The organism is Microbacterium sp. PI-1 (assembly GCF_004337555.1).
Lineage (GTDB): Bacteria > Actinomycetota > Actinomycetes > Actinomycetales > Microbacteriaceae > Microbacterium > Microbacterium aurugineum.
In genome coordinates, this window is sequence record NZ_SJYZ01000022.1 from 1 (window position 1) to 51042 (window position 51042).

A 51042-nucleotide genomic window follows, 5' to 3' on the forward strand; every position below is an offset into this window, starting at 1 on the left:
TGCCCCTCCCCACCCGCACCAAGGCCGCCGTGCTCACCGCGCACGGCGAGCCGCTCACCCTGCAGGACCTGCCTCTCCCCGCCGAGATCGAAGCGGGCGCCGCGCTCGTGCGCATCGCGTGCACCACGCTGTGCGGCACCGACATCGAGATCTGGGAGGGACGGATGACCTTCCCCGGCATGCTCCCGATGGTGCTCGGCCACGAGATGGTCGGCGAGATCGTCGCCACCGGCCCCGACACGAAGGACGCCCTGGGCCACCCCCTCTCCCCCGGAGATCGCATCGGCTGGTCCGAGTCGACCTGCGGCGAGTGCTACGGCTGCGTGGTGCTGCGCGAGCCCGTCGCCTGCTCCCGCCGCGGGTACGGCTTCCTGCAGCGTGCGGACGTGCCTCCGTTCGCCACCGCGGGACTCTCGGAGTACGCCTATGTGACCCCGGGGGCAGCCAAGCTGCTGCTCCCGTCATCCGTCAAGGACACCTGGGCCTCGATGGCCGGATGCGCGGCCAAGACCGTGTTGCGGGCCTTCGAGCGGGCAGGGCGCATCCGCCCCGGCTCGACCGTGGTCGTGCAGGGCGCCGGGGCGCTCGGCATCTTCGCCACGGCCGTCGCGAAGATCTCCGGTGCAGGCCAGGTCATCACGGTGGGCGCTCCCGCCGCCCGGCTCGAACTCGCCGGCCGCTTCGGCGCCGATGCGGTCGTCGACTTCCGCGACGGCCCGGTGGTCGATCAGGTGATGGCGCTCACGGGAGGGCGCGGCGCCGACCACGTGTTCGACTTCGCGGGTGCGCCCAGCGTCGGCCCTGACGCGATCGCGATGGCCGCTCAGCGCGGGACCGTCACGATCGTCGGCTCGACCGGTCCCGCGGGCGACGGCTTCCCGCTCAGCACCATCATGGGCAAGGAGCTCACGGTGGCCGGCTCACTCAACGGCGACATCTCCGACTACTCCCGTGCGATCGACTTCTTCACCGCGTTCGCGGATCGCTACCCCTGGGACGACCTCTTCAGCGCCCCGGTCGGCCTCGCCGACGCCTCCGCGAAGATCGCCCACATGCACGACCTCGATGAGGTCAAAGCCGTCATCGACCCGAGACTGTGAGGACTCCATGACCACTCCCCTCCTGCCCCGACGCGAGATCGGCCGCAGCGGCATCGACGCCTCACTGTTCTCTCTCGGCTCCTGGCACACCTACGACCGGATGGACTTCGACGACGCGGTCGCAATGCTCCGCGAGGCCGTGGACCGCGGTGTGAACCTCTTCGACGTGGGCGTGTACTCCGCGCCAGGAGCGCCACCGGTCTTCACCGACGTGATCTTCTCAGCGATGGTGCGCGCTGCAGGCCTCCGGCGCGACGACTGGCTGCTCTCGTCGAAGCTGTGGCTCGAGGCCTTCGGCGACGACGGCTTCCGCCCCCAGCTCGAGAACGCGCTGATGCGGGTCGGCGTCGAGCACGCAGACCTCGTGATCCTCGGAGACCTGCGGCGCGATGACCTCGACCTGCGTGACCTCGTGCTCGACCTCGCCCGTCTCGCGGAGGCCGGCCTCATCCGTACCTGGGGTGTGAACAACTGGTCGGCATCGAGCATCCAGTCCCTGATCGACATCGCCGCGGCGGAGGGCGTGGCCGGACCGCAGATCGCGCAGTTGAAGTACAGCGTCTCCCGGCGCTCGATCCCCGACGGCGGCCCCTTCGCCCGACTGTGGGAACAGGGGCTCACTCTGCAGGCCTCCGACTGCCTCGAGGGCGGCGTGCTCGCCGGCAAGATCAACGGCGACCGGCAGATCGGCCGCGACCCCGGCGACATCCGGGAGCGGATCATCCACGATGTGCCCGCCTTCACCGAGGTCGCCGCATCCCTCGACGTCTCACCCGCGCAGCTCGGGATCGCGTTCACCCTCACCCATCCGGCTCTCACCACGACGCTGTTCGGCGCCTCGAGCGGGGAACAGCTGCGCGCCAACCTCGACGCCGCAGCCCTGGTCGATCGGGTCGGCGGCGATGAGCTGCGCCGCCTGGTCGAACCGTTCTGGGCCGACCGCGGGGTCGTCGACCCCGAAGGCCCCTGACCCGCCGCTTCGCCCTTCCATCCAAGGAGAACCATGACCGCCACCGCCGCCGGACGCCCGACCGTCACCCCCGTGCCCTTCGACCCCGAGGTGCAGGCCGTGCTCGACGAGATCGCGAAGAACCCACAGCCGGCGCTCACCCGCGACACCCTTCCGCGCGACGGCGTCGACCGGATGTTCCCCGACAACGACGCCGTGATCGCCGGGCGCGACATCGAGTGGGAGGACCGCGCCATCCCCGGTCCCGCCGGAGCACCCGACCTCGAGATCACGGTGTTCCGCCCCGCCGGCGTCCACGGGGAGGTGCTCCCCGGGTTCGTGAACATCCACGGCGGCGGCATGATCGTCGGCCACCGCTCGTGGGAGACCGGCCGCGTGGTCGACATCGTCGACGAACACCGGGTCGTCGCCGTGAACGTCGAGTATCGCCTCGCTCCGGAGAACCCCTACCCCGCGGGCGTCGAGGACTGCTACGCCGCCTTCGTGTGGGTTCATGAGCACGCCGCGGAACTCGGCATCGACCCGGAGCGCCTCATCGTCGGAGGAGGCAGCGCGGGCGGAGGGCTGACAACCGCTGTCGCCCTCATGGCGCGCGATCGACAGGGGCCCGTCATGGCCGGGCAGCTGTTGCTGTGCCCGATGATCGACAACACCAACACCAGCGTCGCGAGCCGCCAGTACGACGGCATCGGCACCTGGCAACGCGAGATGAACCTGCTGGCGTGGTCGTGCGTGCTGGGCGACGACCTCGCCTTCCACTCGGACGCCCCCGCATACGCCGCCCCCAGCCGCGCGACCGATGTGTCGGGGCTCCCGCCCGCCTTCATCGAAGTCGGCGAGGCCGAGGCCTTCCGCGATGAGGACACGGAGTACGCGCTGCGCATCTGGGCCACCGGAGGACAGGCCGAACTGCATGTCTGGGGCGGCGGAGCGCACGGCTTCGACATGTACATGCCGGAGGCTGAGATCTCCCGAGCCGCTCTCGCCGCTCGCGCCTCGTGGTTGCGGCGCATCTGGCGGGCGGACCGATGACCGCGCCGCTGCCGGTCCCGTATGACCCGGAGCTCGTCGCCGGCCTCGACGCTTTCGTCGGGATGGTGGAGATCATCCCGCTGCGTGCCGACACGATCCATGCCAACCGCGACCACTTCGCGACGCTCATCCCTTCCATAGCCGCACAGGCCGCGGGTCGGGAGGTCGTCTGGGAGGACCGTGTCATCCCCGGACCGGCCGGGGCGCCGGACATCGAGATCACGATCGTCCGGCCCGCGCGCGCGGCTTCCGTGCCCGCCCCCGCGGTCCTGTCGATCCACGGCGGCGGGATGGTGCTCGGCACCCGGTTCTTCGGCACCGCCGAGCTCATCGACCTCGCCGAGCAGCACGGCATCGTCGGGGTGGCCGTCGAGTACCGGCTGGCACCCGAGCATCCCGGTCCCGCGCAGGCGGAGGACTGCTACGCCGCGCTGGAGTGGATGGCCGCCCACGCCGACGAGCTCGGCATCGATCCCGACCGCATCATCGCCTCGGGGATGAGCGCCGGCGGGGGCCTGTCGGCTGCCGTCGCGCTGATCGCCCGTGATCGCGGCGGTCCGCACCTGGCCGGCCAGCTGCTCGGCTGTCCGATGCTCGACGACCGCAACGAGACCGCCTCCAGTCGGCAGTACGACGGCTTCGGCGCGTGGGATCGGAACAACAACGACACCGCGTGGGATGCCATCGCCGGGGACGACCGGTTCACCGACCGCGTCTCCCCATACACCGCGCCCGCCCGCGCCACGGACCTCGCCGGTCTCGCACCCGCGTTCATCGAGGTGGGCGCTGCCGAGACGTTCCGCGACGAAGCCGTCGACTACGCCCTGCGCATCTGGGCGACCGGCGGACAAGCGGAGCTGCACGTGTGGGCCGGCGGGTACCACGGCTTCTCCGGGTTCTCGCCCGAGGCCGAGGTCTCGAAGGCCGCCGTCGCCGCGCGGGAGAGCTGGCTGCGCCGCATCCTGCGCCTGGGCGGATGAGCCTGCCCCTTCCCGAGGAGCCGGCTCGCCCGCGCATGAGCACCCTGCGGGCGATGCTGGTGCTCGGGATGCTGGAGGCTTTCGGGCCGTTGTCGATGGACCTCTACCTGCCGCAGTTGCCGCAGCTCGCCGCGTCTCTCGGCACGACGGAGGCTCTGGCGCAGGTGACGATGTCGGCGTGCATGATCGGTCTCGGGCTCGGACAACTCATCGCGGGACCGCTGAGCGATCGACTCGGAAGGCGACTGCCGCTGATGGTCGGAGTCTCGGCCTTCGCGGTGCTGTCGCTGGTGTGCGCCCTCGCGCCGAACATCGAGCTGCTGCTGCTCGCCCGTTTCCTGCAGGGGCTCGCGGGCTCGGCGGGCATCGTGATCTGCCTGGCCATCGCACGAGACCAGTTCGAGGGCGTCGAGCTGTCGCGGATGCTGTCGCTGCTGTTCCTCGTCTCCGGAACCGCACCGATCATCGCGCCGGTCGTCGGTGGGCAACTCGCCCGGGTCATGGATTGGCGGGGTATCTTCGGCGTGCTCAGCGCCGTCGGGGTCGTACTGCTCCTCATCGTCGTGTTCGCCCTGCCCGAGACGCTGCCCGCCTCCGCCCGGCACGGCGGCGGCCTCGTGGTGCTGCGGGATCATGCCCGTGCCGTGATCCGCGACCGCCTGTTCGTCGCGGTGCTGTGCGCGGCGGCGGGAGGCGGCGTCGCGTTCTTCACCTACCTGTCGATGTCATCGTTCGTCCTGCAAGACCAGTTCGGTCTCACCCCGCAGACCTTCAGTCTCGCGTTCGCGGCGGGGGCGCTGGCGAGCATCGTCGGCAGCCAGACCAGCAGGCTCGTCGTGCGGCGGTGGGGACCGTTGCGCGTCTATCTGGGTGGCATCACGGCGACGCTGCTCGCCACGACGACGTTCCTCGTGCTGACGTTGGCCGGCACCGGCGTCTACGGAGTGATCGCTGCGCTGATCGGGTTCATGCTCTGCTCGGGAGTGGGTGGCCCGAACGGTCAGACGCTGGCCCTCGCGCACCACGGCAGCCGCGCGGGCACAGCCTCCGCCCTGCTCGGTATGGCGACCTTCCTGTTCGGGCCCGTCGTGGCGCCGATCGCGGCCGGATTGGGTGGCACGAACGCGGTCACGATGGCCGTCACCATGACTCTCGCAGCGGCCGCCGCCGCGGTCGCGGCCTGGGTGTTCGTGCGGCCGGCCGCAGCGCCTCAGTAACGGTAGTTGTCGAACTCCCAACGGCCAATCTGCACCAGGCTGAGCAGGAGTTGTTGCCAGGTCGCTCCAGTGGCCAGCCCAACCTCGCGACGAAGTCGCCGCATCGCGAGCTCGAGGTCGAAGACTTCCATCACGAGGGTGTGCCGAAGCATCTGCACGCGATCGCGATGAATATCACGTGCGAGCCAGCGCGGCGTGCAGACAAGCACGTCGAAAGACTCTTCCCCGGGTCCGTCCTCCGGTCCGATCAGCAATCGAATCCATTGTCCCTCGTCCAAGGGATCACGCGGCCGGTAGGACTCCACGTCCAGATCTGAACTGTAGAACGATTTGATGACTGCTTTCATTCGTATATGTCCGATTGTCCGATTGATTGCCCGGTCCACAGGAACACCGAAGCGACTCAAAGCCTCTAGGAGAGATTCCCGGATCTTCGCAAGCAGATGGCGAAATGCGAGCGAACCTACACCCGCAACCATGGCAACTACGCCAAGCGCGACGAACAGTATCGCAAACATACTATATGCGCGGCCCTCCAGATGTACACCTATCTCTAGGTGGCTCCAAGCTGGAATTGCGTCAGAACATGATACGAATCTTCACCTTCGCGCCATTCGATGGCGCTGGTTCAGCGTCGCAGCGGATCTTCCTTTATCCACGCCCGCTTCAATCGCTCATGTGTTCCTAGACCATCGGGTGGGATGCGCCGATCCGACCACTTTGCTCCGCTACGAATCCACTCAGCTCGGAAATCTGCGGTCGACTCGAACGTGGAGTCTTCATACCCCCATTCCACATTGCAGCATGGGCAGATATCGAAGCTACCGAAGCGGCCGTCCTCTCCCCAAGGCAACCATTCGCTTGCGTCATAGCCACACACTCTACAATATCGAAAATCAAAACTGGGCATAGAAATACTCCAAGTTTGTTGAATACGAATGGTCATTAAGATGGTAATAAGTCTTCGGGGCGCCGAACTTGTTCATCACGCCGAATACGTTGGTTTCTGGGTTATACCGCACAATGTCACCATTCTGCCGCACGCCAGTCAACGTGCCTGGCGGCGGCGTGCGCAAAAACTTCTGCGCCTGCGCGACGTAATCGAGTGAATTCTTCACGCCGGCAAACTCGGCACCATGCTTGTTAAAATGGCTGAGGGCATTCTGAGACGCGGAACGTTTGGAGCTCGAGCTCCAGATCGGCCTCGAAATGCGACTGGAAGGCGTCTGGGTCGATCCTCGCGGGGCGACCGTTGGGGTCATCTTACGGTAGGTGTAGATCCCCATGGGGGGGGTGGTGTATCCGCGCATATTCGAAGGCATCGCCCGCGAAGTCAGATAGTTGCCGCCTTGTGAACCACCCGCCCAGGGTTCCACCACTTCTCGCCACTCAGGTCGTGGCCGTTGATGGGGTCAGTGGGCCAGGAGTAGTCATTCGCTCCGCCGCCCTCGATCGGGTCGACTTGCAGGAACCTCCCCAGAGCGGGGACATACAACCGCACCCCCATCTCGACCACCAGCGTCGACCCCGCAGACTCCGCCGGCTTCAACGCCCCCCCTGATGCCACAGCGTGTTCCCCGCCACCTGCCCCGTGTCATCCGACGCAGCAGTCCCGATCGCGAACGTCACCGGATCCACGGGCTGACCAAACGGATCCCACCAACAACAACAACAACGCGCTCGTCGGCAGCCGAGGCGAACGTAGCCGCGCCACCAATGACCCGGTAGCGTTCCCGTATGAGTGAGAAGGTCGCGCACGATGAGCGAGCGAAGATCGCATCGCGACGCCGCCAGCGTTGGCTGATCCCGATTCTCATCATCGTGGGCGCGGGGTTCCTAGCTTTCGCCTTCTGGATAGAAGTTCACGATGGCGCACCCGCGCGGCCGCGGGGGCATCAGCCCGTTGAGTTCGTCGCAGCCCTCGGGATCGGCCTCGCGCTGTTCATCAATGGTCTCGTGCTGGCATGGCGCGCCCTCAGAAGCTGGCGCAAGGACGACCGCGACCGGTGAGAGCCGACGTTCGGTAACTCGTTGACTCCTAGCTCAGCGGGAATAGACGATTCCGATTACGACCTGAGCCACGCCAAAGGCTACGATGCCGCCAGCGATGCACATCACCGCTGACATTCTGGGCAACCGTCGTTCAATGTCCATCTCGGAGAGGCCGTCTTGACGGTAGATCTTCCCGAATCGATGACGAACAAACCGTAGCCACCGATTGCAGGAAAGGAAAAGGGTAGCCCGACCAGCGATATCAGTACCCCGCTGAACAGATTTGCGACCGCAAAAGAAGTCATGGCAGTTCACCCTCGGTAGAAAATTCCCACCAAGAAAGCGGCGATGCCGAATACGGTAAACAAACCCCAATCGCGCCAAACCATTTGGCATTCCCGTTTCTTGCAACCTCACGTCACACCTTACCGCCAAAAGCGGAGAGCGCGGCGTCACTGCCGCATAGGAAACAAATAGCGGATGCTGAGGTCTCACCGCGAGCGGCGCCGCATTACGAATTCATAACTCCCTTCGACTTAATGGGATGATCACCCGCGACCGCGGCCCCGCCGCGCCCGATCAGCCCTCGACGCCCGCCGCGCCCCCTCAGTAGCGAGCCGAGAACGCCCCGTCCGACTGGAGCAGCTGACCGGAGATCCAGCGCCCCTCATCCGACACGAGGAACTCCACGACCGCGGCGACATCCGCCGGACGCCCCAGACGCCCCAGAGGGGTCATCGCCCTGAGCGAGGTCCGCGTCTCGTCGTCCATCCAGCCGGTGTCGATCGGTCCCGGGTTCAGCACGTTCGCGGAGATCCCACGAGGACCGAGCTCGCGAGCGGCCGAGATCACGAGCCGGTCGAGTGCGCCCTTCGATGCACCGTAGGGCAGGTTCCCGGTCACGTGGTCGCTGGTGAGTGCCACGATCACTCCCCCGTCGTCGCCGACCTGACGCGCGAAGGCCGCGATCAGCAGCAGACTCGCCCGCGCGTTCACGGCGACGTGCCTGTCGAAACTCTCCGCGGTGGTGTCGAGGATGCCGGACTCGACGTCGTGGGCGTGGCTCAGGATGAGCGCGGTGATGGGTCCGTGCGCGGCGACGACCGCATCCACGAGTGTGCCGGGGCCGTCAGGGGTCGCGAGGTCGGCGAGGTGGTCGGCGTCGTGGAGATCGCTGGTCACGACCGTCCATCCGGCCGCACGCAGACGAGGGACGATGCCGGCGGCGATGCTGTTCGCCCGGGCAGCGCCGGTGATCAGAGCGAGGGGCATCCGGCCACCGTACCGGAACGCACACGCGTCCCGCTGCCTTCAGAACCCCACGCACATGATCACGACGCCCGCTGCCATGGCCCACGATTCCGTCGCCAGCAACCGTGCCGTCCTGCCACGATGCACGGAGGGGAGGAACCACTCCGAGACGACGGTCCACACGACGACCCCGGCTACCCCGACCAGCATCACAACGGAGAGGACGCCGTTCATCCCGTGTCCGCCGTGGCCCGAGACCGCGATCTCCGCGCCCGCACCGGCTGACTCCGCCGCGCGCGTCGAGGCGCTCTGGAACGCGCAGACGGCCATCACGAGCGACCCGAGGGCCCGGTGACAGCACGCGGCGGCCGCCGCGGTTCCCCGAACGCCCATCGTTCCGAGCATCGCCGAGACCAGCAGCATCACCCCGAGCAGGAGTCCCGCGAGCGCGTCGCCAGGTGAGACCGCGAGCGCCAGCATCGCCGCCGCCATGATCAGTGCCGCCTGCCGCCCCTGCCACGGCACCGCACGCCACGCACCGATGCAGGCGACCGCAGCGACGATCGCCGCCACAGCCATCAGCCACGGTGCTGCAGGGAGGAGGAGCTCCATCCGGGAAGTATATTGATCGATCGCTCAATAACGCTAGACCTAGGTCGGATGCGACAAGATGGGCACGTGCCCCGCATCGTCGACCATGATGAGCGCCGCCGGCAGATCGCCGAGGCGCTGCTCGCCGTCGCCGCCCGCGATGGACACGAAAGCGTCTCCTCGCGCGCCGTCGCCAAGGAGCTCGGCGTCGCCACCGGCTCGCTCTGGCACTACTTCGACGGATTCGACGAGGTCGTGCGCGCCGCCGCCGCCGAGGTGACGCGCCGCACCGACGCGCGCATCGCCGCCGCCACAGACGGCCTCCGGGGACTGGACCGGCTGCACGCACTGATGCGCGAGGTCCTTCCGATCGACGACGACACCCGCACGGAAGCGCACGTGGTCGTCGGCTTCTGGGGGCGCCTGGCCGCCCTCGCGCCGACCCCCGACGCGGGTGCCCCGACCCTCGCGACCTGGCAGGACAGCATCCGTCTCGCCCTGGCCGAGGCCGTGGACGACGGAGAGCTGCGTGCCGACACCCCCGCCGACGCCGTGATGGCCTTGCTGCGCTCGATCACGTACGGACAGCAGATCGTCGAGGTCACCGAACCTCAGCCCGCGGCGGCGCATCTCGCCGTCCTGGACAGCATCCTCGCCCCCTGGCGCGCCTGAGCCCCGCGAAAACGGCGCTTGTGGACCTGCGGCGAGCCGTCGTATCATCATCGCAACCCGTTTATTGAGCACCTGCTCGAAAATAGTGAGGTCGATGATGTCCCACCACGCACCGCAGCCCGTCTCCCTCGACAAGATCGCGGCCCCGCACCCGCACGATCCGCTCTCGGGCGAAGAGATCGCCGCCGCCCGAGCCATCCTCGACGCAGCCGGGCTCCTGACCGAGACCACCCGCGTGCCGATGCTGCTGCTCGATGAGCCCACGAAGCAGGAGTTCGCCGCCTGGACCCCCGGCTCCCCCATCGACCGCCGCGTCGACGTGACACTGCTCGACACGGCGACCGGCGTCGCGACCGAAGCCATCGTGTCGATCACCCGCGGCGAGGTCCTGCGCACCGAACGCGTGCCGAATGACGCCCCGCCCTACGGCCAGCCGCAGTACCTGTTCGAGGAGTACGAACGCGCCGAGGCGATCGCGAAGGCCTCCCCCGAGTGGCAGGCGGCCATGACGCGCCGCGGCCTCGCCGACCACATGGACCTCGCGTTCTGCGGACCGCTCGCCCCGGGCTACACCGGTCGTGCCGATGAAGTCGGTCGCCGCGTGATCCGCTCCCTGACGTTCCTCAAGTACGACGAGCAGGACTCCCCGTGGGCGCACCCCGTCGAAGGACTCGTCGTGCACATCGACCTCACCTCGAACAGCGTCATCCGCGTCGAGGACCACGGCGACGTGCCCGTGCCCGCCGGCCACGGCAACTACTACCCCGAGGTGCAGGGCGAGGCGCGCACCTCGCTCAAGCCCATCGAGATCACGCAGCCCGAGGGACCGAGCTTCGCCGTCACCGGCTCGCTCGTCGAGTGGGAGGGCTGGTCGATGCGTGTCGACTTCAACGCCCGCGAAGGCCTCGTGCTGCACGACGTCACCTTCCAGGACCGATCCGTGCTCAGCCGCGCCAGCGTTCCCGAGATGGTGGTCCCCTACGGCGACACCGCCCCCGGCCGCTTCTGGATCAGCTATTTCGATGCCGGCGAATACCTGCTCGGCAAGAACGCCAACCACCTCGAACTCGGCTGCGACTGCCTGGGCGTGATCCGCTACCTCGACGGCTACGTGGCCGACGACCACGGCAACCCGGTGCGCATCCCGAACGTGGTCTGCATGCACGAGGAGGACGACGGGATCCTCTGGAAGCACACCGACCTCGCGGGCCGCGCCGACGTGCGCCGCTCCCGCCGGTTCGTGGTCTCGTACTTCTCCACGATCGGCAACTACGACTACGGCTTCTACTGGTACTTCGGCCTGGACGGCTCGATCGAGGTCGTCGCCAAGGCCACCGGCATCGTGTTCGTGGGCGGCGGCGAGCCCGGCGTCCGGCAGCGCCACGCGACCGAACTCGCCCCCGGCGTCTTCGCGCCCGTGCACCAGCACCTGTTCTGCGCGCGACTCGACGTCGCCATCGACGGCGACCGGAATCGGCTCGTCGAGGTGGACGCACAGCGCGTGCCGATGGGGCCGGACAACCCGTTCGGCAACGCGTTCAGCTGGTCCGAGACCCCGCTCACGACCGAGACCGCCGCGCAGCGCGACGCAGACTCCTCCGTCGCGCGCGTCTGGGAGGTGCAGAGCACGTCCCGCACGAATCACGTCGGGCGGCCGACCGCGTATCACCTCGTCCCCGAGCCCACCGCGCTGCTCATGGCCGATCCGGAGTCCTCGGTCGCCGCGCGCGCCGCGTTCGCCACCAAGCACCTCTGGGCGACACGCTACGAACACGGTCAGATCTGGCCTGCGGGGCGGTATCCCAACGCACACCAGGGCGGCGGCGGACTCCCCGCCTACACGGCAGGCGACCGATCGATCGACGGCGAGGACATGGTGCTGTGGCACACGTTCGGCCTCACGCACTTCCCGCGCACGGAGGACTGGCCGATCATGCCCGTCGACACCGCCGGGTTCCGGTTCAAGCCCAACGGCTTCCTCGACCAGAACCCCGCGATGGATGTGCCCGAATCCTCGCAGGCGCACGCGGTCTCATCCGGCAGCTGCTGCGGCGGAGGCACCTGCACGTGCGAGCACTGACCGCGCGCTCCGGTCGCGAAACCCCACGCTCCGGTCGCGAAACCCCATGCTCCGGTCGCGAAATGGTCGCGAATCCGGGCAATTAGGATGCGAATTCGCGACGGGAACGTTGAGAGGTGCGAATTCGCGACGGGAACGGACGGCGACCGGAGGGAACCGGGAGCGGACGCAGGAGCGAGCGGAGGGAGGGTCAGGCGAGCGCGGCGATGGCGTCGCGGAGAATGCCGTCGGCACCCTCGAGAGCCGAGGCCGCGGACTGCGGCGACGCACCGCTGGCGAGCATCAGCAGGGCGAGCTTGACGGAGCCGTCCGCCCCCTCCAGAGCGGCGGCGGCTTCGTCGATCCCGACGCCGGCGAGCTGCGAGACCGTGCGGATCGACCGCGCACGCAGCTTCTCGTTGGTCGCGAGCAGGTCGACCATCACGCCGCGGTAGGTCTTGCCGAGGTTGATCATCGAGAGCGTCGTGAGCATGTTGACCACGAGCTTCTGCGCGGTCCCGGATTTCAGGCGCGTGGAGCCGGAGATGAACTCGGGCCCGGTGACGACTTCGATCGCGATCTCCGCGACGGCACCGATCTCGGATGCGGCGTTGGACGCGATCGCGACCGTGAGCGCCCCGACACTGCGGGCGTACTCCAGGCCACCGACGACGTAGGGCGTGCGTCCGGAGGCGGAGATGCCCACGACGGTGTCGCTCTCCGACAGGTCGAGCTCGCGCAAAGAGACACCCGCTGCGTCGGCGTCGTCCTCGGCATTCTCGACGGCCGAGCGGATCGCGGTCTCCCCGCCGGCGATCAGGCCGACGACCAGCGAAGGATCCGTGCCGAAAGTGGGCGGGCACTCGCTCGCGTCGAGCACGCCGATGCGCCCCGCGGTCCCGGCTCCGATGTAGATGAGTCGTCCCCCGCGCCGGAACCGCGCGGTGATGCCGTCGACGGCGGCGGCGATCTCCTCGGCGCGCTCGGCGACGGCTTCGGGTACGCGGCGGTCCTCGGCGTTCATCCTCCGCACGAGCTCGGCGGTGCCGAGGAGGTCCAGGTCGCCGCGCTCGGTCGTGGAGGCCTCGGTGTCGAGGTTCTCCAGCACCGAGAGGAGAGCGGCGAGGCGGGGGGCGTCATTCGGCACGGTGCACGAACCTTTCATGGGGGAGATCATCACGACGCGCGAGCAACTGCGCGCCGTCGAGGGCGTCGCCCGCAGCCGGTACGACACGGCGACCGGCGGCGAGGAGGGAGGATCCGAGGGCGGCGCGGAACCAGGAGTGTTCGGCGAGCCCTCCGTGCACCACCACGTCGCAGGTCACGGCTGAGGCGGCGACCGCGGTCGCGGTGAGCAGTCGGACCCCCTCGGTCACGATGCCCGAGGCGACCGGGTCGCCCGCTTCCGCCGTGTCGAGGACGAGAGGTGCCAGGGTGGCGAGATGGCGGGCCAGCGGCGCGCTCCGGGCGAGCCAGCCCTGGATGTCGGAGGCAGCGCCGACCGGATCCGCGAGCGCGGCGGTGAGCGCGGTCGCCGGGCCGAGTCCGTCGTCCGCACGCAGCACGGCGCGAAGCCCCTCGCGGCCGAGCCACGATCCACTGCCGAGATCTCCGAGCTCGGGACCCCAGCCGTCGACGAGTCTGACGCCATCGGCGTCGATCCCGAGTGCCGCGGCACCGGTGCCGGCGATCAGGAGTACACCGGGTGCCCCCTCGAGGGCGCCGGCATGGGCGGTGACGACATCGGAGGCGACGGCGACCCGCGCCGCGGTCGCCGCGGCCAGGCGCCCCGCGAGTTCCCGGGCGGCTTCCGGGGCGAGCCAGCCCCCGGCGGCACCGACCCCGATGCTGTCGAGGACCGGTGCATCGGCGAGCAGCGGGAGGATCGCATCGAGAGCGGCATCGACGCCGCCTGCCGCGGCGAGCCCGGGCGCTCCCGTCCCCGAGCGCTCGATACGCGTAGCGTCGTGGATGACGACTCGGCACCGTGACTTGCCGAGATCGACGGATGCGGTCGACTGCGCGGTCATCGGCTCTCCTCGGACTCGGTCGGGACGTAACGAAAAGAGACTACATGCGACATAGACTCTCTGAAAAGAATTTACCATCCTTGTCGTGAGCCCCGTCACGACATACTGAGAATCCCACACCACCGGAGGACTGATTGAGCATCCAGTCGACGATCGAAGCCGCCGCCTCGACCCTGCCGCCGTCGCTCGCACGCATCGCCGCGGTGGTCCGAGAGAACCCCTCGATCGTCATCGACAAGACCATCAACGAACTGGCGGACGAGTGCCGGACCTCGGTCGCCTCCGTGGTGCGGTTCTGCCGGGCGATCGGATTCAGCGGCTACGCCCCGCTGCGCATGGCGCTGGCGACCGAGCTCGGCAAGGAAGCGGCCCAGTTCTCCGCCCGCGGAGCCTTCGGATCGGAGATATCCGATGAGGACACCCTGCAGGAGGCGGTGTCGAAGCTCGCCGCACTCGAACTGCTGGCCATCGAGGAGACCGTCGCGCAGCTCGACTTCGACGTGCTCGAAGCGGCGATCGACGCGATCGACAGCGCCGACCGCATCCTGCTCTACGGCATCGGGGCGAGCCAGTTCGTGGCCGAAGACCTCGCACACAAGCTTCTGCGCGTCGGACGCAATGCGCACGTGCTCTCGGACTCCCACGAGGCGGTCGCCGCCAGCGTCCTGCAGTCAGCGCCCACCGTGGCGATCGGGTTCTCCCACGCGGGATCGACGATCGAGACCGTCCGCTTCCTCGAGACCGCCCGTGCCAACGGCTCCGCCACGGTGGCGGTGACGTCGGCGAAGGACTCCCCCCTCGCGCGTGCGGCCGACCACGCCCTGTTCACCGAGGTGCGCGAATCGACCTTCCGCGCCGGCGCGATGGTCAGCAGGATCGCACAGCTCGCCCTCGTCGACTGCCTGTTCATCGGTGCGGCGAAGCGACGGTTCACCGAGACCGTCGACGCTCTGCAGCGCACCCGCGAGGCGACGCGCGCGCTCCGCGACTGAGGCCGGACGACCGACCGCTCACGTGGTCGCGCGCGCACCGATCGAGCCTGCGGTGCGCAGGAACACGATGATCCAGCTGAAGATCAGCACGGCCGCGATCAGCTCGACGGCGGTGAGGTTGTAGTAGCCGACCGCGAAGAAGGCGGCGAGCAGGATGATCACGAGCACGTAGGCCCACCCCAGACCCACGAAGACCCGCGGGATCGTGCGGAGGAACCAGGGCAGACCCACCACGATGACCGCGAACACCACGCACATCCCGGTCGCCACGGTGTTGTGCAGCAGGAAGAACTCGTCGACGGGGAAGAGACCGACGCAGGCGAGCAAGATCCCGAGCAGGATCAGGCCTCCCCTCACCATGAACCGCCCGCGGCGATCCACCCGATCCTCCGCGGGCAGACCCGCCGTCGCGTAGCGGGAGATCGTCGTCACCATGATCCCGGCGATGACCAGCGTGGTGTTGAACGCGATCGAGGAGCTGTTGCTGCTCATGCCCAGCGCCGAGAGGTTGTCGCGCCACCAGTGCACATCGCTGGAGGCGAGCATGCTCGCGAACGCCCCCACGACCAGGAACACCGCGAGCACGAGGGAGAGCACCATCGGCGTGAGAGCGACCGCGCTCAGGAACGAGACGTATCCGGTCAGCGCGAACGCCACGGCCACCAGCACGGCACCGGGAAACGCGTAGACCGGGGCGTCCGTGAAGCTCCGCTCGAGGAGCTCGGCGACCCCGAGCCATCCCAGGTACGCGATCGCCGCGTGCGCGAAGGCGATGGCGGCCAGGTCGTACCAGCGCAGCCGATCACCTGGAACGCTGAAGCCGTCGCGCGCAGCCCCGGGATCGACCTCCTCCGGACGGACGGCGAGGCGTCCGAGCGCGAAGGCGATCGCGGCGGCGAGCGCACCCCCGAAGGCGGCGAAGACGCCGATCGAGCCGGAACCGCTGATCGCCAGCTCGTGGCCCCAGAACACCGGCAGCGCCACCAGGAAACCGATCACGAGGAAGGCGCTGCCCACGATCAGGGCCGTGGCCTCGAACACCGCATCGGAGGCGTCCGGCCCGCGGACCTGTCGCAGCACCTGCAGCACACGGTCGGCGAGCGTCTTCATCGGTCGTTCGGTCACGGTCCACATCCTAGAAGTCGCCCACGCGGGCGGAGCCGGTGATATCATCGCGGAACGGATCGTATACAACGTCGTCGTTCCACCATCCCGAGGTGATCAGTCATGAACGGTGCACCCGCCGCCACCGCCGAATCGGTTTCCACGCTCGTCGCGCGCAACATCAGCGACTTCCGCGCGGCCGTCTCCGAGTCGTTCGTCCCGTTGCAGGTCACGACCGAGGGCCCCGACCACTTCCGCGGGGTGATCCGCGGTGCCTCCGTGGACGAGGTGCACGTGAGCGACGTGCGCGCGACCTCGCACATCGTCGAGCGCACCCCCGAGCTCATCGCCCGTGGTGACCGCTCGTACTTCAAGGTCAGCCTGATGCTCGCCGGCACCGGTCTGCTGATCCAAGACGACCGCGAGGCCGTGCTGCAGGCCGGTGACCTCGCCGTGTACGACACGGACCGCCCGTACTCCCTGGTGTTCGACGAGGACTTCCGCACCATGGTCGTGATGTTCCCGAAGCATCTCATCAGCCTCCCCGCGGACATGGTCGGGCAGCTCACCGCGGTGCGGATCTCCGGCCACGAAGGCCTCGGCGGCATGGTCGTGCCGTATCTCACGCAGCTCGCCGGCAACCTGGACCAGCTCGCCGGCACCACCGGCGCACGCCTCGCGCACAGCGGGCTCGACCTCGTGACCACCGTCTTCACCCGCGAACTCGGACTCGACCAGGTGTCGGCCGACCCGCACCGCGCTCTCGTCCAGCGCATCCGCGCCCACATCGACCGCAACCTGGCCTCGACGGACCTCGGCCCCGCATCGATCGCCGCCGCGCACTTCATCTCCACACGCCACCTGCATGGGCTCTTCCAGGAGCAGGGAGTCACCGTCTCGACCTGGATCCGCACGCGCCGCCTCGAACAGTGCCGCCGGGACCTGCTCGACCCGATGCTCGCCGACCGTCCGGTCGCAGCGATCGCCGCCCGGTGGGGCTTCGTCGACGCCGCGCACTTCAGCCGGGCGTTCAAGTCGACCTTCGGGGTCTCCCCCAGCGAATACCGCGCCGGACACTGACGCCCGGTCCCGCTGCGGGATCGATGACGCTCCTCGGCGAACGCCGTGGCGCACGTTTCCGATCCCGCACCGCGCTTGCCCCGGAGGGCACGCCGGTTGACTCTCGGCGCGCGATGGCGGCTGCGACCTTGAGGGGATGACGGGCGCGGACACAGCATGAGGCAAGCGCACCGCGATGAGGCGGTGCCCGGGGCGATGCGGCCCCGCCGCGTGCGACGTCAGGACCCCGATGACCGACATCTCCGCCGACCCCGCCCTCGACCAGTGGCGCACCTATGACGAGTTCGCCGCGGGAATCGACACGTTCCGGCTGCCGAACACGACGCTCACCGGAACCGACCTCGCCCTCACGCTCGACGACGGATCGGCGCTGACCCTGCGGTTCGCCGACGACATCGTCACCTGGAACGGCCTCGAGGCATCCGGAGCCGACCCGTACGATGCCGTGCGGGTGCGGGAGGACGTGGTGTTCGTCAACGTCCCGCTGCAGAGCCGCCCCCGTGAAGCGATCACCGTCGTGTTCTCGACCGGCACGAACCGGGCCACCGTCATCCGCTCCCGGATCGCCGCCGAAGCCGTCGAGGGGATGCCTCAGGTCGGCCAGGATTTCTGGGCGGCGACGATCGACGGAGCTCCCGTGAGCGGGGAGGCCCCCGGCCCGAGCCGCGACCTCATCGGCAAGCGCAACCTCTACCGCTACAGCCCGCACCACCTGTACGAGCACGTGTACATCTCCAGCCAGCGCTACGCCTGGCAGTGCGTGGAGGGCGTGCAGCGGGGCCACGGAGACATGGACCTGTCGACCGTGTGGAAGTTCGCCGACGGCCTGTACCTGTTCTGCTTCCGCGAGTTCCGCATCGCCGTGGCCAGCGTGTGGTTGCACGACCTCGGCTATCAGCTCATGACCACCGGGGTCTTCCTCGGACTCAACGGGGACGGCGACGCCGAGCACTCCCGCGGCGGCGGCCACATCTATCCGCTGGGCTCCGTCGTCTACCCCGACGCACAGCCCGTCTGACCCTCCGGCATCCGAGGAGACCCCATGAGCAACGCAGACCTGATCCGAGAGCACTACGCCGCCAACGACCGCGGTGACCTCGACGGGATGCTGGCCCCGTTCGCCGCCGACATCCAGTGGACGGAGGCCGCCGGCTTCCCGTACGCCGGCACCTACATCGGCCCCGACGCCGTGGCCCGGAACGTGTTCGGCCGCATCCAGGAGGAGTGGGACGACTACACCGTCGCGATCGACGAGGTCGTCGACGGCGGCGATGTCGTCGTGGGCATCGGCACCTACTCCGGCACATACAGGCAGACCGGGCGGTTCTTCGCCGCACGTGTCGCACACGTGTGGCGGGTCTCCGGCGGCCAGGTCGTCGCCTTCGAGCAGTTCACCGACACGGAACTCGTCAACCGCGCGCTGCGCACCTGAACACCGCACCATCCCCGCACCGCACCACCTGACACAGCACCACCTGAACACGAGAGGCAGGAAGCACATGAACACTCGAGCATCCGGCACCGCGGCGCTCCTCGCCGTGGCCGCCCTCACCCTCGCCGGCTGCGCCGGTGGAGACGGCGGCGCCAGCGGAGGCGGGGGCGACCCGATCGTCGTCGGCTCCGTCAACACCATCAGCGGCCCGGCGACCTTCCCGGAGGCCTCTCAGGCTGCTGCGGCCGTGTTCGACGCGTTCAACGACGCGGGCGGGCTCGACGGACGCACGATCGACTACAAGATGCTGGACGACAAGGGCGACCCGGCCACGGCCACGGCCTCCGCCCGGGAACTGGTCGGCAGTGACGGCGCGGTCGCGCTCGTCGGCTCCGCCAGCCTGATCGAGTGCGAGATCAACGCCAAGTACTACGAGCAGGAGGGCATCCTCTCGATGCCCGGCATCGGGGTGGACACGGGCTGCTTCGCCAGTGACAACATCTCTCCGGCGAACGTCGGACCGTTCAACGACATGACCCTCACGCTGCAGTACGGCTCCGAGGTGCTCGGCATGGACGACATCTGCATCCTGCTCGAGATCGCCGGCTCGACTCGTCCGACCTACCAGGCCGCGATCGACAAGTGGACCGAGATCACCGGCAAGGAGCCGAAGTACGTCGACGACACCGTCCCGTACGGCGCTTCCGACTACACGCCCTACATCGTCAAGGCGCGGGACCAGGGCTGCAAGGCGCTGGCGATCAACCCGGTGGAGCCCGACGCGATCGGCCAGGTCAAGGCCGCGAACGCCCAGGGCTGGGATGACGTGACCTGGCTGTACCTCACCAGCGTCTACAGCGAGAACTTCGCCGACGCGATCGACAACGCGGGCGCCGGCATCTACGTCCCGGCCGAGTTCTACCCGTTCACCGACGACGACGAGATCAACGCCGACTGGCGCGAGCTGATGGAGGCCAACGACATCCCGCTCACCTCGTTCAGTCAGGGCGGCTACCTCGCCGCGAAGTACTTCATCGAGGTGCTCGAGGGCATGGACGGCGACATCACCCGCGAGACCGTCTCCGAGGCCCTGAAGAGCATGGAGCCGATCGAGAACCCGATGGTCGGGACGCCTTACGCGTTCGGCACGCAGAACACCGCGGGCTGGCCCATCGTCCTCGAGTCCGGCACCAACGCCTGGGAGAAGGTCGCCGACGACTGGCTCCGCATCGGCGAGTAGCCACCCCTCGCCTGCCGCCGGGCGCATTCCCGGCGGCAGGCCCCCTCCCCTCGGAACAGAAAGGACGCCTCATGCTGCAAGGCGCCATCGCCGGTCTCGCCGCCGGCGGCCTCTACGCCGTCCTCGGCGTGTGCCTGACGTTGATGTCACGCCTGGTGCGGGTGGTGAACTTCGCTCAAGCCGCGACCGGGATGTTCGGTGCCTTCACGGCGGTGTGGTTCGTGCGCGAGCTCGGTCTGCCGATCTGGCTGGGATCCGTCCTCGGTGTCCTGGTCGCCGGGCTCCTCGCCGCGGCGATCGGCTTCATCGCCGCCACCTGGCTCTCCGAGGCGTCGACCACCACGCGCTCGGCGATGACCGTGAGCCCGCTCCTCCTGCTCATCTCGATGTCGTTCATCCTGTTCGGCAACAAGCCGCAGCCGTTCACGCCGATCATCGCGGGCCCGGCCTTCTCGTTCGGCGGCGTCGTGATCAGCCAGGTCACGGTCGCGACCGTGGCGATGGCGATCGTCACGGCCATCGTCGTCCACCTCGTCCTGCGCCGCACGAGGGTCGGCACCCAGCTGCGGGCGCTCTCGGAACGCCCGACCACCGCCGAGCTCCTCGGCATCCGCTCACGCCCGTTGTCGATCGCGGTCTGGTTCGTCACGGGCGTCATCAGCGCGATCGCGATCATCATCGTCGCCCCCTCGCAGTCCAACGACGCGACCAGCCTGTCGATGCTCATCGTCCCCGCCGCGGCGGCCGCCCTGCTCGGCGGCTTCCGCCGACTCGACCTCGCCGTCGTCGGCGGCATCGTCCTGGGCGTCTTGGGCGGCCTCGTCGCCCAGATCGACGAAGTGGCGCTGGTGCGCAACTTCCTCCCGTTCCTGTTCATCGTCGTCCTGTTGCTCTGGACGCAGCGCAAGGAGGTGTGGGATGCCGCTCGCTGACCGTCCCTGGTTCCGGACCACCTGGCCGTTCGCGGTCGCCCTCGCCGGCATCGGCGTGGGCGCGATCCTCAGCGCCGCCCTGCCGGGGTACTTCGTCTTCCTCGCGATCAGTGCCGTCACCGCCGCGATCGCCATCCTCGGCCTCGGCATCGTCACCGGCTCGGCCGGGATGATCGCGCTCTGCCAGCTCACCTTCGCCGCCGTCGGCGCCTGGATCGTCTCGTTGCTGAACGTCATGCAGGCCCCGGGCGGGTTCATCGTCTGGCTCATCCTCGGGGGGATCGCGGCGGGCCTGGTCGGCATCCTCGTCGGCCTCCCGGCACTGCGGTTGCGCGGCGTGAACCTCGCCGTCGTCACCCTGGGCTTCGCGGCGGCGGCCGGCGTGACCCTCGTGCAGATCCAGTTCCCCGGCTCGGCCGACGGGATCGCGGTCGAACGCCCCGAGATGTTCTCCAACGACCGGCAGTTCTTCTTCCTCTCGATCATCGTCCTCGCCGTCTGCGCGCTCGGCGCCTTCTTCCTTCAGCGGGGCCGCTGGGGGTCGAGCTGGAAGGCCGTCGCATTCTCCGAGCGCGGTACGGCCGCAGCGGGGCAGAGCGTGCGGACCGCGAAGCTCACCGCCTTCGCGGTCTCGGCCGCGCTCGGCGGCATCTCGGGCGGGCTGCTCGCCGGCCAGGTGCAGCTTCCGTTCGCGTCGAGCTTCACCCCGTTGCAGTCGCTCGCGCTCTACGTGCTCGCGATCATGTCCGGCGCCCATCTGATCGACATGGCGATCTTCGGCGGGATCCTCTGGGTGCTGGTCCCCGAGCTCCTCAAGCGCTGGGGCGTCCCCCAGGACTGGGCCTTCGTCGTCTTCGGCGTGCTCGGCGTGCAGGCGCTCACCAGCGGCACGAACCTCGGACAGGGCATCCGCAACCTGATCTGGCGTCGCGCGGACCGCAAGACGGCCGCAGCCGCACTGTCGGCGCTTCCTCCGGATGCCGGTCCGGACGCCACGGAGATCACCACCACGACCACGGCGACCGTCGACGAAGCGATGCTCGACGGCGCACCCGTGCTGACCGTCGAGGGCCTGACCGTGCAGTTCGGTGCCCTCAAAGCTCTGGACGACGTGTCCTTCCAGGTTCCGCCCGCGTCGATCATGGGACTCATCGGTCCGAACGGTGCGGGGAAGTCGACCTTCGTCGATGCGATCAGCGGTTTCCTCCCGAAGCACGGCGGACGCGTTCTGCTCGGGGACCGCGACCTCGCCGGCCTGTCCCCCACCCGACGCGCCCGCCTGGGTCTGCGCCGGACGTTCCAGCAGGACCGGGTGCCGCCCTCCCTCACGGTCGGCGCGTACGTGAGGTTCGTGGCCCGGCGCCGACTCGCGGCCGCCGACATCGACGAGGTGCTCGAGTTCTTCGGCTGCCCGCCCGCGCGGGCTCGGCTGTCGAGCGTCGACGTCGGCACTCGGAGGCTCGTGGAGGTCGCCGCGAACGTGGTCTCCCGCCCCCGGCTGCTGATCCTCGACGAGCCGGCTGCCGGCCTGTCCCACGAAGAGCATCTGGCGCTCGCGGCGCGGTTGCGGGAACTGCCGGCGCGTTACGGTGTGGCGCTGATCATCATCGAGCACGATCTCGATCTCGTCCGCTCCGTCTGCCCCACCCTCACGGTGCTCGACTTCGGCCGCGTGCTGGCGAGCGGACCGCAGGCCGAGGTCCTCGCGAACCCCGACGTCGTCAAGGCGTACATGGGAGAGACGGAGCTGCTGAAATGAGCGAACTCGTCCTGGACTCCGTGACCGTCCGCCGCGGCGCCGGGCCGGTGATCTCCGACGTCTCGTTGCGGGTCGCCGGCGGCGAGGTGCTGGCCCTCGTGGGTCCGAACGGCGCGGGCAAGACCAGCCTGATCGAGTCGGTGTCGGGCGTCACCGCCCACTCGGCAGGCACGATGACCCTCGACGGCGAACCGATCGACAAGCTGTCGCGCGTCACGCGAGCCCGCCGTGGGATCGTCCACATCGAGCAGGGGCGCGCCGTGTTCCCCTCGCTGACCGTGCGCGAGAACATCTCCCTCACCGCACGGACCGCCGGTGAACTCGACGCCGCGCTCACGCCGTTCCCCGAACTCCAGAAGCGCATCGATGCGCCGACCGCCCTGCTCTCCGGGGGCGAGCAGCAGATGGTGGTGCTCGCGCGCGCCTTCGCCGCGAAGCCGCGCATCCTGTTGATCGACGAGATGTCCCTCGGCCTCGCGCCCGTGGTGTTCATGCGGCTGATGCCGATCGTGAAGTCGATCGCGGACTCCGGGGTGGGCGTGCTGCTGGTCGAGCAGTTCACCCAGCTCGCGCTCGGCCTCGCGCAGGAAGCGGTGGTCGTCGCCGGCGGCCGGGTCTCGTTCCAGGGGACCTCCGAGGCCCTGCAGGCGGATCCGGAGCTGCTGCACCGCGCCTACCTCGGCGGCTGACCCGGCACTCGCGGAGCCTTCGGGCGTTAGCCTGAAGAGGTGACCCAGACGATCTCCGCCCGCGCCGCCCTCCTCGACATGGACGGCACCCTCGTCGACTCGACCGCGGTGGTGGAACGGCTGTGGCTCGCGTGGGCCGAGCCGCACGGGATCGCGCCGGAGACCGTGCTCAGCGTGGTCCACGGCCGACAGGGTCACCAGAGCATGGCGATCCTGCTGCCGGAGCGCGACCACGAGATCAACCTCCGCGAGAACGACGTGATGCTCGCCACCGAGGCCGACGACGTCGACGGCGTGATCCGGATCGCCGGCGCCGACGCCCTGCTCGAGGCCCTGCGCCCCCACCCGCACGCGATCGTCACCTCCGCGAACGTGGCCCTCATGACCGCGCGCATGGGAGAGGCCGGACTCACGATCCCCGAGCTCACCGTGACCGCCGAGAACGTCACGGCGTCGAAGCCGGATCCCGAGGGCTTCCTCCGCGCGGCGGAGCTGCTGGGAGTCGATCCCGCCGACTGCGTGGTTTTCGAAGACTCCGGCGCCGGGATCCAGGCCGGTCTCGCCGCAGGCATGCGGGTGATCGGGGTGGGCCGCCACGCGGCCGCCCACGAGCCCACCTACCGCGTGGACGACCTCACCGCGGTGCGCATCGTCCCGACCGCCCAGGGCTTCGACCTCACCATCGGCTGACCTCGCGCCGGGTCACATCCCGGCATGGTCGAACGCGATCGTGGGCACATCGACCACGTGCGACCCCCCGTCGGCGACGATCACCGCACCGGTGATGTACGACGACTCGCCCGAGCCGAGGAACCGCACGACCGACGCGATCTCCGCGGGGCGCGCCGGTCGGCGCAGCGGAACGTCGGCGGTGACCTTGGCGTAGGCCTCCTCCCGGGAGTCGAGCCCGGCGTGCGAGGCGAACTCGTCCATCTCCTCGTCGGCCATCGGCGTCTGCACCCAGCCGGGGCATATCGCGTTCACACGCACACCGTGGCGACCGTAGTCCCGCGCGAGCGTGCGGGTGAGGCCGACCAGGGCGTGCTTGCCGACGGTGTACCCGGCCACCGACGGCCCGGCGAACAACCCGGCGAGCGACGAGACGATCACGATCTGCCCCTTCGCCTCGATCAGAGCGGGAAGCGCCTCCCTCGCCATCGTGAAAGCCGTCGTGAGGTTGGCGCGGATCGCCGCGTCCCAGCTCTCGTCGTCGGTCTCCCCCACCGGAGAGAAGCCATGACCACCGGCGTTCGCGACCAGCACGTCGATGCGGCCGAACCGCGCCAGCACCTCGGCCACGGCGGACTTCGCCGAAGCGGTGTCCGCCGCATCGGCGATGATCGGCAGAGCACCGACCGCGCGCTCCACCTCGTGCAGCGGCTCCGGGCGACGCCCGACGACCACGACGTGCGCCCCCTCGGCCGCGTACCGTTCGGCGATGGCGGCGCCGATGCCCGTGCCGCCCCCGGTGATGACGACGACGCGTCCGGAGACGGTCGATCCGACCACGAGTCCCATGTGTGCTCCTGTGTGTTGGCGCGCGTGCGCGGTGGGTGCCCGATGCGGTCGCGTCAGGCGGGGAATCCGGATCGGGCGGTGTACCCGAAGTCACTGAGGATGCTGGTGCCGTTGATGGCCCCGGCCCGGGGCGATACGAGGTAGGTCACGTGCGCGGCGACCTCCGCCGCGCTCTGCACCGGGAAGTCCGGCTCGTCGAACGCGTCGGCCCCGAGGTCGCCCCGGCTCATCGGGGTGTCGACGATCGACGGCGCGACCGCGTTTACGCGGATGCCCGTGTCGGCGAGGTCGACCGAGAGGGCACGCCCGAACTGGAGCAGGGCCGCCTTCGACGTGCAGTAGGGCACCATGCCGGGTGAGGCGACGAACGCCGAATCGCTCGCGAGCAGCACGACCGCGGCGGCCTCCGCCTCGCGCAACGCGGGCAGCGCGTGCTTGAGAACCAGGAACGCCCCGGTCACGTTGACCGCGAGCACCCGGTTCCAGGCGTCGAGAGCGGTGTCTTCGAGAGACGAGCCCACCGGACCGGACACCCCGGCGCAGCAGACGACGGCGTCGAGTCGGCCCAGCGCGGCGACGCCGGTGCGCACCGCGAGTTCGACCTGCACCTCATCGGTGACATCCGCGACGAGGAGCACGGCATCCCGGCAGGCGTCCGCCACGTCCTGAAGCGCGGCTTCATCGCGGTCCAGGAGGGCGACCCTGACCCCTTCGGCGGCGAGCGCGAGCGCGGTCGCGCGGCCGATACCGCCGGCCGCCCCGGTGATGAGGGCGGTCGTCCCGTGCAGCTGCAGATCCATGTCGTCCTTCGTGCGCCGTCCGGCACCCGGTGGTTCAGGGGGAGGACGGCGATGTCGTCTCGGTCATCCTGCTCTCCCTCTCCGGCCGTGCGAACCTCCGTCCGCGGGCTGTGCACGGTAACACCACCGTCTTTCGCTCAGGGTCAAGCGCAGGGGCGACGGCGCGAGCAGACTCGCTCTATCGATGATTCCCCTCGTCGTCGATGCCGTGTCCGCACGGCCGTCACCCAGCAAAGGAGCCGACGTGGCAGAACCGACATCTGCGTCCACGACGACGCAGAACCACACCTCCCTCCGTCCGGGCGCCCTCGGCGTCGCCGGCATCGTCTTCCTCGTCCTCGCCGCGGTCGCGCCCCTGACGGGCATCGTCGTCGTCGCTTCCCTGGCCATCGCCCTCGGCAACGGCGGCGGCACGCCGATGTCCTTCTTCCTCGTCGCGGCCATCCTGCTGCTCTTCGCAATCGGCTACGCCCAGATGTCGAAGCAGCTGGTCAACGCCGGGGGCTTCTACGCCTTCGTGGTGAAGGGCCTCGGGCGCACGGGAGGGCTGATCGCCGGGCTGATCGCGACGCTCGGGTACAACTTCTTCGTCGTCGGCACGATCGGCACGAGCGGCTTCTTCATGCAGACGATCATCCGCGACCTCACCGGGCTCGACGTCAACTGGCTGGTCTGGGGCCTCCTCTCGATCGTGGTGTGCTTCGTGCTCGCTCGGATCGGTGTCGACTTCAGCTCCAAGGTGCTGGGCGTGTGCCTCGTGCTGGAGGTGCTGATGCTGGTCGTGTTCGACATCTCGGTGCTCGTGCAGACCGGCTACGACGTGGCGGCGTTCAGCCCCGAAGCCGTGTTCTCCGGGTCGCTGCCGATCGGCCTGCTGCTCGCGGCCACCGGCTTCCTCGGGTTCGAGGCGACGGCGCTGTTCAGCGAAGAGGCGAAGCAGCCGCTGCGCACGATCCCGCGGGCCACCTACACCTCGATCATCGCGATCGGCGTCATCCTCGGTGTCACCACGTGGGCCGTGGTGAGTGCGACCGGCGTCGCGCAGGCGCAAGCGACCGCTCTCGAGCATCTCCCCACCGGCGACCTGATCTTCTCGCTCTCGCAGCAGTATCTCGGCGGTCCGCTCACGACCGTGATGATGGTCCTGCTGCTGGTGAGCCTGTTCGCGGCGATGCTCGCCTTCCACAACTCCGCGACCCGATACCTGTACTCCCTCGGGCGCGCGAAGATCCTGCCGCAGGCGCTGGCCCGCACCCGCGCGAACGGCGCCCCGCAACTCGCCGGTATCGTGCAGGCCTCGTTCGCCGGCATCGTCGCGATCATCTTCGCGATCGCCGGAGCCGACCCGATCCTCACCCTCGTGCCCGCCATGCTGGGCTTCGGCACCCTGAGCGTGCTCATCCTGCAGGGCCTCGCGGCGATCTCGATCGTCGTGTACTTCCGCCGCCGCCGTGACCCGCGCTGGTGGAGCACCTTCATCGCCCCCGGCATCGGATTCCTCGGTATCGCCGCGATCTCGATCCTCGCCGTCGTGAACTTCAACATCGTGGCGGGCTCCGAGGAACTGGCCATCCGGCTGATGCCGCTGCTGCTGGTGGTCGCCCTGATCGGCGGCATCGTCTACGGCGCCTATCTCAAGCGATCCCGGCCCGCCGTGTACGAGGGCCTCGCCACCGACCTGGAGAGGTTCAGCACGCGCTGACCGCTCCCCCGCACCCCTCACCGACCGAAGGAACGAACCACACCATGACGACGCTGAACCCCGCCGACACCTCCACCTGGCTGCCGCTCGAGGGGCTCGCCCCCGGCTTCGACGCCAACAAGGCTCCGCACAGCACCGCGCTGAGCGGCCGCGAGATCACGGTCGTCGACGGCCGTGGCACGCGGATCGTGCACCGCTTCGCCGACGACACCGTGACCTGGGACTACCAGCCGGGGACCGACGATGCGACGGGAGCGGCTACCGACACCGACGACTACGAGGCGTTCGAGGTCGATCGCGACCTCTACTTCGTGCAGTTCCACCACCGGTACCTGCCGAACGAGGCGGTCTCGCTGATCCTCGACCTGCGCGACGGTCGCGCGCTGGCCGTGATCTCCGACATCCTCCCCGCTCCCGAGAAGGGACGCACGCGCGTGCAGCACCACTTCGCGCCGGGCGTGATCGAGGGGATCGAGGTCACCGGCACCGAACCCGCCCCCACGACGACGCTCATCGGACGCCGGGTGGAGTGGGTCTACAGCACCGAGCACGCGTACGAGCACGTGTACCTCTCGCCGCGGTGGTACTCGTGGCAGTGCCTCGCCGGCCCCGAGCGCGGGCTGGCCGACACCGACGAGAACAGCGTCTGGGAGGTGCGTCCCGGCATCTACGTGTTCGCCTGGCGCGAGAAGGTGATCCCCTGCGCCTCGGTGACGATCGCCGACCACCGCGACGTCAACGCGATCCGCTCCCACGGCGTGCTCTTCGGCCTCGACGAGAGCGGCGAGGTCCCCACGCACTTCACCTTCGGCGCACACGGACGTCTGCTCTCGACCACGATGCACACGCCCGAGCTCGAGCCCGCGACGTTCGGAGACCGCTGACATGACCGACGTCGCCGACCTCATCGTCACCGGCTCCGTGATCCGCACCGCGGACCGGACGAACCCGATCGTCGAGGCCCTCGCCGTCCGCGACGGGCGGATCCTCGCGGTCGGATCCCGGTCCGACATCGAATCGTTCCGCGGACGCCGGACCCAGTCGCTCGAGGTCGGCGACGCAGCGGTGTACCCCGGTTTCGTCGATGTGCACAACCACCACGCCCTCGCGGGGCGGACCGAGCTGTTCGAGCTGTCGCTGGCTCCCGCGCTGACGCTGGACGAGATCCTCGACCGGGTCCGGGAGAAGGCCGCCGAGCTCCCCGAGGACGCATGGATCGTGGGCGGCGCCGTGGCCACCACCCTGCTGCCCGCGCTCGCGAACACCGCGAGCCGACTCCGCCTGGACGAGGCGGGCGGCGGGCGTCCCGTCATGCTGATGGAGGACTCGCGTCACAACCGGTGGGCGAACAGCCGGGCACTGGAGCTCGCCGGGATCACCGCCGATCGGCTGCCCCCGTCCGGGACGGCTCTTCTCGATCCGGATGACGGCACGCCGACCGGTGTGCTCCTCGAAGCGGCGGGCATCCCCGTGCAGGAGGCCTACGACCGCAGCGGCGGGCTCACTCCCGCGCAGCACGCCGCCGCATCACGCCGCGGAATCGAGATCCTCAACTCGTTCGGCGTCACGGCCTTCCAAGACGCGGGGGTGTCGGTCGAGATCCTCGGCGCGCTGGCCGACCTCGACCGGGCCGACGAGCTCGAGGCCTGGGTCGTGTCCTCACTGCTGATCAACGACGAGATCTTCGGCTTCGACCCGATCGGCGAACCGCTGCTCGACCGCGGCGAGGAGTTCCGCACCGCGCACCACCGTCCCGACTTCGTGAAGATCTTCCTCGACGGAGTCCCCCCGGCACGCACGGCGTCGTTCCTCGAGCCGTATCTGGCGGACGCCGCGCACGGCGCGCACTTCCACGGCGAGACCACCATGACCCTCGACGAGCTCACCGGGTGGCTGCGCTCCGTGGCGCGACGCGGCCTGGGGGCGAAGGTGCACTGCACGGGGGACGGCTCCGCGCGCCTCGTGCTCGACGCCACGGAGCGGGTGCGCCGCGAGGGCTTCACCACCCCCGTTCAGATCGCGCACGGTCAGTTCCTGGCGGAGTCGGACATCCCCCGACTGGAGGCCCTCGACGTCTCGGCCGACATCTCTCCGTTCATCTGGTATCCGGGCGTCATCCCCCAGGCTTTGGCCGAGGTGCTCGGCGAACGCGCGGAGCACTCCCAGCCGAACCGGGCGCTGATCGACGCGGGGGCCCGGGTCGCCGGCGGTTCGGACTGGCCCGTGAGCGAGTCGCCGAACACGCTGGAGGGTCTGCAGGGTCTCGTGACGCGAGCGGACCCGCTCGGACGCGCCCCCGGCACCTTATGGCCCGAACAGGCCATCACCGCCGAGGAGGCACTGGAGGTCTTCACGATCAACGCCGCCGCGGCGATGGGCCTCGACGCCGAGACCGGGTCGCTGACGCCCGGGAAGTCCGCGGACTTCGTCGTGCTCGCCCGTGACGCCATCGCCGGTCCGGCGGACGAGATCGTGCACACCGAGGTCGTGTCGACCTGGTTCGCCGGCCGCCGAGTCCACGGCGACTGAGCGGTGCCGCGCGGATACGATGAGGCGATGAAGCGTTTCCCGGCATCCGTCTACTCCCTCGGCGAGGAGCCCGATCCGCGCTTTTCGCTCGCCAACGAACGGACGTTCCTGGCGTGGACGCGGACCGGACTCGCCCTGATCGCCGGTGGTGTGGCGCTCGAGGTCCTCGGCCTCGACCTTCACCCCGGATTCCGGCTCGCCGCGTCGCTGCTGCTCATGATCGCGGGGACCGCGGTCGCACCGCTCGCCTGGTGGGAGTGGATGCGGGCGGAGCGGGCGCTGCGCCAATCGCGGCCACTTCCGGGCGCGTTCTCCGCCGTGGTCCTCGCCGTGGTCGTCGTCCTGGTCGGACTGCTCGTGCTGGCCGGCGTCCTGTGGCGCTGACAGAGCCCCGGTCGTGAGAAGACGTCCGGCCGCGGAGCCCGACCGCCTGTACGATCCCGGTTTGCAGCCCGAACGCACGGAGCTCGCCTGGCGCCGCACGGCCCTCGCGATCGCCGTCGGGTCCCTGATCTCCCTGCGGATCCTGCCGTTGGTCCTCCCCGCCGGCGCCGGGGCCTGGGGGCTCGCTCCCGGCGCGATCGGACTGGGGACCGCGTGCCTGCTCTGGTTCGCCGCACGTCGCCGCCAACGGCGGGTCACCGCCGTGTTGACGGGCGCCGCAGCGGGTCTCCCTCCGGGCGGCGGGCTGCTCCTCGTCCTGACGGTGTTCGGCACCGGCTTCGGCGTCGTCGCCCTCGCTCTCGTGGCGATCGCTCTGGGCGCGAACAGCCCGGTCTGACCGCAACGGATCGACAGGGCGAGCGGCTGATGTCGGCGACCCCTCAGACACCGACCTCAGCCGCTCACCGGATCAGTCGGCGACCGCCAGAACCGCCTGTCCGACGGCGCGCAGCACGGTCGGATCGTGCGGCGAGCGCTCACCGGGCACGTAGCGCACGCGGTGCAGCTCGCCGCCCCGGAACGGGAACGAGCGATGCTGCTCGTGCAGCTCCCAGTCGACCGGGCCACCGAAGTCGTACCCCACGCTGATGCCCGTGAACGGTGACATGCCGATGAGCATGGGCACGCTGTCGAGCACCGCCGCACGGTCGCCGTCCACCTCGACCGTCAGGCTCCAGCGCAGTCCGGGGTGCTCGTCGACGCGCAGCACGATCCGGTGCTCCCCCGGAGACAGCTGCGCTCCGCGGGCACGGTGCATCGCGCCGTAGGCGTTGTAGGCGACGAGAGGCGCCCCGTGGTCCAGTGCGAGCAGGTAACCGCCGCCCTGATCGCCGTGGGCCACGATCACGCCTGCCGCGTCGGCCCCGGTCGTGAGGTCGACCTCGACCGCGAAGGAGCGGAGGACCGTGAGCTTCGCCGAACGGAAGCGCTCCAGAGGAGGACGGAAGGGCACCAGGTCTATCGCCGCGGAGAGCGGTTCCTCGGTGTCGGGGCGCAGGCGGAACAGCGCGCCGTCGTCATCGAGGGGGAACACGGTGTTGCGCCAGGCTTCCGCGTGCCAGCGTGCCGCCATCGCCGCGACGCGTTCGGGGTGATCGGCAGAGACGTCCTCAGTCTCGGTCGGGTCGGACGCGAGGTCGTAGAGTTCCCAGACGCCGCCCGCGGGGCCCTCGTCCTTCGTCGGGGGCACGGTCGAGAGGGCCTTCCACGTCCCGTCGACGAGGGCCCGTCGTCCCACGCACTCGAAGTACTGGTCCTCCCGGCCCGGCGCGGTGGGGTGGGCGAGCACGTCGACGACGCTGCCGCCGTCCATCTCGAGTGCCGGTCGGCCGCGCCGCTGGTCCAGGGACGGCACGCCGCACAGTTCCAGGATCGTCGGTGCGAGGTCCGAGACGAACACGAACTGGTCGCGCAGACCGCCCGCCATCGGGGCGTCCGGCCACGAGATGATCAGCGGGGCGTGGACGCCGCCCTCGTAGGTCGTGGCCTTGAACGAGCGGAACGGCGTGTTGGACACCCGCGCCCATCCGGTCGGATACTGGCCGAACACGCGCGGACCACCGAGGTCCTCCAGCGGGCGCGGCACGTCGGTGATCCACCCCTCGGGCATCGCACCGTTCGCGCCGAACTGGGCGAAGTAGCTCCGGGTTCCGGTCGGTCCCCCCTCGGCCGTCCCTCCGTTGTCGCTGGCGAGCACGACGATCGTGTTCTCGCGCTCGCCGCTGCGGTCGAGTCGATCGAGCAGTCGCCCCACGCTCTGGTCGATCTCGTCCACGGCCGCGGCGTACACCTCCATGTGTCGGGCGAACAACCGTCTCTCCTCGACCGAGAGGTCGTCCCACGCGGGGATCCGGTCGCCGTCGGCGATCGCCTCGCCGGGGAGCTCCGCGTGATCGGGGACGATGCCGCGCGCACGCTGGCGGGCGAACCGCTCGGCCCGCAGGGCGTTCCACCCGGCCTCGTAGCGGCCGTGGTACTTCTCGATGTCGGCGTCCTTCGCCTGGATGGGCCCGTGCACGGAGGTGTGCGCGTAGTACAGGAAGAAGGGCTTGTCCGGATCGTTCACCCGCAGGTCGTCGATCATGCCGATGGCGCGGTCGGTCAACTCGTCCGTGAGGAAGAAGCCCTCGGGGTACTCGCGGAGGTCGACGACGGAGTTGTCCTGCACCAGCCGATGCGGATGGTGCAGCGACGTGAAGCCGTCCATGCTCCCGAAATACCGGTCGAATCCGCGCTGCAGCGGCCACGTGCTCCGGTCGGCACCGTCGTGCAGGCGCGATTCGAGCGTGAGATGCCACTTCCCGACCATGAAGGTCGCGTACCCCCCGGCGCGCAGCGACTCCGCCAGTGTCGGCGCGTCCTCGGGGAGCTCGCAGCTGAATCCCGGATAGCCGGGGTCGATGTGCGCGACGAAGCCGAAGCCGGCCCGGTGCGGGTTCAGCCCGGTGAGCAGTGCCGCCCGGGCCGGCGAGCACATCGGCGCGGTGCGGTAGTTCGTGAACACCCACCCCTCGTCGGCGAGACCGTCGATGCGCGGTGTCTCGATCTCGCTCCCGAACGGCCCGAGGTCGCTGAAACCGAGGTCGTCGATCAGCATCACGATCACGTTGGGCGCCTTCGGCCCGGGTCGCTGCGGCTCCGGCCACCAGGGCTCGGACTCGGAGGTGAATTCCGCCGCGTGCCCCGCGAAGCTCTCATAGCCGCGCGCCTCCGTCGGCATCGACATCTAGCCCGCCTTCCGGATCAGGCCGAAGATCTGCGTGCGCAGCTCCGCGAACGCCGGAAGCGCCCGCGTCGTCAGCTGGTCGCGCGGGGCCCCGAAGTCGATCTCGACGATCTCGGTCACCTTCGCCGGGCGCTCCCCCAGCACCACGACTCGGTCCGACAGGTAGACGGCCTCGTCGATGTCGTGCGTGACGACCACGATCGTCATCCCGAACTGCTCGCGGATGCGCAGGCAGAGGTCCTCCAGCTCGAACCGCGTCTGCGCATCGACCGAGGCGAACGGCTCATCCATCACGAGCACCTCGGGCCGATAGGCGATGGCACGCGCGATCGCGACGCGCTGCTGCATGCCGCCCGACAGCTGCCACGGGAACTTGGACTCGGCCCCGGAGAGCCCGACCGCGGTGAGCGCGGAGGCGACCCGCTCCTCGCGTTCCGCACCCGGCAGGTGCAGGTGCTTGAGCGGCAACCGCACGTTCTTCTCGACGGTGAGCCAGGGCATCAGCGACCGGGTGTACTCCTGGAACACGAGCGCCATCTCCTCGGGCGGGCCCTCGATGACGTTCCCGTCGATCGCCGCACTGCCCGCCGTGATGCTCTGCAACCCGGTGAGACACTTCAGCAACGTGGTCTTGCCGATGCCGGACGGCCCGACGATGCAGCACACCTCGCCCACGCGCACATCGAAGGTGAGGTCGGCGATCACGGGGACGAGACCGTTCTTCGTCGGATAGGACTTCGCGAGCCCGCGCACACTGAGCCGGACGGGGGTCTGTTCGATGGTGGTCATGCGTTCTTCTCCTGTTGCTGGGAGGCGATGTACCAGCGCAGCACGCGGCGCCGGAAGAGGGTGAACACGGCGGTGGCCGCGTAGCCGATGATCCCGAGGACGAGGATGCCCGCCCACATGTCGGGGATCGCGAAGGACTGCTGGGCGAGCAGGGTCGCGGCACCGAGTCCGGTGGACGACCCCAGCATCTCGCTGGCGATCATGACCACGAACGCGGTGATGAGACTGACCTGCATCCCGGAGAGGATGCGCGGGCCCGCCGCGGGCAGCACCACGGAGAACAGCCGCTCCGGTCCACTCAGTCGGTAGACGCGACTCACCATCTCGAGCGTCGGCTCGCCGGCGCGCACACCGTCGATCGTCGAGATGAGGATGGGGAAGACGGCGGCGAGGGTGATCGACAGGATCCGGGTCTCGTTGCCGAACCCGATGAGCGACACGAAGATCGGCACGAGCGCCACCGGCGGGATCGCACGGAAGAAGTGGATGGTCGGCTCGACCAACCAGCTCAGCGGACGGATCAGTCCGAGCACCAGGCCGAGCAGCACGCCGATCACGGTCGCCAGCAGGAAGGAGACCACGAGATTCCCGACCGACGAGGCGACGTCCACCAGGAAGGCGGGCGTCTGCACGAGCTGCCACAGCCGCTGCAGGATCACCTGGAGCGGCGGGAAGAAGGCGTTGGTGGAAGCGGCGGAGACGAACCACCACAGCGCCAGCAGCAGCACCGGGACCGCGATCTCGGCGCCGACGAGGACGCCGCGGGGAAGCTCGCCCTGCCCGCGACGGCGCGCGAGACGTGCAGGGGTCTGGATCGAGGTGGTGAGCGTCATCAGAGGACCTGCTTCCGGTATTGCGGATGCCAGTGCAGCAGTCGCCGCTCGCCCCATTGACTGAGTCCCTGGACGAGGAGTCCCAGGGTGCCCAGGATGAGCACGTAGGCGAAGAGCTGGGCCTGGTTGCCGGAGATCTGAGAGAGCAGCAGGCTCTGTCCGAGCCCGGGCCCGCCACCGAGGAGTCCGGCGACGACGGCCACGACGAGCGAGGTCGGCGCGGCGACGCGGATCGCGGTTCCGATGTAGGGCAGTGCGCTGGGGAGCACGATGCGCCCCAGGATCTCGGCGCGCCCCATGCCGTACGACCGCCCCGTCGCCCGTGCGACCGGGTCCGTGTCGAAGACGCCGGCGGAGGACTGGACGGCGATCGCGATGAAGCAGCCGAAGAACACCAGGAAGATCCCCATGGCCTGCGTGGGGCCGAGCACGAGGACCACGATCGGCAGGATGACGATCGGCGGGATGGGCTTCAGGAACTCCAGCGGCACGCGGGTCGCGTGCATCGCCAGCGGTGAGGTGCCGATGGCCACCCCGAGCACGACGCCGATGACGATCGCGAGCAGGAGCCCGGTCAACGCCATCGTCAGCGTGTCGCCGACGGCCGTCCAGGTGGCCGGGGTCCCGAGCAGGCGCACGGCCTCACCGATCGCCTCGGTCGCCGCCGGGAGCGGTGACCCGGCGAGCGGCCCCGTCGTCGCCGACCACTCCCAGAGCGCCAGCGCCGAGACGACGCCGACGGCCCCGATCAGCGGAGGAAGGAGCGTGGAACGGATCATGATGGTCACTCGACTCCGACGATGACGCCCTCGAGGTCGACCGGTGCAGGCAGGTACCCGAGGGCGACGAGCTTCTCGTTGACCCGGTCGAGGTCGATCGGAGCGACCTCCGCGGGCCAGAAGGGCAGCTTCACGTCGTCGACGCTCAGGGTCGAGCCGGTGGCGTCGATGCCGGCCTGGATGGCTTCCTCCGGGTGCTCGTTCGCGTAGGCATTGCTCTTCGCCACGGCACGCTGGAACCCGGCGATCGCATCCGCCTTCGCGGCGATCGTGCTGTCACCGGCCGTCCAGAGCCCGACGGCGCCTTCTTCGAAGAATCCGACCGACGGCGCGGCGAGGAAGACGGCACCGGCGGCCTCCGCCTCGCCCGTGAACGGGCTGACGAGACCCGCTGCATCGACGTTGCCGCTCTGGAGCGCGGCCACGGCGGAGGTGAAGTCCAGGACGACCCACTCCACGGAGGCGGGGTCGACGCCTTCCCGGTCGAGCGTGTCGGAGATGACGACCTCGAGCTGCGCCTTGCGCGCGGGCACCGCGATGGTCGCCCCTTCCAGATCGGCGACCGAGGTGATGCCGCTCGCGGCGGACGCATACAGTCCGGTGTCGTCCATCGAGGCCGGGTCGTCCCCCTCCGCGGCCCCGCCCACGAAACCGTCGGCCGGGGCGATGACCTTCAACGGGACGCCGCTGGAGAGGGCGTTGAGCAGCGGGATGCTCGGCGCGTACGCCACGTCGACCTGTCCGCTCTGGGCCGCAGCGAGGCCGGCGGGCGGGTTCGCCACGACCGAGGTCTCGAGCGCGATCCCCTCGTCCTCGAAGAACCCCTGCTCCTGACCGACGATCAGGGCGCCGTCGGAGACGAGGCCGATCGTCGCCACTTTGAGCGTCGTCAGCTCACCGTCGCCACCCGATGGCGAGGAGGCGGGTGCAGACGTGCAGGCGGCGAGGGCGAGCACGCCGGCCGCCACGGCGACTCCGGATGCCCGACGTGCGAGACGTGTGACGTTCATGAGAACTCCTCTGCGAGTTAGTCACCAGTTGGTGATTTTAAAGATCGTACTCGTGCCTTGCTTTTGATTGATTACGATCGGGTTACATTAGTCACCAGATGGTGACTAAAAACAGCAAACAGATATTTTGAGATGTGAGGGGGAAACAGCATGCCGAAGATCGTCGACCATGAGGAGCGGCGCACGCACATCGCGGACGCTGCGACGCAGGTGATCATCCGGGTGGGGTTCGACAGCCTCACGATGCGGGAGATCGCCACGGAAGCGGGCTACGCCCACGGCGCGATCGCGCGATACTTCCCCGACAAGAGAAGCATCCTCACCGCCGCTTTCCTGCGCTTGTACACGCTCGCGAACGACCGCATCCACGCCCGCATCGAACGCGTGCGCGGGCTGGAGGCACTCGAACGGATCTGCCGCGAGATCCTCCCGTACAGCCCGAACGGACCGCTGTACGCCAAGGTGGTGATCGCCTTCTGGGACCACGCGTCGCAGGATGACGAGGTCACCCGCATCCACCGGGTGAACAACCTGCACTGGCGCGATCTGTTCCGCCAGTGCCTGATTGAGGCGCGGGACGACGGCGAGCTCGCCGACGACGTCGACATCGAGACCGCGGTCAACGAGATCGCCTCGCGCAACGCGGGCTGGCAGATGATCTCGGTGCTGATGCCGGATTCGGCGGGTGACGGCCGGCTGAACGACGGACTCGACGCCCTGCTGTCGACGCTCCGCCGCCCTTCCCCTCCACGCCCGAGCTGAGCGGTCGACGCCCCCGCTCATCGTCGACACCCCGTGCTGCAGGCGACCGCAACCGGGGGTCTCGACGACGAACGGGGGTCTCGACATCGCCCTCAGCCCTCCAGGAAGAACTGGGCGCCGCGTTCGCCGATCATCGCGGCGGGGGCGTTCGTGTTGCCCGTGGGCACGGTCGGCATCACCGAGGCATCGATCACCCGCAGCCCCGCGACACCGTGGACGCGCAACCGGGGATCGACGACAGCCTCGGGGTCCGTCCCCATGCGGCACGTGCCGACCTGGTGGTGGTAGGTGATGGCGGTGCGCCGCACCCAGTCCTCGACGCCGGAGTCCGACACCTCGGGCCCGGGGTAGACCTCGACCGCACCCCAGTCCTCGGCGAGTGCCGGGCGTGCTCCGATCCGACGCGCCTGCCGCACGGAGGCGGCGAGGGAGGCCACATCGCGATCGTCTTCGAGCGCCGCCAGGTCGATCTCCGGAAGGTCGGCGAGCCCCGGGCCGGAGAGCCGGAGGGCTCCGCGGCTGTGCGGCGTCACCAGCCCGGCCATCAGGGTGAACCCGTCGTCGCCGCGCGGCTCGAGCTCCCCCCACATGGGAACGGAGAAGTGGATCGGCTGGGTGTCGGGCTCCGCGAGGTCGTCACGGCTGCGCCAGAAGAGGTGGCTCTGCGTGACCGACACCCCGGCCTGCGGAGGCCCGACCGGACGCCCCGTCGTGAAGATCACCGGTGAGAGCAGATGGTCGTGCAGGTTCTGCCCGACCCCGGGCGAGTCCTGCACCACCGGAATGCCGAGCGCGGTGAGGTCGGCCGCGGGACCGATTCCCGAGCGGAGCAAGATCACGGGCGAGCCGATCGCGCCGGCTGCGAGGATCACCTCGTCGGCGAGGACCTCCTCGGACCCCTCCCCCTCCCCGAGCTGCACGCCGACCGCCCTTCCGTCCCGGACGATCACCGAGTGCACCTCGCGTCCGGTGAGGATCGTCAGCCGATCGGCGATGGGCTGCGCGTAGGCCGTCCAGGTGTTCACCCGGCGACCGTCGCGCATGGTCACCTGCTCTTGCGAGACCCCGTCGAGCGTGCCGCTGTTGTAGTCCGGATTGCGCGGAAGCCCCTCCTGCACCGCAGCATCGATGATCGAGGCCTGGATCGGCGAGAGCGCGTAGTCGTCGGTCACCGGGAGCAGATCGTTCTCGATCGCGTCGTAGACGGGCTCGACGTCGGCCCAGCTCCACCCGGTCGCACCTCCGCGTTCCCAGGCGTCGTAGTCGGACGCCGCGCCACGCACCCAGATCATCGCGTTCAACGCGTGCGATCCCCCGGTGACCTTGCCGCGAGGCAGGTGCAACCGACGGCCGCCCGCGTGCTCCTGCGGCACGGTGAAGTAGTCCCAGTCCTCCGCGGAATGCCAGAGCTCGCCCGCCCGGGAGGGGTCGTGGATGGCCGGGTTGGTGTCGTATCCGCCGGCCTCGACCAGGGTCACCGCGACACCGGCATCCACGAGGCGACGCGCGACGATCGATCCCGAGGTTCCTGCTCCGACGACGATGGCAGAGCGCACGGGTCAGCCCTTCCGGCCGGGTCCCGACACGACCTGGGTCACGGCGACGGACTTGAGTCCCTCGACCCCGAACTCCAGCCCGTAGCCCGAGCTCTTCACTCCACCGAACGGCACCATCGGGTGCAGCCCGCCGTGGGAGTTGATCCACACCGTGCCGGACTGCATCCGCGAGGCCGCCTCCCGTGCCGCCTCGGGGTCGCTCGACCAGACGGAGGCGCCGAGCCCCGCGTCCAGGGCGTTCGCCCAGGTGAAGGCCTCGTCCACGTCGGTGTAGCGAATCACCGGGAGCGCGGGACCGAACTGCTCCTCCTGCACCAGTGCCGCGTCATTGTCGATGTCGGCGACGATGGTGGGCCGGTAGAAGAGCTCACCCAGCTCAGGGGCGGACTCGCCACCGGTGACGATGCGGGCGCCGCGGCTCTTCGCATCGTCCACCAAGCGGCTGACGATGTCGAACTGCGGGCGGTTCTGCAGCGGTCCCAGGACGTTGTTCTCGTCGAGCCCGTTGCCCATCGGCACCGATCCGGCGATGGCGGCGAGCGCGGCGACGACCTCGTCGTAGACCGAGTCGTGCACGTACAGGCGCTTCATCGCGGCGCAGGTCTGCCCGGTGTTGATGAACGCGCCCCAGAAGAGGTCTTCCGCGATCGCTGCCGGGTCGGTGCCCGGGAGCACGATGCCGGCGTCGTTGCCACCGAGCTCGAGCGTCAGGCGCGCCAGGTTGCCGGCGGAGCTCTCGATGATGCGACGCCCGGTCGCGGTCGAGCCGGTGAACATGATCTTGGCGATGTCGGGGTGCGAGGCGAGCCGGGCGCCGACCTCACGGTCGCCGGAGACGCCGATCAGGACATCCGCGGGCAGCACGTCGTTGATCACCGCGATCATCGCGAGCACGCTCAACGGCGTGTACTCGCTCGGCTTCGCCACGACGGTGTTGCCCATCCGCAGGGAGGGCCCGATCTGCCAGACCGTGATCATGAGCGGCCAGTTCCACGGGCCGATGGCACCGACGACGCCGGCTGCCTTGTAGACGAGCTCGGCATGCAGCGTCTCGTCGTCGACCAGGATCTGCGGCTCGATCGTCGTCGTGGCGTTCGTGCGCAGCCAGGCGGAGCAGGCTCCGAGCTCGAAGCGGGCGTTCGGGCCGTTCAGCGGCTTCCCCTGCTCGCGCGAGAGCAGGTACGCCAGTCCCTCGGCATTCGCGTCGATGGCGTCGGCCGCGGCGAGGAGCAGCGCGCTGCGTTCCTCGTGCCCGAGGGCCTCCCACGCCGGCTGGGCCGCCTTCGCACGGGCGATCGCCGCGTCGAGGTCGTCGACCGTGGCGACGGGCGCACGACCGATGACCTCCCGGGTCGCGGCATCCGGGATCTCCCGGCCTGCGCCTTCCGGCGCCTGGATGCGGTCGAGCAGCGCAGCGGCTGCGGAAGCGGCGGAATCGGACATCGGGGACTCTCCTTCGAGCGTGACGCGGGCCAGCGACGGTCGAGAAGCTGGTCGTCCTCTCATTCTCGACCGGCGTTCCTCCCGGCACTTGTCGCGGAGCGCGCCGCAGATGTCCGAGTGCGAAGGATGCCGTGCCCCCGCGCCTGCCCCGCACGAAGGAGAACCCACGCCCTGAAGGAGCATCCACGCTTTGAAGGAGCACTCACACCCTGAAGGAAAACTCACGCTTTGAAGGAGAACCACGTCCTGAAGGAGAACTCACGCTTTGAAGGAGCATCCACGGGATTCAGTCCTTCGAAACGTGAGTTCTCCTTCATTTCGGGCGGGGCGGACCCGGGCGGGGCGGACCCGGGCGGGGCGGACCGGGCGGCACGAAAACGGATCCGGGAGGCACGGACATGCGAGACGCTCAGGCCCGCGGGTAGTCCTCGAAGATCAGTGTGGTCCTGGTCGAACGGATCGACGGGATCGCCTGGATGTCCTCCAGCACGATGCGGCGCAGATCGCGGGCATCGTTGGCCCGAACGAGCAGGATCACGTCGAAGTCGCCGCCGACCAACGCCATGTGCTCGATCTCGGGGATCGCGCGCAGCCGCTCACTCACCGCCTGCCAGGTGGCCTGCTCGATGGCGAGCGTGACGTACGCACTCGCGTGGTGCCCGAGGAGGACGGGATCGGTGCGCACCGAGTACCCGATGATCACCCCCGCGTCGGTGAGCCGTTTGATCCGCGCATGCGCGCCGGCGCGCGAGATGTGCACGGCGTCCGCGATCGCCGTCATCGAGGAGCGCGCATCGCGGCGCAGTTCCTCGAGGATCGCTCGATCCGTGTCGTCCAACGCGATCATGTGACCCCTTCCGCCGGCCGGAGAATCCTGACACTTCGTTCAAGAATGCCTTATTCGATGCGATTTCATCCAGGATTCAGCGAACGATCTTGGATGACTGTCGCACGCGGAGGCATGCTGTCTCCAACGAGTTCGGCAAGGAGGGCGAGCGCATGCTGCACACCGACCTGCTCCCGCGAGACACCGCGGTGCAACTGATCGACGAGAACGGCACCCCCATCGCGGACGCGCCCTACCCGCTCCCCGACGGCGAGACCCTTCTGGCCGCCTACCGCGGACTCGTCGAGGGACGACGGATCAACGATCAGGCCGGCGCGCTCGTGCGCCAGGGGCGTCTTGCCGTCTACCCCTCTTCCCAAGGCCAGGAAGCATGCCAGGTCGGCGCCGCGATGGTCCTCGGAGCCGAGGACTGGCTGTTCCCGACGTACCGCGATTCGGTCGCCGTCATCGCCCGCGGGGTCGAACCCGCTGACGCGCTCGTGCTCCTCAAGGGCGACTGGCACTCGGGGTACGACGTCCGCGCCCACCGCGTCGCGCCTCAGGCGACCCCGTTGGCGACCCAGCTGCTGCACGCGGTCGGCTTCGCGCAGGCCGCGAAGCATCGGGGAGAGGAGACCGTGGTGCTCGCCCTCTGCGGCGACGGGGCCACGAGCGAGGGCGACTTCCACGAAGCCATGAACTTCGCGGCCGTGTTCCACGTCCCGGTCGTGTTCTTCGTGCAGAACAACGAGTTCGCCATCTCCGTCCCGCTCTCCCGGCAGACCGCCGCCCCCTCCCTCGCGCACAAGGCGATCGGCTACGGGATGCCCGGCCAGCGGGTCGACGGAAACGACGTCGCCGCGGTGCTGGCCGTGCTCGGCGAGGCCGTGGAGCGAGCCCGCACCGGCGGAGGCCCCTCGCTCGTCGAGGCTCACACGTACCGGATGCAGGCGCACACCAATGCCGACGACGACACCCGCTACCGCGAGCGGGCCGAGGTCCAGGCCTGGGTCGCCCGCGATCCCCTCACCCGCTTGCGCGCGCACCTCACCGCCACGGGCGCTCTCGACGCGGACGCCGAGGAGCGCTTCGCCGCCGGCGCCGAGGAGATCGCGACCGCCATGCGCGCCGCCCTGAACACCGACGCCGAGCTCGACCCCGAAGACCTGTTCCGCCACGTGACCGCGACCCGATCGCCACAGTTGGACGAGCAGTGGCACCTGCTGCGCGACGAGATCGAACGCTCACGGCTCGCCGACGCGGACACCGCAACGAACGGAGGCCACCGATGACCATCGCGCAGGACGACACCACGACGCACAGCGACGTCGGGACGACGACCACCATGACGATGGCTGCCGCCCTCAATCGTGCTCTCGCCGATGCGATCGAGTCCGATCCGGACGTAGTGGTCTTCGGCGAGGATGTGGGAGCGCTCGGCGGTGTCTTCCGCATCACCGACGGCCTCACGGCCCGCTACGGCGAGGATCGCTGCTTCGACACCCCACTCGCCGAATCCGGCATCGTGGGAACCGCCGTCGGCATGGCGATGAACGGCCTGCGCCCCGTCGTCGAGTTGCAGTTCGACGCGTTCGCGCTCCCCGCGTTCGAGCAGATCGTCAGCCATGTCGCCAAGCTCGGGAACCGCACGCGCGGTGGCCTGCGGATGCCGCTGGTGATCCGCATTCCGTTCGGCGGCGGCATCGGCGGCGTCGAGCACCACTGCGACTCCTCCGAGGCGTACTACGCGCACACCCCCGGTCTCACGGTCGTCAGTCCCGCCACGCCGCAGGACGCGTACTCGTTGCTGCGCGCGGCCATCTCCTCGCCCGACCCCGTGATCTTCCTGGAACCGAAGAAGCTCTACTGGGCCAAGGGCGAGGTCGACACCGCGCAGACCGCCCGGCTCGGCACCGCGCGTGTCGCCCGGGCCGGGACGGACGTGACGCTCCTCGCCTACGGCTCCTCCGTCCCCCTCGCGCTCGAGGTCGCCGAGGTCGCCGCCACGGAAGGACGCAGTGTGCAGGTCGTCGACGTCCGCTCGCTCTCCCCCTTCGACGACGCGACCGTCACCGCGGCCGTGAAGTCCACGGGCCGCGCCGTGGTCATCGCCGAAGCCCCGGGCTATGTGAGCGTCGCATCCGAGATCCAGGCACGCGTGTTCGAGCGCTGCTTCGAGTATCTCGCCGCCCCCGTGCGCAGGGTCACCGGCTTCGACACCCCCTATGCGCCGCCGAAGTTCGAGCACTGGTATCTGCCCGACGTCGACCGCGTGCTCGATGCGATCGACACGCTGCACTGGGAGGACGAGGCATGAGCACCCCGACGACGTCCGCGCAGGCCACTCACGTGTTCCGCCTGCCCGACCTGGGCGAGGGACTGACCGAGGCGGGCCTCGTGCAGTGGCTCGTCGCGGTCGGCGACACGATCGTCACCGACCAGCCCATCGCCGAGGTGGAGACAGCCAAGAGCGTCGTCGAGCTGCCGTCCCCGTTCGCCGGTGTCGTGACCGCACTGCACGGCACGGTCGGCGACACGATCGACGTCGGCGCCCCGGTGCTCGAGGTCGTCGACCCGGTAGCCGCCCCGCACGCCGACGACGTCTCCGCCCCCGAGGAACAGGAGACCACTCCGACGGAGATCGAGCACGAGGCGTACCGGGAGGAGGAGCGCGCCGGCTCGGGCAACGTCCTGATCGGCTACGGCACCACGGCCCGCGCTGCGAAGGGGCGGCGCCGTCCGTCCGCCGCGGCCACGCCGACTCCGCCCGCTCCCCCCGCCCCCGAGCGCACGACGCCGGAGTCTGCGCGCGACCGTCGCCCGGTCGCGGTCCGGTCACCGCTCGTGCGCCGACTCGCCCGGGATCTGGGACTCGACGTGCACGCGATCACCGCGACCGGTCCGGACGGGGCGATCACCCGCGCGGACGTGCTGCAGGCCGCGGTCGAGAACGCCGTGGACGGCGCCGCCGCACATCACCGCGTGACCACCGGGAGCGACGAGACCGTCGACGGACTGGGCGTGGTGTCGCGCGAGCGGATGTCGCCCCTTCGTCGAGCCGTCAGCGCCACGCTCACCCGCAGCCGGTCCGAGATTCCCGAGGCGACCGTCTGGGTCGATGTCGATGCGACGGAGCTGTGGGACCTCCGTGCACGGATGGCGCCGGAGGGAGGCAGAGCCCCGTCGGTGACGGCCCTGCTCGCGCGCTTCGTCCTGCTCGCGCTCGAAGACTTCCCCATGCTGGCATCGCGGCTCAGCGAGAGCGGCGAGGAGGTGATCTCGTTCGACGGCGTGAACCTCGGCATCGCGGCGGACACCGAGCGCGGCCTGCTGGTGCCCGTCCTCCCGCGGGCGCACGCGCTGACCGTGGATCAGCTCGACACCGCTCTGCGAGAGCTCGCCGCCACAGCGCGAGCCGGATCGATGCCGCCGGAGCGCCTGCGCGGTTCGACCTTCACCCTCAACAACTACGGCGGCCTCGGCGTCGACGGCTCGGCCGCGATCATCAACCACCCGGACGTCGCGATCCTCGGCATCGGCCGGATCATCGAGCGCCCGTGGGTCGTGGAGGGTGCGATCGTCGTCCGGCGCATCGCGCAGCTGTCGCTCGTGTTCGACCACCGCGTGTGCGATGGCGGATACGCCGCAGGGTTCCTGCGCCGCGTGACCGAGCTCATCGAGCATCCGCTGCGCGCCTACGGGAGGATCTGACCCGAATACCGCTTCCCCTACACGGCGGCGGCTCCGATGCGATACGCTCGGCGATTAACTGACCGACCATTCGGTCATGAATGCTCGACGGCACCCGGCCGTCGAACCCGAATCGCAGAACAACGGAGTTCGCATGACGACAGCAGTTTCCGGTCCCACTCAGAAGAGCAGGATGCCCGCCGAAGAACGGCGAGTACTCGCCGGCACCCTCGTCGGGACGTCGATCGAGTGGTACGACTTCTTCATCTACGCGCAGGCCGCGGGGCTGGTGCTCGCTCCCCTCTTCCTCGCCCCCATCGCGGAGTCCAGCCCCGGCTTCGCACAGGTGCTCTCGTTCGCCACGATCGGCATCTCCTTCCTCTTCCGCCCCCTGGGCGCCATCGTCGCGGGGCATCTCGGTGACAAGCTCGGCCGCAAGAAGATGCTCGTCTTCACCCTCATCATGATGGGACTGTCGACCTCGCTGATCGGCGTCCTCCCCACCTACGCGGCGATCGGCGTCGCTGCGCCGATCCTGCTGATCCTGCTCCGCATCCTGCAGGGCTTCTCCGCGGGCGGCGAGTGGGGCGGCGCAGCCCTGATGGCCGTCGAGCACGCTCCGCGCGGACGTCGCGGGCTGTTCGGCGCCTTCCCGCAGATCGGCGTGCCGGTCGGCATGATCCTCGCGACGTTCACGCTGTGGGTGCTCACGAGCTCGATGTCCCCCGAGGCGTTCCTCGAGTGGGGCTGGCGTATCCCGTTCCTGCTGTCGATCGTGTTGATCGGAGTCGGGTACGTCATCCGCCGCGCCGTCGATGAGAGCCCGATCTTCGAAGACCTGGTGCGTCGCCGCAAGGAGGCCTCCGCGCCGCTCGGCCGGCTGTTCCGCCAGAACACGAAGCAGGTCATCCTCACCGCCGTCATCTTCATCGCGAACAATGCCGCCGGCTACCTGCTGATCGCGTTCTTCGCCACCTACGCGGTCACGGCGCTCGGCATGGATCGACCTCCGGTGCTGCTGGCGACGACGCTCGCCTCGTTCGGCTGGCTCGTCTTCACCCTGTGGGGCGGACACCTCTCCGATCGGCTCGGTCGGATCCGCACCTTCCAGATCGGCTACGTGGCGCTCGCTCTGTGGGCGGTGCCGATGTGGTTCCTGATCGACACCGCGAACATCCTCTGGTACTTCGTGGCGCTCTTCGTGATGACGTTCGCGCTCGGCCTCTCCTACGGTCCGCAGGCGGCGCTGTACGCCGAGATGTTCCCGGCGAACGTGCGGTACTCGGGCGTCTCGATCGGGTACGCGCTCGGCGCCATCCTCGGTGGGGCGTTCGCGCCGATGATCGCCGAGGCCCTGTTGAACCAGTTCCAGGCGGCATGGACGATCGGCGTCTACATCGCCGTGGCATCCGTGATCTCGCTCATCGGGGTGTCCTTGGTGAAGGAGACCAAGGGCATCGATCTGTCGGTCTGACCACGGATCGGCCCGCCGGCATCGCGGCGGACTCCGCGCCTGTGCCATAATTACCATACGATCGGTCAGTAATTCACTGGCCGATCGTATGGCACGGCCAGCACCGAGACGACGCAGTCAGGAGATCCGCATGACCGAGGCATTCCTCGTCGGAGGCGCACGCACCCCCGTCGGCCGATACGGAGGCTCCCTCGCTTCCGTCCGCCCCGACGACCTCGCTGCGATCGTCGTCGCGGAAGCCGTGCGTCGGGCGGGCATCGACGCCACCTCGATCGAGATCGACGAGGTGATCCTCGGTGCGGCGAACCAGGCCGGCGAGGACAACCGCAACGTCGCGCGGATGGCGGTGCTGCTCGCCGGACTCCCCGACACGGTCCCCGGCATCACGGTGAACCGGCTGTGCGCCTCGGGGATGTCCGCCGTCACGATGGCCGCGCAGGCGATCCGTGCCGGTGACGCCGACATCATCGTCGCGGGCGGCGTCGAATCCATGACGCGAGCACCCTGGGTGCAGGCCAAGCCGGAGAAGGCATGGGCCAAGCCCGGGGCCGCCTTCGACACCTCGATCGGCTGGCGCTTCCCGAACCCCCGGCTCCAGGCTCGGGACAAGGCGACCTTCACGATGCCCGAGACCGCGGAAGAGGTCGCCCGCGTCGACGGGATCACCCGCGACGAGGCGGATGCCTTCGCTCTGCGCTCCCAGCAGCGCGCCATCGCGGCGATCACCGCGGGCCGCTTCGCCCCCGAGATCGTCGGTGTCCCGGTCGGCACCGCAGAGGTGCTGGTCGACGAAGGCCCGCGCCCCGAGACCACCCTCGACGCACTCGCGCGGCTGCGTCCCGTCGTCGCCGGAGGCACGGTCGTGACCGCCGGCAACTCGAGTGCGCTCAACGACGGCGCCTCGGCGGTGGTGGTGGCGAGCGCCGCCGCGGTCGAACGCTACGGCCTCGTGCCGCGCGCCCGGATCGTCATCGGCACGAGCGCCGGCCTCGCCCCCGAGGTCATGGGCCTGGGCCCGGTCCCGGCGACGCAGAAGGCGCTGCACCGCGCCGGCCTGTCGATCGACGACATCGGCTCGATCGAGCTCAATGAGGCGTTCGCGACGCAGTCGATCGCGTGCATCCGCCGGCTCGGACTCGATGAGGAACGGGTCAACGCAGACGGGGGCGCCATCGCGCTCGGCCATCCGCTCGGTTCGTCCGGCTCGCGGCTGCTCCTCACGCTGCTCGGTCGCATGGAGCGCGACGGTTCTGTGCACGGACTCGCGACGATGTGCGTCGGCGTCGGCCAGGGCGCTGCCGTGATCCTGGAGAAGGTCTGATGCCCGCCGAGATCGACCCCGAGACGCCCCTGCTCATCGAACGCCGCCCCGACCGGGTGATCGCCACGCTGCATCGGCCGCACAAACGGAACGCGATCGACCAGGCGACCATCGATGCGCTGCACCTCCTCTGCGCCGAGCTCGAGGAGACGCCGCGGACCCTGATCCTCACCGGAGCCGACGGCGTCTTCGCCGCAGGTGCCGACATCGCCCAGTTGCGCGAGCGCCGGGCCGCCGACGCGCTGCGCGGCATCAACGCGAACGCCTTCGTGCGCATCGCCGAGCTGCCGATGCCGGTCATCGCGGCGATCGACGGCTACGCCCTGGGCGGCGGCGCCGAACTCGCCTATGCCGCGGACATCCGGATCGCGACGCCCGCCCTCGCGATCGGCAACCCGGAGACGGGTCTCGGCATCATCGCCGCGGCCGGCGCGAGCTGGCGGTTGAAGGAGATCGTCGGCGAGGCCAGGGCCATCGAGCTGCTCCTCACCGGACGCACCGTGAAGGCGGAGGAGGCCCTGCGCATCGGCCTCGTCTCGGCGATCCACGAGAGCGCCGACCTGCTGACCGCGGCCGAGGCGATCGCCGATCGGATCGGCCGCAACGACCCCGCAGCGACCATCGCGACCAAACGCGTGTTCCGCGCTCCCCGCGACCGCCACCCCGCCGTCGACCTGGAAGCCCAGGCCGAGCTCTTCGAGAGCCCGGAGAAGTTCCGACGGATGACCGACTTCCTGGAACGGAGAGACCGATGACCGAGAGCAGCAGCAGCGCTCCCGCCCATGTGGGAGTGCTCGGCGGTGGGCGCATGGGCGCCGGCATCGCCCACGCGTTCCTCCTCGCGGGCTCCCGGGTCACCGTGATCGAGCGCGATGAGATCGCCGCCAACGCCGCCGCCGCGCGCGTGCTCTCGTCCGTGGATGCATCGATCTCCCGCGGCACGGCGCACGAGGCCGGCGACGCCTACCGGGCACGCTTCGAGACCGGGACGGACACTGCGCTGTTCGCTCCCTGCGACCTCGTCGTGGAAGCCGTGCCCGAGGATCTCGCCCTCAAGATCGACGCGCTCACCCGCGTCGAGGCCGCGATCGGCCCCGACGCCGCACTCGCCTCCAACACCTCATCGATCTCGATCGACGAGCTCGCGGCGACACTCGACCGCCCCGAACGCTTCCTCGGCATGCACTTCTTCAATCCGGTGCCGGCCTCGACGCTGGTCGAGATCGTCCGCGGCGCGGCGACCGCTCCCACGCAGGTGGACTCCGCCTGCGGCTGGATTCACGCCCTCGACAAGACCCCGATCGTGGTGACCGATGCCCCCGGCTTCGCGTCGTCGAGACTCGGCGTCGCGATCGGACTCGAGGCGATCCGGATGCTGGAAGAGGGCGTCGCCTCCGCCGAGGACATCGATGCCGCGATGACTCTGGGCTACAAGCATCCGGTCGGTCCGCTGCGCCTGACCGACATCGTCGGGCTCGATGTCCGACTCGGCATCGCCGAGTACCTCGCCGCCCACCTCGGCGAGCGCTTCGAGCCACCGACTCTGCTGCGACGCCTCGTCGCCGAAGGACACCTGGGCCGCAAGAGTGGACGCGGCTTCTACGAATGGGACGCCTGATGAAGGGAACAGACATGACGGAGATCCTCCCCAGCTATCTGCAGGGAGCCTGGTGGACGCCCGGCACCGATACCGACGCGGCCGAGGTGCGCGATGCATCGACCGGCCGGGTCGTCGCCCGCGTCTCGACGGAGGGCATCGACACCGAGGGCGCGCTCACCTATGCCCGCCGGGCAGGACAGGCCTCGCTCGGTGAGCTCACGTTCCATCAGCGCGCCGTGCTCCTCAAGCAGCTCGCCCTCGCCCTCACCGCGCGCAAGGAGGAGCTGTACGAGATCTCGAGCCGCACCGGCGCGACCCGTCAGGACTCGTGGGTCGACATCGACGGCGGGATCGGGGTGTTGTTCGCGTACTCCAGCAAGGGACGCCGGGAGCTTCCGAACGCGAAGGTCTATGTCGACGGCGGCATCGAGAACCTCTCCAAGGACGGCTCGTTCCTCGGTCGGCACATCTACACCCGACTCCCCGGTGTCGCGGTACAGATCAACGCGTTCAACTTCCCGGTCTGGGGGGCGCTGGAGAAGTTCGCCCCCGCCTTCCTCGCGGGCGTGCCGACGGTGGTGAAGCCGGCCACCCCGACCGGGTATCTGGCAGAGGCCATGGTGCGGATCATGGTCGAATCGAAGCTCCTGCCCGAGGGCTCGCTGCAACTCGTCTCCGGCGGCGTCCCCGGACTCTTCGAGGCGCTCCGGCTGGGAGACCTCGTCGCCTTCACCGGGTCCGCATCGACCGCCGAACGGCTGCGCGCCCACGATGCGGTGCAGACCGGCGGCGTGCGCTTCACGAGCGAGACCGACTCGATCAACGCCTCGATCCTGGGGACGGACGCGGTCTCCGGGACGCCCGAGTTCGACGCCTACGTCCGACAGCTCGTGGCCGAGATGACCACGAAGGCCGGTCAGAAGTGCACCGCGATCCGGCGCGCGATCGTGCCGGCCGAAGCTGTCGACGACGTCATCCGCGCCGTGCAGGCCCGCCTTTCGGAGCGCGTCGTCCTCGGCGATCCGCGCGCCGAAGGGGTCACGATGGGACCCCTCGCCTCGACCGCCCAGCGCGACGAGGTGCTGCGCCAGGTGTCGCGCCTGCAGGACGGCGGCGGCGAACTGGTGGTCGGATCGACCGACGCACCGAACGTCCGTCACGACGACGGCAGTGAGGGACCAGCTCCGGACGGCGCATTCGTCGCGCCGATGCTGCTCCGCTTCACCGACCCCGAGAGCGCGGCGGTCAACGAGATCGAAGCGTTCGGCCCGGTCTCGAGCATCCTCGGCTATCGCACCCTCGACGAAGCGAGCGCTCTGGTCGCCCGCGGCGGCGGATCGCTGGTGACGAGTGTGGCGACGCACGACCCCGAGGTCGCTGTCGCCCTGACCACCGGAATGGCCGCCTACAACGGTCGTGTCCTGTTCCTCGACCGCGATGACGCCCGCAGTTCGACGGGTCATGGCTCCCCGCTCCCGAACCTCGTCCACGGAGGGCCGGGGCGGGCCGGCGGCGGCGAGGAGCTCGGGGGAATCCGCGCCGTCCTCCATCACATGCAGCGCACCGCCGTGCAGGGCTCTCCCACCATGATGACGGCCCTGACCGGGGTGTGGCACCAGGGGGCGGACGCGCGCCCGTACCAGGAGAGCGACGGCATCCACCCGTTCCGCAAGTCCCTGGCCGAGCTCAGCATCGGGGACCAGGTCGTGAGCGGTTCGCGCACCGTGACCCTCGACGACATCGAGACGTTCGCGGCCTTCACGGGCGACACCTTCTACGCGCACATGGACGAGACCTCCGCGGCGGCGAACCCGTTCTTCCCCGGTCGTGTCGCCCACGGGTACCTGCTCGTGTCGTGGGCGGCGGGGCTCTTCGTCGATCCGGCACCCGGCCCCGTGCTCGCGAACTCCGGGCTGGAGAACCTGCGCTTCGTGACGCCCGTCTCCCCCGGCGACGAGATCCGTGTCGAGCTCACCGCGAAGCAGATCACCCCGCGCGAGACCGACGAGTACGGCGAGGTGCGCTGGGACTCGGTGCTGAAGAACCAGCGCGAGGAGATCGTCGCCACCTACGACGTGCTCACCCTCGTCGCGAAGCAGCAGGCGGAGGTTGCCTGAGT

The 51042-nt window shown here is 69.5% G+C and carries 49 protein-coding genes; 31 read left to right on the top strand and 18 right to left on the bottom strand.

Going from position 1 to position 51042, the window contains the following annotated elements:
• From E0W80_RS15295 to E0W80_RS15315, 5 genes are all read left to right on the top strand, one after another.
• The coding region (locus E0W80_RS15295) for a zinc-binding dehydrogenase (RefSeq protein ID WP_205802373.1) at window positions 1-1100 on the top strand (1100 nt) is incomplete at its 5' end.
• Window positions 1101-1107: 7 nt separating this feature from the next.
• On the top strand, window positions 1108-2070 hold the full coding sequence (locus tag E0W80_RS15300) for an aldo/keto reductase (RefSeq protein ID WP_131493758.1): 963 nt from the start codon (window positions 1108-1110) through the stop codon (window positions 2068-2070).
• Between the two features lie 33 nt (window positions 2071-2103).
• Window positions 2104-3102, top strand: a complete 999-nt coding sequence (locus E0W80_RS15305) for an alpha/beta hydrolase (protein WP_131493760.1) — start codon at window positions 2104-2106, stop codon at window positions 3100-3102.
• Window positions 3099-4082, top strand: a complete 984-nt coding sequence (locus E0W80_RS15310; protein ID WP_131493761.1) for an alpha/beta hydrolase — start codon at window positions 3099-3101, stop codon at window positions 4080-4082. The genes E0W80_RS15305 and E0W80_RS15310 overlap by 4 nt, the downstream gene beginning before the upstream one ends.
• Complete coding sequence (locus E0W80_RS15315; RefSeq protein WP_240740555.1) at window positions 4079-5299, top strand: multidrug effflux MFS transporter; 1221 nt, start codon at window positions 4079-4081, stop codon at window positions 5297-5299. The genes E0W80_RS15310 and E0W80_RS15315 overlap by 4 nt, the downstream gene beginning before the upstream one ends.
• Here the strand turns inward: E0W80_RS15315 and E0W80_RS15320 are convergent.
• The 3 genes from E0W80_RS15320 to E0W80_RS15330 form a co-directional block, all read right to left on the bottom strand.
• The gene (locus E0W80_RS15320; protein ID WP_165875488.1) at window positions 5293-5646 is read right to left on the bottom strand and encodes an Imm8 family immunity protein; all 354 of its coding nucleotides are present in this window, start codon (window positions 5644-5646) and stop codon (window positions 5293-5295) included. The two genes, E0W80_RS15315 and E0W80_RS15320, sit on opposite strands and share 7 nt — an antisense overlap.
• Window positions 5647-6195: 549 nt before the next feature.
• Entirely contained in the window at window positions 6196-6417 is a 222-nt protein-coding gene (locus E0W80_RS15325) for a hypothetical protein (RefSeq protein ID WP_131493765.1), read from the bottom strand.
• Between the two features lie 215 nt (window positions 6418-6632).
• Entirely contained in the window at window positions 6633-6866 is a 234-nt protein-coding gene (locus tag E0W80_RS15330; protein ID WP_205802374.1) for an RHS repeat-associated core domain-containing protein, read from the bottom strand.
• A 170-nt stretch (window positions 6867-7036) separates the two neighbouring features.
• Between E0W80_RS15330 and E0W80_RS15335 the strand changes: the two genes are divergently transcribed.
• Window positions 7037-7309, top strand: a complete 273-nt coding sequence (locus tag E0W80_RS15335) for a hypothetical protein (protein ID WP_131493766.1) — start codon at window positions 7037-7039, stop codon at window positions 7307-7309.
• A gap of 588 nt (window positions 7310-7897) precedes the next feature.
• Here the strand turns inward: E0W80_RS15335 and E0W80_RS15340 are convergent.
• Both E0W80_RS15340 and E0W80_RS15345 read right to left on the bottom strand, forming a co-directional pair.
• A complete protein-coding gene (locus E0W80_RS15340; RefSeq protein ID WP_131493768.1) occupies window positions 7898-8563 on the bottom strand; it encodes an SDR family oxidoreductase in 666 nt (221 codons plus the stop codon).
• A gap of 39 nt (window positions 8564-8602) precedes the next feature.
• On the bottom strand, window positions 8603-9154 hold the full coding sequence (locus E0W80_RS15345) for a hypothetical protein (RefSeq protein ID WP_131493770.1): 552 nt from the start codon (window positions 9152-9154) through the stop codon (window positions 8603-8605).
• 66 nt (window positions 9155-9220) lie between these two features.
• On the opposite strand from E0W80_RS15345, the gene E0W80_RS15350 reads away from it, so the two are divergent.
• Window positions 9221-9805 (top strand): TetR/AcrR family transcriptional regulator, encoded by a 585-nt coding sequence (locus tag E0W80_RS15350; RefSeq protein ID WP_131493772.1) that lies wholly within the window; start codon window positions 9221-9223, stop codon window positions 9803-9805.
• Window positions 9806-9899: 94 nt separating this feature from the next.
• A complete protein-coding gene (locus E0W80_RS15355; RefSeq protein ID WP_205802375.1) occupies window positions 9900-11885 on the top strand; it encodes a primary-amine oxidase in 1986 nt (661 codons plus the stop codon).
• Between the two features lie 190 nt (window positions 11886-12075).
• Here E0W80_RS15355 and murQ read toward each other — a convergent pair whose 3' ends face one another.
• Together murQ and E0W80_RS15365 are read right to left on the bottom strand one after the other, a co-directional pair.
• A complete protein-coding gene (murQ, locus tag E0W80_RS15360) occupies window positions 12076-13011 on the bottom strand; it encodes an N-acetylmuramic acid 6-phosphate etherase (RefSeq protein WP_047523144.1) in 936 nt (311 codons plus the stop codon).
• On the bottom strand, window positions 13001-13894 hold the full coding sequence (locus E0W80_RS15365; protein WP_165875489.1) for a BadF/BadG/BcrA/BcrD ATPase family protein: 894 nt from the start codon (window positions 13892-13894) through the stop codon (window positions 13001-13003). The genes murQ and E0W80_RS15365 overlap by 11 nt, the downstream gene beginning before the upstream one ends.
• A 134-nt stretch (window positions 13895-14028) precedes the next feature.
• On the opposite strand from E0W80_RS15365, the gene E0W80_RS15370 reads away from it, so the two are divergent.
• Entirely contained in the window at window positions 14029-14886 is an 858-nt protein-coding gene (locus E0W80_RS15370; protein WP_131493776.1) for a MurR/RpiR family transcriptional regulator, read from the top strand.
• 18 nt (window positions 14887-14904) lie between these two features.
• Here the strand turns inward: E0W80_RS15370 and E0W80_RS15375 are convergent, their stop codons facing one another.
• Window positions 14905-16011 (bottom strand): DUF998 domain-containing protein, encoded by a 1107-nt coding sequence (locus tag E0W80_RS15375; RefSeq protein WP_240740556.1) that lies wholly within the window; start codon window positions 16009-16011, stop codon window positions 14905-14907.
• A gap of 102 nt (window positions 16012-16113) precedes the next feature.
• On the opposite strand from E0W80_RS15375, the gene E0W80_RS15380 reads away from it, so the two are divergent.
• The 8 genes from E0W80_RS15380 (at window position 16114) to E0W80_RS15415 (ending at window position 23812) form a co-directional block, all read left to right on the top strand.
• Window positions 16114-17070, top strand: a complete 957-nt coding sequence (locus E0W80_RS15380; RefSeq protein ID WP_047521664.1) for a helix-turn-helix domain-containing protein — start codon at window positions 16114-16116, stop codon at window positions 17068-17070.
• Between the two features lie 229 nt (window positions 17071-17299).
• On the top strand, window positions 17300-18088 hold the full coding sequence (locus tag E0W80_RS15385; RefSeq protein ID WP_131493778.1) for a MoaF C-terminal domain-containing protein: 789 nt from the start codon (window positions 17300-17302) through the stop codon (window positions 18086-18088).
• A gap of 24 nt (window positions 18089-18112) precedes the next feature.
• Window positions 18113-18502, top strand: a complete 390-nt coding sequence (locus E0W80_RS15390; protein ID WP_047521667.1) for a nuclear transport factor 2 family protein — start codon at window positions 18113-18115, stop codon at window positions 18500-18502.
• 67 nt (window positions 18503-18569) lie between these two features.
• The gene (locus E0W80_RS15395; RefSeq protein ID WP_131493780.1) at window positions 18570-19742 is read left to right on the top strand and encodes an ABC transporter substrate-binding protein; all 1173 of its coding nucleotides are present in this window, start codon (window positions 18570-18572) and stop codon (window positions 19740-19742) included.
• 71 nt (window positions 19743-19813) lie between these two features.
• Entirely contained in the window at window positions 19814-20674 is an 861-nt protein-coding gene (locus E0W80_RS15400) for a branched-chain amino acid ABC transporter permease (protein WP_131493782.1), read from the top strand.
• Window positions 20661-22433, top strand: a complete 1773-nt coding sequence (locus tag E0W80_RS15405) for an ATP-binding cassette domain-containing protein (RefSeq protein ID WP_131493784.1) — start codon at window positions 20661-20663, stop codon at window positions 22431-22433. The genes E0W80_RS15400 and E0W80_RS15405 overlap by 14 nt, the downstream gene beginning before the upstream one ends.
• Window positions 22430-23122, top strand: coding sequence for an ATP-binding cassette domain-containing protein (locus E0W80_RS15410; RefSeq protein WP_047521675.1), 693 nt, complete (start codon window positions 22430-22432; stop codon window positions 23120-23122). Before E0W80_RS15405 ends, E0W80_RS15410 begins: the two co-directional genes overlap by 4 nt.
• 39 nt (window positions 23123-23161) lie before the next feature.
• Window positions 23162-23812, top strand: coding sequence for an HAD-IA family hydrolase (locus E0W80_RS15415; protein ID WP_205802376.1), 651 nt, complete (start codon window positions 23162-23164; stop codon window positions 23810-23812).
• Window positions 23813-23824: 12 nt separating this feature from the next.
• Here the strand turns inward: E0W80_RS15415 and E0W80_RS15420 are convergent, their stop codons facing one another.
• Together E0W80_RS15420 and E0W80_RS15425 are read right to left on the bottom strand one after the other, a co-directional pair.
• Complete coding sequence (locus E0W80_RS15420) at window positions 23825-24640, bottom strand: SDR family oxidoreductase (protein ID WP_047521679.1); 816 nt, start codon at window positions 24638-24640, stop codon at window positions 23825-23827.
• A gap of 53 nt (window positions 24641-24693) precedes the next feature.
• A complete protein-coding gene (locus E0W80_RS15425; protein WP_131493786.1) occupies window positions 24694-25440 on the bottom strand; it encodes an SDR family oxidoreductase in 747 nt (248 codons plus the stop codon).
• Between the two features lie 244 nt (window positions 25441-25684).
• On the opposite strand from E0W80_RS15425, the gene E0W80_RS15430 reads away from it, so the two are divergent.
• The 5 genes from E0W80_RS15430 (at window position 25685) to E0W80_RS15450 (ending at window position 30452) form a co-directional block, all read left to right on the top strand.
• The gene (locus tag E0W80_RS15430) at window positions 25685-27142 is read left to right on the top strand and encodes an APC family permease (RefSeq protein WP_047521683.1); all 1458 of its coding nucleotides are present in this window, start codon (window positions 25685-25687) and stop codon (window positions 27140-27142) included.
• A 44-nt stretch (window positions 27143-27186) separates the two neighbouring features.
• The gene (locus E0W80_RS15435; RefSeq protein WP_131493787.1) at window positions 27187-28026 is read left to right on the top strand and encodes a molybdenum cofactor biosynthesis F family protein; all 840 of its coding nucleotides are present in this window, start codon (window positions 27187-27189) and stop codon (window positions 28024-28026) included.
• A gap of 1 nt (window position 28027) precedes the next feature.
• Window positions 28028-29671 (top strand): amidohydrolase, encoded by a 1644-nt coding sequence (locus tag E0W80_RS15440; protein ID WP_131493789.1) that lies wholly within the window; start codon window positions 28028-28030, stop codon window positions 29669-29671.
• A gap of 27 nt (window positions 29672-29698) precedes the next feature.
• Window positions 29699-30055 (top strand): DUF202 domain-containing protein, encoded by a 357-nt coding sequence (locus E0W80_RS15445; protein WP_047521713.1) that lies wholly within the window; start codon window positions 29699-29701, stop codon window positions 30053-30055.
• 61 nt (window positions 30056-30116) lie between these two features.
• Window positions 30117-30452: a DUF202 domain-containing protein gene (locus E0W80_RS15450; protein ID WP_240740557.1), complete on the top strand. Its 336-nt coding sequence runs from the start codon at window positions 30117-30119 to the stop codon at window positions 30450-30452.
• Window positions 30453-30524: 72 nt separating this feature from the next.
• Here the strand turns inward: E0W80_RS15450 and E0W80_RS15455 are convergent, their stop codons facing one another.
• From E0W80_RS15455 to E0W80_RS15475, 5 genes are read right to left on the bottom strand one after another with little or no spacing between them, the layout of a single operon-like run.
• Window positions 30525-32840: an arylsulfatase gene (locus E0W80_RS15455; RefSeq protein ID WP_131493791.1), complete on the bottom strand. Its 2316-nt coding sequence runs from the start codon at window positions 32838-32840 to the stop codon at window positions 30525-30527.
• Window positions 32841-33629, bottom strand: coding sequence for an ABC transporter ATP-binding protein (locus E0W80_RS15460; RefSeq protein ID WP_131493793.1), 789 nt, complete (start codon window positions 33627-33629; stop codon window positions 32841-32843).
• Window positions 33626-34462 carry an ABC transporter permease gene (locus E0W80_RS15465; RefSeq protein ID WP_131493794.1) on the bottom strand — a complete coding sequence of 279 codons (837 nt, stop codon included), beginning with the start codon at window positions 34460-34462 and terminating at the stop codon, window positions 33626-33628. Before E0W80_RS15465 ends, E0W80_RS15460 begins: the two co-directional genes overlap by 4 nt.
• Window positions 34462-35241: an ABC transporter permease subunit gene (locus E0W80_RS15470; RefSeq protein WP_194239194.1), complete on the bottom strand. Its 780-nt coding sequence runs from the start codon at window positions 35239-35241 to the stop codon at window positions 34462-34464. Before E0W80_RS15470 ends, E0W80_RS15465 begins: the two co-directional genes overlap by 1 nt.
• Window positions 35242-35246: 5 nt before the next feature.
• Window positions 35247-36251 (bottom strand): ABC transporter substrate-binding protein, encoded by a 1005-nt coding sequence (locus E0W80_RS15475; RefSeq protein WP_131493796.1) that lies wholly within the window; start codon window positions 36249-36251, stop codon window positions 35247-35249.
• A gap of 150 nt (window positions 36252-36401) precedes the next feature.
• On the opposite strand from E0W80_RS15475, the gene E0W80_RS15480 reads away from it, so the two are divergent.
• Complete coding sequence (locus tag E0W80_RS15480) at window positions 36402-37013, top strand: TetR/AcrR family transcriptional regulator (RefSeq protein ID WP_131493798.1); 612 nt, start codon at window positions 36402-36404, stop codon at window positions 37011-37013.
• 92 nt (window positions 37014-37105) lie between these two features.
• Here E0W80_RS15480 and E0W80_RS15485 read toward each other — a convergent pair whose 3' ends face one another.
• The 3 genes from E0W80_RS15485 to E0W80_RS15495 all read right to left on the bottom strand — a co-directional run bounded on the left by E0W80_RS15485 (window position 37106) and on the right by E0W80_RS15495 (window position 40859).
• Window positions 37106-38569, bottom strand: a complete 1464-nt coding sequence (locus tag E0W80_RS15485; protein ID WP_131493800.1) for an FAD-dependent oxidoreductase — start codon at window positions 38567-38569, stop codon at window positions 37106-37108.
• Between the two features lie 3 nt (window positions 38570-38572).
• Window positions 38573-40012 carry an aldehyde dehydrogenase family protein gene (locus tag E0W80_RS15490; RefSeq protein ID WP_240740558.1) on the bottom strand — a complete coding sequence of 480 codons (1440 nt, stop codon included), beginning with the start codon at window positions 40010-40012 and terminating at the stop codon, window positions 38573-38575.
• 409 nt (window positions 40013-40421) lie between these two features.
• Window positions 40422-40859: an Lrp/AsnC family transcriptional regulator gene (locus E0W80_RS15495; RefSeq protein ID WP_194239192.1), complete on the bottom strand. Its 438-nt coding sequence runs from the start codon at window positions 40857-40859 to the stop codon at window positions 40422-40424.
• 152 nt (window positions 40860-41011) lie between these two features.
• On the opposite strand from E0W80_RS15495, the gene pdhA reads away from it, so the two are divergent.
• The 8 genes from pdhA to paaZ all read left to right on the top strand — a co-directional run bounded on the left by pdhA (window position 41012) and on the right by paaZ (window position 51040).
• Window positions 41012-42130, top strand: coding sequence for a pyruvate dehydrogenase (acetyl-transferring) E1 component subunit alpha (gene pdhA, locus E0W80_RS15500; protein ID WP_131493801.1), 1119 nt, complete (start codon window positions 41012-41014; stop codon window positions 42128-42130).
• A complete protein-coding gene (locus tag E0W80_RS15505) occupies window positions 42127-43155 on the top strand; it encodes an alpha-ketoacid dehydrogenase subunit beta (protein WP_205802377.1) in 1029 nt (342 codons plus the stop codon). Before pdhA ends, E0W80_RS15505 begins: the two co-directional genes overlap by 4 nt.
• Complete coding sequence (locus E0W80_RS15510; RefSeq protein ID WP_131493803.1) at window positions 43152-44549, top strand: dihydrolipoamide acetyltransferase family protein; 1398 nt, start codon at window positions 43152-43154, stop codon at window positions 44547-44549. The genes E0W80_RS15505 and E0W80_RS15510 overlap by 4 nt, the downstream gene beginning before the upstream one ends.
• Window positions 44550-44682: 133 nt before the next feature.
• Entirely contained in the window at window positions 44683-46002 is a 1320-nt protein-coding gene (locus tag E0W80_RS15515; RefSeq protein ID WP_131493805.1) for an MFS transporter, read from the top strand.
• Between the two features lie 130 nt (window positions 46003-46132).
• On the top strand, window positions 46133-47323 hold the full coding sequence (locus tag E0W80_RS15520; RefSeq protein ID WP_131493807.1) for an acetyl-CoA C-acyltransferase: 1191 nt from the start codon (window positions 46133-46135) through the stop codon (window positions 47321-47323).
• Window positions 47323-48078 (top strand): enoyl-CoA hydratase/isomerase family protein, encoded by a 756-nt coding sequence (locus E0W80_RS15525; RefSeq protein WP_205802378.1) that lies wholly within the window; start codon window positions 47323-47325, stop codon window positions 48076-48078. Before E0W80_RS15520 ends, E0W80_RS15525 begins: the two co-directional genes overlap by 1 nt.
• Complete coding sequence (locus E0W80_RS15530) at window positions 48075-48941, top strand: 3-hydroxyacyl-CoA dehydrogenase family protein (protein WP_131493808.1); 867 nt, start codon at window positions 48075-48077, stop codon at window positions 48939-48941. Before E0W80_RS15525 ends, E0W80_RS15530 begins: the two co-directional genes overlap by 4 nt.
• Window positions 48942-48955: 14 nt before the next feature.
• A complete protein-coding gene (gene paaZ, locus E0W80_RS15535) occupies window positions 48956-51040 on the top strand; it encodes a phenylacetic acid degradation bifunctional protein PaaZ (RefSeq protein WP_131493810.1) in 2085 nt (694 codons plus the stop codon).
• The last annotated feature ends 2 nt before the right edge of the window (window positions 51041-51042 follow it).

Coding starts and splice junctions, on each gene's coding strand:
- paaZ (WP_131493810.1), top strand. CDS start 48,956: ATGACGGAGATCCTCCCCAGCTATCTGCAGGGAGCCTGGTGGACGCCC.
- E0W80_RS15385 (WP_131493778.1), top strand. CDS start 17,300: ATGACCGACATCTCCGCCGACCCCGCCCTCGACCAGTGGCGCACCTAT.
- E0W80_RS15480 (WP_131493798.1), top strand. CDS start 36,402: ATGCCGAAGATCGTCGACCATGAGGAGCGGCGCACGCACATCGCGGAC.
- E0W80_RS15465 (WP_131493794.1), bottom strand. CDS start 34,462: ATGACGCTCACCACCTCGATCCAGACCCCTGCACGTCTCGCGCGCCGT.
- E0W80_RS15365 (WP_165875489.1), bottom strand. CDS start 13,894: ATGACCGCGCAGTCGACCGCATCCGTCGATCTCGGCAAGTCACGGTGC.
- E0W80_RS15405 (WP_131493784.1), top strand. CDS start 20,661: ATGCCGCTCGCTGACCGTCCCTGGTTCCGGACCACCTGGCCGTTCGCG.
- E0W80_RS15505 (WP_205802377.1), top strand. CDS start 42,127: ATGACCATCGCGCAGGACGACACCACGACGCACAGCGACGTCGGGACG.
- E0W80_RS15530 (WP_131493808.1), top strand. CDS start 48,075: ATGACCGAGAGCAGCAGCAGCGCTCCCGCCCATGTGGGAGTGCTCGGC.
- E0W80_RS15380 (WP_047521664.1), top strand. CDS start 16,114: ATGAACGGTGCACCCGCCGCCACCGCCGAATCGGTTTCCACGCTCGTC.
- E0W80_RS15455 (WP_131493791.1), bottom strand. CDS start 32,840: ATGTCGATGCCGACGGAGGCGCGCGGCTATGAGAGCTTCGCGGGGCAC.
- E0W80_RS15320 (WP_165875488.1), bottom strand. CDS start 5,646: ATGAAAGCAGTCATCAAATCGTTCTACAGTTCAGATCTGGACGTGGAG.
- E0W80_RS15310 (WP_131493761.1), top strand. CDS start 3,099: ATGACCGCGCCGCTGCCGGTCCCGTATGACCCGGAGCTCGTCGCCGGC.
- E0W80_RS15355 (WP_205802375.1), top strand. CDS start 9,900: ATGATGTCCCACCACGCACCGCAGCCCGTCTCCCTCGACAAGATCGCG.
- E0W80_RS15335 (WP_131493766.1), top strand. CDS start 7,037: ATGAGTGAGAAGGTCGCGCACGATGAGCGAGCGAAGATCGCATCGCGA.
- E0W80_RS15315 (WP_240740555.1), top strand. CDS start 4,079: ATGAGCCTGCCCCTTCCCGAGGAGCCGGCTCGCCCGCGCATGAGCACC.
- E0W80_RS15345 (WP_131493770.1), bottom strand. CDS start 9,154: ATGGAGCTCCTCCTCCCTGCAGCACCGTGGCTGATGGCTGTGGCGGCG.
- E0W80_RS15525 (WP_205802378.1), top strand. CDS start 47,323: ATGCCCGCCGAGATCGACCCCGAGACGCCCCTGCTCATCGAACGCCGC.
- E0W80_RS15420 (WP_047521679.1), bottom strand. CDS start 24,640: ATGGGACTCGTGGTCGGATCGACCGTCTCCGGACGCGTCGTCGTCATC.
- E0W80_RS15470 (WP_194239194.1), bottom strand. CDS start 35,241: ATGATCCGTTCCACGCTCCTTCCTCCGCTGATCGGGGCCGTCGGCGTC.
- E0W80_RS15495 (WP_194239192.1), bottom strand. CDS start 40,859: ATGATCGCGTTGGACGACACGGATCGAGCGATCCTCGAGGAACTGCGC.
- E0W80_RS15390 (WP_047521667.1), top strand. CDS start 18,113: ATGAGCAACGCAGACCTGATCCGAGAGCACTACGCCGCCAACGACCGC.
- E0W80_RS15475 (WP_131493796.1), bottom strand. CDS start 36,251: ATGAACGTCACACGTCTCGCACGTCGGGCATCCGGAGTCGCCGTGGCG.
- E0W80_RS15435 (WP_131493787.1), top strand. CDS start 27,187: ATGACGACGCTGAACCCCGCCGACACCTCCACCTGGCTGCCGCTCGAG.
- E0W80_RS15440 (WP_131493789.1), top strand. CDS start 28,028: ATGACCGACGTCGCCGACCTCATCGTCACCGGCTCCGTGATCCGCACC.
- E0W80_RS15305 (WP_131493760.1), top strand. CDS start 2,104: ATGACCGCCACCGCCGCCGGACGCCCGACCGTCACCCCCGTGCCCTTC.
- pdhA (WP_131493801.1), top strand. CDS start 41,012: ATGCTGCACACCGACCTGCTCCCGCGAGACACCGCGGTGCAACTGATC.
- E0W80_RS15400 (WP_131493782.1), top strand. CDS start 19,814: ATGCTGCAAGGCGCCATCGCCGGTCTCGCCGCCGGCGGCCTCTACGCC.
- E0W80_RS15520 (WP_131493807.1), top strand. CDS start 46,133: ATGACCGAGGCATTCCTCGTCGGAGGCGCACGCACCCCCGTCGGCCGA.
- E0W80_RS15425 (WP_131493786.1), bottom strand. CDS start 25,440: ATGGATCTGCAGCTGCACGGGACGACCGCCCTCATCACCGGGGCGGCC.
- E0W80_RS15510 (WP_131493803.1), top strand. CDS start 43,152: ATGAGCACCCCGACGACGTCCGCGCAGGCCACTCACGTGTTCCGCCTG.
- E0W80_RS15490 (WP_240740558.1), bottom strand. CDS start 40,012: ATGTCCGATTCCGCCGCTTCCGCAGCCGCTGCGCTGCTCGACCGCATC.
- E0W80_RS15460 (WP_131493793.1), bottom strand. CDS start 33,629: ATGACCACCATCGAACAGACCCCCGTCCGGCTCAGTGTGCGCGGGCTC.
- E0W80_RS15515 (WP_131493805.1), top strand. CDS start 44,683: ATGACGACAGCAGTTTCCGGTCCCACTCAGAAGAGCAGGATGCCCGCC.
- E0W80_RS15395 (WP_131493780.1), top strand. CDS start 18,570: ATGAACACTCGAGCATCCGGCACCGCGGCGCTCCTCGCCGTGGCCGCC.
- E0W80_RS15445 (WP_047521713.1), top strand. CDS start 29,699: ATGAAGCGTTTCCCGGCATCCGTCTACTCCCTCGGCGAGGAGCCCGAT.
- E0W80_RS15300 (WP_131493758.1), top strand. CDS start 1,108: ATGACCACTCCCCTCCTGCCCCGACGCGAGATCGGCCGCAGCGGCATC.
- E0W80_RS15410 (WP_047521675.1), top strand. CDS start 22,430: ATGAGCGAACTCGTCCTGGACTCCGTGACCGTCCGCCGCGGCGCCGGG.
- E0W80_RS15340 (WP_131493768.1), bottom strand. CDS start 8,563: ATGCCCCTCGCTCTGATCACCGGCGCTGCCCGGGCGAACAGCATCGCC.